54 protein-coding genes, 13 pseudogenes and 1 other annotated feature (1 of these 68 running past the window's edge) are annotated in these 56,857 nt (G+C 49.8%); of the genes and pseudogenes, 19 read left to right on the top strand and 48 right to left on the bottom strand.

The window, feature by feature from the left end:
• The 4 genes and pseudogenes from KWG61_RS09205 to KWG61_RS09190 all read right to left on the bottom strand — a co-directional run.
• Positions 1-442, bottom strand: partial view of a hypothetical protein gene (locus KWG61_RS09205; RefSeq protein ID WP_242743524.1) — the 5' portion only. The gene continues 194 nt to the left of window position 1, outside the view; only the first 442 of its 636 coding nucleotides appear in the window; its start codon is at positions 440-442; its stop codon lies off the left edge, out of view.
• Between the two features lie 210 nt (positions 443-652).
• Positions 653-1,554, bottom strand: a pseudogene (locus KWG61_RS09200) (deoxyribonuclease IV).
• Between the two features lie 458 nt (positions 1,555-2,012).
• Complete coding sequence (locus KWG61_RS09195; protein ID WP_242745622.1) at positions 2,013-2,636, bottom strand: C-terminal helicase domain-containing protein; 624 nt, start codon at positions 2,634-2,636, stop codon at positions 2,013-2,015.
• Positions 2,637-2,693: 57 nt separating this feature from the next.
• Positions 2,694-3,139 (bottom strand): annotated as a pseudogene (locus KWG61_RS09190) (DEAD/DEAH box helicase family protein); the annotation flags it as partial.
• Positions 3,140-3,272: 133 nt separating this feature from the next.
• On the opposite strand from KWG61_RS09190, the pseudogene ispH reads away from it, so the two are divergent.
• The 4 genes and pseudogenes from ispH to KWG61_RS17405 all read left to right on the top strand — a co-directional run bounded on the left by ispH (position 3,273) and on the right by KWG61_RS17405 (position 7,475).
• Positions 3,273-4,186, top strand: a pseudogene (gene ispH, locus KWG61_RS17410) (4-hydroxy-3-methylbut-2-enyl diphosphate reductase).
• 162 nt (positions 4,187-4,348) lie between these two features.
• Positions 4,349-4,987, top strand: a complete 639-nt coding sequence (locus KWG61_RS09175) for a PTS transporter subunit EIIC (protein WP_230267955.1) — start codon at positions 4,349-4,351, stop codon at positions 4,985-4,987.
• Positions 4,923-5,741, top strand: a complete 819-nt coding sequence (locus KWG61_RS09170; protein ID WP_242743521.1) for a glucose PTS transporter subunit IIA — start codon at positions 4,923-4,925, stop codon at positions 5,739-5,741. The genes KWG61_RS09175 and KWG61_RS09170 overlap by 65 nt, the downstream gene beginning before the upstream one ends.
• Before the next feature lie 179 nt (positions 5,742-5,920).
• Positions 5,921-7,475 (top strand): annotated as a pseudogene (locus KWG61_RS17405) (alpha,alpha-phosphotrehalase).
• A gap of 446 nt (positions 7,476-7,921) precedes the next feature.
• Here KWG61_RS17405 and KWG61_RS09160 read toward each other — a convergent pair.
• The 10 genes and pseudogenes from KWG61_RS09160 to KWG61_RS09120 form a co-directional block, all read right to left on the bottom strand.
• Positions 7,922-8,578, bottom strand: coding sequence for a vWA domain-containing protein (locus KWG61_RS09160; RefSeq protein WP_230267957.1), 657 nt, complete (start codon positions 8,576-8,578; stop codon positions 7,922-7,924).
• Between the two features lie 33 nt (positions 8,579-8,611).
• Entirely contained in the window at positions 8,612-9,742 is a 1,131-nt protein-coding gene (locus tag KWG61_RS09155) for a macro domain-containing protein (RefSeq protein ID WP_242743520.1), read from the bottom strand.
• Between the two features lie 366 nt (positions 9,743-10,108).
• Positions 10,109-10,297 (bottom strand): hypothetical protein, encoded by a 189-nt coding sequence (locus KWG61_RS09150; protein ID WP_242743519.1) that lies wholly within the window; start codon positions 10,295-10,297, stop codon positions 10,109-10,111.
• 327 nt (positions 10,298-10,624) lie between these two features.
• The gene (locus tag KWG61_RS09145; protein ID WP_230267960.1) at positions 10,625-11,365 is read right to left on the bottom strand and encodes a class I SAM-dependent methyltransferase; all 741 of its coding nucleotides are present in this window, start codon (positions 11,363-11,365) and stop codon (positions 10,625-10,627) included.
• Positions 11,365-12,598: pseudogene (gene rpoD, locus KWG61_RS09140) on the bottom strand (RNA polymerase sigma factor RpoD). Before rpoD ends, KWG61_RS09145 begins: the two are co-directional and overlap by 1 nt.
• A gap of 202 nt (positions 12,599-12,800) precedes the next feature.
• Complete coding sequence (locus KWG61_RS09135; protein WP_242743518.1) at positions 12,801-13,103, bottom strand: hypothetical protein; 303 nt, start codon at positions 13,101-13,103, stop codon at positions 12,801-12,803.
• 65 nt (positions 13,104-13,168) lie between these two features.
• A complete protein-coding gene (locus KWG61_RS09130) occupies positions 13,169-13,417 on the bottom strand; it encodes a hypothetical protein (protein ID WP_242743517.1) in 249 nt (82 codons plus the stop codon).
• The gene (locus tag KWG61_RS17400) at positions 13,354-13,617 is read right to left on the bottom strand and encodes a hypothetical protein (protein ID WP_367614174.1); all 264 of its coding nucleotides are present in this window, start codon (positions 13,615-13,617) and stop codon (positions 13,354-13,356) included. The genes KWG61_RS09130 and KWG61_RS17400 overlap by 64 nt, the downstream gene beginning before the upstream one ends.
• Positions 13,618-13,700: 83 nt before the next feature.
• Positions 13,701-14,021, bottom strand: a pseudogene (locus KWG61_RS17395) (toprim domain-containing protein); the annotation flags it as partial.
• Complete coding sequence (locus KWG61_RS09120) at positions 13,976-14,431, bottom strand: CHC2 zinc finger domain-containing protein (protein ID WP_256460658.1); 456 nt, start codon at positions 14,429-14,431, stop codon at positions 13,976-13,978. The gene KWG61_RS09120 and the pseudogene KWG61_RS17395, both read right to left, overlap by 46 nt.
• 2 nt (positions 14,432-14,433) lie before the next feature.
• Between KWG61_RS09120 and KWG61_RS09115 the strand changes: the two genes are divergently transcribed.
• Positions 14,434-14,664, top strand: a complete 231-nt coding sequence (locus tag KWG61_RS09115) for a hypothetical protein (RefSeq protein WP_242743516.1) — start codon at positions 14,434-14,436, stop codon at positions 14,662-14,664.
• A gap of 253 nt (positions 14,665-14,917) precedes the next feature.
• On the opposite strand, the pseudogene KWG61_RS09110 reads toward KWG61_RS09115, so the two are convergent.
• The 4 genes and pseudogenes from KWG61_RS09110 to KWG61_RS09095 form a co-directional block, all read right to left on the bottom strand.
• Positions 14,918-16,302: pseudogene (locus KWG61_RS09110) on the bottom strand (glycine--tRNA ligase).
• A 267-nt stretch (positions 16,303-16,569) separates the two neighbouring features.
• Positions 16,570-17,297: pseudogene (locus KWG61_RS09105) on the bottom strand (MalY/PatB family protein).
• Between the two features lie 145 nt (positions 17,298-17,442).
• Positions 17,443-17,787 carry a hypothetical protein gene (locus KWG61_RS09100; protein WP_242743514.1) on the bottom strand — a complete coding sequence of 115 codons (345 nt, stop codon included), beginning with the start codon at positions 17,785-17,787 and terminating at the stop codon, positions 17,443-17,445.
• 151 nt (positions 17,788-17,938) lie between these two features.
• On the bottom strand, positions 17,939-18,691 hold the full coding sequence (locus KWG61_RS09095; RefSeq protein ID WP_230267965.1) for a protein phosphatase 2C domain-containing protein: 753 nt from the start codon (positions 18,689-18,691) through the stop codon (positions 17,939-17,941).
• A gap of 1,613 nt (positions 18,692-20,304) precedes the next feature.
• Between KWG61_RS09095 and KWG61_RS09090 the strand changes: the two genes are divergently transcribed.
• A complete protein-coding gene (locus KWG61_RS09090; protein ID WP_242743505.1) occupies positions 20,305-20,598 on the top strand; it encodes a hypothetical protein in 294 nt (97 codons plus the stop codon).
• Between the two features lie 596 nt (positions 20,599-21,194).
• Positions 21,195-21,746, top strand: a complete 552-nt coding sequence (locus tag KWG61_RS09085; protein ID WP_256460856.1) for a transposase — start codon at positions 21,195-21,197, stop codon at positions 21,744-21,746.
• 447 nt (positions 21,747-22,193) lie between these two features.
• Here KWG61_RS09085 and KWG61_RS09075 read toward each other — a convergent pair.
• Positions 22,194-23,884 (bottom strand): annotated as a pseudogene (locus KWG61_RS09075) (ammonium transporter).
• A 288-nt stretch (positions 23,885-24,172) separates the two neighbouring features.
• Between KWG61_RS09075 and tnpB (KWG61_RS09070) the strand changes: the two are divergent.
• The 3 genes from tnpB (KWG61_RS09070) (at position 24,173) to KWG61_RS09060 (ending at position 26,491) form a co-directional block, all read left to right on the top strand.
• Positions 24,173-24,559: an IS66 family insertion sequence element accessory protein TnpB gene (tnpB, locus tag KWG61_RS09070; protein ID WP_230268547.1), complete on the top strand. Its 387-nt coding sequence runs from the start codon at positions 24,173-24,175 to the stop codon at positions 24,557-24,559.
• Positions 24,560-24,651: 92 nt separating this feature from the next.
• Positions 24,652-25,095: a hypothetical protein gene (locus tag KWG61_RS09065; protein ID WP_242743428.1), complete on the top strand. Its 444-nt coding sequence runs from the start codon at positions 24,652-24,654 to the stop codon at positions 25,093-25,095.
• A 37-nt stretch (positions 25,096-25,132) separates the two neighbouring features.
• On the top strand, positions 25,133-26,491 hold the full coding sequence (locus KWG61_RS09060; RefSeq protein WP_242743384.1) for a transposase: 1,359 nt from the start codon (positions 25,133-25,135) through the stop codon (positions 26,489-26,491).
• A 158-nt stretch (positions 26,492-26,649) separates the two neighbouring features.
• On the opposite strand, the gene KWG61_RS09055 is transcribed toward KWG61_RS09060, so the two are convergent.
• The 9 genes and pseudogenes from KWG61_RS09055 to KWG61_RS17385 form a co-directional block, all read right to left on the bottom strand.
• Positions 26,650-26,955 carry a (Fe-S)-binding protein gene (locus tag KWG61_RS09055; RefSeq protein WP_230268436.1) on the bottom strand — a complete coding sequence of 102 codons (306 nt, stop codon included), beginning with the start codon at positions 26,953-26,955 and terminating at the stop codon, positions 26,650-26,652.
• Between the two features lie 9 nt (positions 26,956-26,964).
• A complete protein-coding gene (locus tag KWG61_RS09050) occupies positions 26,965-27,147 on the bottom strand; it encodes a hypothetical protein (RefSeq protein ID WP_230268427.1) in 183 nt (60 codons plus the stop codon).
• Positions 27,147-27,721, bottom strand: a pseudogene (locus KWG61_RS09045) (electron transport complex protein RnfA). The gene KWG61_RS09050 and the pseudogene KWG61_RS09045 overlap by 1 nt, the downstream one beginning before the upstream one ends.
• Positions 27,721-28,425: an electron transport complex subunit RsxE gene (gene rsxE, locus KWG61_RS09040; protein ID WP_242743513.1), complete on the bottom strand. Its 705-nt coding sequence runs from the start codon at positions 28,423-28,425 to the stop codon at positions 27,721-27,723. Before rsxE ends, KWG61_RS09045 begins: the two are co-directional and overlap by 1 nt.
• Positions 28,426-28,436: 11 nt before the next feature.
• Positions 28,437-28,877, bottom strand: a complete 441-nt coding sequence (locus KWG61_RS09035; protein WP_242743512.1) for an FMN-binding protein — start codon at positions 28,875-28,877, stop codon at positions 28,437-28,439.
• Between the two features lie 82 nt (positions 28,878-28,959).
• Complete coding sequence (locus KWG61_RS09030) at positions 28,960-29,199, bottom strand: RnfABCDGE type electron transport complex subunit D (protein ID WP_242743511.1); 240 nt, start codon at positions 29,197-29,199, stop codon at positions 28,960-28,962.
• Positions 29,184-30,131 carry an RnfABCDGE type electron transport complex subunit D gene (locus KWG61_RS09025; protein ID WP_242743510.1) on the bottom strand — a complete coding sequence of 316 codons (948 nt, stop codon included), beginning with the start codon at positions 30,129-30,131 and terminating at the stop codon, positions 29,184-29,186. The genes KWG61_RS09030 and KWG61_RS09025 overlap by 16 nt, the downstream gene beginning before the upstream one ends.
• Before the next feature lie 12 nt (positions 30,132-30,143).
• Complete coding sequence (locus KWG61_RS17390; protein WP_367614173.1) at positions 30,144-30,974, bottom strand: 4Fe-4S dicluster domain-containing protein; 831 nt, start codon at positions 30,972-30,974, stop codon at positions 30,144-30,146.
• On the bottom strand, positions 30,863-31,372 hold the full coding sequence (locus tag KWG61_RS17385) for a hypothetical protein (RefSeq protein WP_367614172.1): 510 nt from the start codon (positions 31,370-31,372) through the stop codon (positions 30,863-30,865). The genes KWG61_RS17390 and KWG61_RS17385 overlap by 112 nt, the downstream gene beginning before the upstream one ends.
• Before the next feature lie 590 nt (positions 31,373-31,962).
• On the opposite strand from KWG61_RS17385, the gene KWG61_RS09015 reads away from it, so the two are divergent.
• Genes KWG61_RS09015 through KWG61_RS09005 form a run of 3 tightly spaced genes read left to right on the top strand, consistent with a single transcriptional unit; the run spans position 31,963 to position 33,196 of the window.
• Complete coding sequence (locus tag KWG61_RS09015) at positions 31,963-32,241, top strand: hypothetical protein (RefSeq protein WP_242743509.1); 279 nt, start codon at positions 31,963-31,965, stop codon at positions 32,239-32,241.
• 53 nt (positions 32,242-32,294) lie between these two features.
• Complete coding sequence (locus tag KWG61_RS09010) at positions 32,295-32,528, top strand: hypothetical protein (protein ID WP_242743508.1); 234 nt, start codon at positions 32,295-32,297, stop codon at positions 32,526-32,528.
• The gene (locus tag KWG61_RS09005; RefSeq protein ID WP_242743507.1) at positions 32,525-33,196 is read left to right on the top strand and encodes an FAD:protein FMN transferase; all 672 of its coding nucleotides are present in this window, start codon (positions 32,525-32,527) and stop codon (positions 33,194-33,196) included. Before KWG61_RS09010 ends, KWG61_RS09005 begins: the two co-directional genes overlap by 4 nt.
• Before the next feature lie 78 nt (positions 33,197-33,274).
• On the opposite strand, the gene KWG61_RS09000 is transcribed toward KWG61_RS09005, so the two are convergent.
• Positions 33,275-33,502, bottom strand: a complete 228-nt coding sequence (locus KWG61_RS09000; RefSeq protein WP_242743506.1) for a hypothetical protein — start codon at positions 33,500-33,502, stop codon at positions 33,275-33,277.
• Positions 33,503-33,740: 238 nt separating this feature from the next.
• A complete protein-coding gene (locus tag KWG61_RS16250) occupies positions 33,741-33,863 on the bottom strand; it encodes a hypothetical protein (RefSeq protein ID WP_256460657.1) in 123 nt (40 codons plus the stop codon).
• 475 nt (positions 33,864-34,338) lie between these two features.
• Between KWG61_RS16250 and rd the strand changes: the two genes are divergently transcribed.
• The 3 genes from rd (at position 34,339) to KWG61_RS08985 (ending at position 36,370) form a co-directional block, all read left to right on the top strand.
• On the top strand, positions 34,339-34,500 hold the full coding sequence (gene rd, locus KWG61_RS08995; protein WP_230268435.1) for a rubredoxin: 162 nt from the start codon (positions 34,339-34,341) through the stop codon (positions 34,498-34,500).
• Between the two features lie 427 nt (positions 34,501-34,927).
• Positions 34,928-35,221 (top strand): hypothetical protein, encoded by a 294-nt coding sequence (locus tag KWG61_RS08990; RefSeq protein WP_242743505.1) that lies wholly within the window; start codon positions 34,928-34,930, stop codon positions 35,219-35,221.
• A 597-nt stretch (positions 35,222-35,818) separates the two neighbouring features.
• On the top strand, positions 35,819-36,370 hold the full coding sequence (locus KWG61_RS08985) for a transposase (RefSeq protein ID WP_256460856.1): 552 nt from the start codon (positions 35,819-35,821) through the stop codon (positions 36,368-36,370).
• A 70-nt stretch (positions 36,371-36,440) separates the two neighbouring features.
• Here KWG61_RS08985 and KWG61_RS08980 read toward each other — a convergent pair whose 3' ends face one another.
• The 7 genes and pseudogenes from KWG61_RS08980 to raiA form a co-directional block, all read right to left on the bottom strand.
• Complete coding sequence (locus KWG61_RS08980; protein ID WP_242743504.1) at positions 36,441-36,626, bottom strand: hypothetical protein; 186 nt, start codon at positions 36,624-36,626, stop codon at positions 36,441-36,443.
• A 38-nt stretch (positions 36,627-36,664) separates the two neighbouring features.
• Positions 36,665-39,404, bottom strand: a pseudogene (gene ileS / locus KWG61_RS08975) (isoleucine--tRNA ligase).
• 41 nt (positions 39,405-39,445) lie between these two features.
• Positions 39,446-39,656 (bottom strand) — a binding site (T-box leader).
• Between the two features lie 15 nt (positions 39,657-39,671).
• The gene (locus tag KWG61_RS08970; RefSeq protein ID WP_242743503.1) at positions 39,672-40,325 is read right to left on the bottom strand and encodes a YlmH/Sll1252 family protein; all 654 of its coding nucleotides are present in this window, start codon (positions 40,323-40,325) and stop codon (positions 39,672-39,674) included.
• Between the two features lie 117 nt (positions 40,326-40,442).
• Positions 40,443-40,655: a cell division protein SepF gene (sepF, locus tag KWG61_RS08965; protein ID WP_242743502.1), complete on the bottom strand. Its 213-nt coding sequence runs from the start codon at positions 40,653-40,655 to the stop codon at positions 40,443-40,445.
• Positions 40,656-40,681: 26 nt separating this feature from the next.
• The gene (locus KWG61_RS08960) at positions 40,682-40,885 is read right to left on the bottom strand and encodes a hypothetical protein (protein ID WP_242743501.1); all 204 of its coding nucleotides are present in this window, start codon (positions 40,883-40,885) and stop codon (positions 40,682-40,684) included.
• 463 nt (positions 40,886-41,348) lie between these two features.
• On the bottom strand, positions 41,349-42,482 hold the full coding sequence (locus KWG61_RS08955) for a DUF285 domain-containing protein (protein ID WP_230268402.1): 1,134 nt from the start codon (positions 42,480-42,482) through the stop codon (positions 41,349-41,351).
• Between the two features lie 326 nt (positions 42,483-42,808).
• Complete coding sequence (gene raiA, locus KWG61_RS08950; RefSeq protein ID WP_230268401.1) at positions 42,809-43,345, bottom strand: ribosome-associated translation inhibitor RaiA; 537 nt, start codon at positions 43,343-43,345, stop codon at positions 42,809-42,811.
• 485 nt (positions 43,346-43,830) lie between these two features.
• Here raiA and aroF point away from each other — a divergent pair, with 485 nt between their 5' ends.
• Both aroF and KWG61_RS08940 read left to right on the top strand, forming a co-directional pair.
• Positions 43,831-44,850 carry a 3-deoxy-7-phosphoheptulonate synthase gene (gene aroF / locus KWG61_RS08945; RefSeq protein ID WP_242745619.1) on the top strand — a complete coding sequence of 340 codons (1,020 nt, stop codon included), beginning with the start codon at positions 43,831-43,833 and terminating at the stop codon, positions 44,848-44,850.
• Positions 44,850-45,839 (top strand): TIGR01212 family radical SAM protein, encoded by a 990-nt coding sequence (locus KWG61_RS08940; protein WP_242743500.1) that lies wholly within the window; start codon positions 44,850-44,852, stop codon positions 45,837-45,839. The genes aroF and KWG61_RS08940 overlap by 1 nt, the downstream gene beginning before the upstream one ends.
• 169 nt (positions 45,840-46,008) lie before the next feature.
• On the opposite strand, the gene KWG61_RS08935 is transcribed toward KWG61_RS08940, so the two are convergent.
• From KWG61_RS08935 to KWG61_RS08895, 9 genes and pseudogenes are all read right to left on the bottom strand, one after another.
• Positions 46,009-47,367, bottom strand: coding sequence for a transposase (locus KWG61_RS08935; protein WP_242743384.1), 1,359 nt, complete (start codon positions 47,365-47,367; stop codon positions 46,009-46,011).
• A gap of 37 nt (positions 47,368-47,404) precedes the next feature.
• Positions 47,405-47,848: a hypothetical protein gene (locus tag KWG61_RS08930; protein ID WP_242743499.1), complete on the bottom strand. Its 444-nt coding sequence runs from the start codon at positions 47,846-47,848 to the stop codon at positions 47,405-47,407.
• Between the two features lie 92 nt (positions 47,849-47,940).
• A complete protein-coding gene (gene tnpB / locus KWG61_RS08925) occupies positions 47,941-48,327 on the bottom strand; it encodes an IS66 family insertion sequence element accessory protein TnpB (RefSeq protein ID WP_230268547.1) in 387 nt (128 codons plus the stop codon).
• Positions 48,328-48,548: 221 nt separating this feature from the next.
• Positions 48,549-49,226, bottom strand: coding sequence for a discoidin domain-containing protein (locus KWG61_RS08920; protein ID WP_242743498.1), 678 nt, complete (start codon positions 49,224-49,226; stop codon positions 48,549-48,551).
• Positions 49,223-49,381, bottom strand: coding sequence for a hypothetical protein (locus tag KWG61_RS08915; RefSeq protein ID WP_242743497.1), 159 nt, complete (start codon positions 49,379-49,381; stop codon positions 49,223-49,225). Before KWG61_RS08915 ends, KWG61_RS08920 begins: the two co-directional genes overlap by 4 nt.
• A 98-nt stretch (positions 49,382-49,479) precedes the next feature.
• A pseudogene (locus KWG61_RS17380) lies at positions 49,480-49,956 on the bottom strand (alpha-N-acetylglucosaminidase C-terminal domain-containing protein); the annotation flags it as partial.
• A 14-nt stretch (positions 49,957-49,970) separates the two neighbouring features.
• Complete coding sequence (locus KWG61_RS08905; protein WP_242743495.1) at positions 49,971-52,943, bottom strand: alpha-N-acetylglucosaminidase TIM-barrel domain-containing protein; 2,973 nt, start codon at positions 52,941-52,943, stop codon at positions 49,971-49,973.
• 364 nt (positions 52,944-53,307) lie between these two features.
• Positions 53,308-53,553, bottom strand: coding sequence for a hypothetical protein (locus tag KWG61_RS08900; RefSeq protein WP_230267943.1), 246 nt, complete (start codon positions 53,551-53,553; stop codon positions 53,308-53,310).
• 69 nt (positions 53,554-53,622) lie between these two features.
• Positions 53,623-53,877: a hypothetical protein gene (locus tag KWG61_RS08895; protein ID WP_242743494.1), complete on the bottom strand. Its 255-nt coding sequence runs from the start codon at positions 53,875-53,877 to the stop codon at positions 53,623-53,625.
• A gap of 120 nt (positions 53,878-53,997) precedes the next feature.
• On the opposite strand from KWG61_RS08895, the gene KWG61_RS08890 reads away from it, so the two are divergent.
• Positions 53,998-54,330 carry a hypothetical protein gene (locus tag KWG61_RS08890; protein ID WP_230267941.1) on the top strand — a complete coding sequence of 111 codons (333 nt, stop codon included), beginning with the start codon at positions 53,998-54,000 and terminating at the stop codon, positions 54,328-54,330.
• A 338-nt stretch (positions 54,331-54,668) separates the two neighbouring features.
• Here KWG61_RS08890 and aroD read toward each other — a convergent pair.
• Both aroD and KWG61_RS08880 read right to left on the bottom strand, forming a co-directional pair.
• Positions 54,669-55,428 (bottom strand): annotated as a pseudogene (gene aroD, locus KWG61_RS08885) (type I 3-dehydroquinate dehydratase).
• Positions 55,429-55,867: 439 nt separating this feature from the next.
• The gene (locus KWG61_RS08880) at positions 55,868-56,284 is read right to left on the bottom strand and encodes a hypothetical protein (protein ID WP_242743493.1); all 417 of its coding nucleotides are present in this window, start codon (positions 56,282-56,284) and stop codon (positions 55,868-55,870) included.
• Positions 56,285-56,857 lie beyond the last annotated feature (573 nt).

Raw genomic sequence — 56,857 nt, 5'->3', positions numbered from 1 at the left:
TCGATGCGACCGAAGACGCACAGGCCTTCGAGGATGTTTCTTCAGCCGGCGCCGGTTCAGGCGTGGCTGCCGGTTCGACATACGTCTGGGCAGCGGTCGGCTCTTCCTGTGTAGAAACTTCGAGAACAGGAAAATCCGGATTGCTCTGGCGGATGAGGGCAATCGAATTGAGGATCTGTTCTTTATCTTCATCACTGAGCGAGTTGAATTCACTCTGAATGCCGTTTAGATAATCATTGGCAATCCGTGCAGCATCTGCACCGGATAATTCCTGCAGACGAGAACGGCTCAGATTCTCGAGGCCCTGAACGGATGCCTTAAGCTCGGCGGCAGTTGGCTGTGCAATCGAGGCATGTACGAGAAGAGAGCGTCCGGGTACGGCGGCAGAAACCATGGCGGCGGACAGAAATACGGTTGCGGCTTTGACAAGGTTCTTTTTCAATTCAATTTCCTTTCCCCGTGTAAACGTATGCGCTTCCTTCAAAATGGAAATTCTTCCTGAACGGAAACGCTTTCGTTAAAACAACTTAGAAAATTATACCATCGGCATAGGGTCGGGGCAATGCGTCAGGCGACATTGTATTTTTCAAATGAAATCGTTAATAAATATTTTTAATTCTATTGTAAACTTTCTGCCGCTCCGGAATTTGTATCAATCGTTATTTTTGCAAGCGCTGTCACCGGCCGTTTCGTCAGCGGATACACTCGCGGGATGCCAGGCGCGCAGCAGAGCAATCTCATCCGCATAGGGCGGTTTATCGTCGATATAAGGGGTTTCCAAAATCTTGATGATGGAAGAGAGTCTTGGATTGTGTACGATGGCGCCCAGACTGTCCAGTCCGATCGTGCCTTTTCCGATGTTTTCATGGCGGTCCTTGCGGGCGCCTTTCGGGTTTTGGAGTCGTTGACGTGCAGTACGGCAAGCCGTTCGAGACCGACCTGTTCATCAAACTGATCGAGCAGGGTGTCAAAATCGCTGACATCGTAGCCGGCATCGTTGAGATGACACGTATCCAGGCAGACTTTCAGACGGGAAGAATCTTTTACGCCATCGAGAATGGCGCGAATTTCTTCAAAGGTACAGCCAATCTCGCTGCCTTTTCCGGCCATGCTTTCCAGAGCGATTTCTACACTGGTCGAATCGGATTCGAAGACTTCATCGAGTCCTTCGCAAACCCAGCGGATACCCTCTTCTGCACCCTGCTTGAGATGACTTCCTGGATGCAGGACGAGATAACGGGCACCGATGGCGGCAGTGCGGCGCAGTTCTTCTTTCAGAAACTCCCGGCCAAAATACGCCGTTTCAGGTTTTAGCATATTGGCCAGATTAATAATGTAGGGCGCGTGGACGATAACCTGTTCTGTTTTCCATCCGGCGTCTTCCAGTACCGCTCTTCCCTGTTCAATTTTCAGCTCTTTTACCGGCTTGCGCTTTGAATTTTGCGGTGCGCCGGTATAAATCATGCAGGCGTCCGCGCCGTAGCTGAGCGCTTCTTTAATGGAGCCTTCAAAATATCCGGGCGCTTTCATGCCGACATGGCAGCCCAGATACATTACGTTTTCCTGATAGGATTTGGCATTCATATCCATTTCTCCTTTATCGTTCTCTATTAGAATGTACGTATTTCTATGGATGACAGAGGCGTGTGTTCGAGCGTCTGGCCGCTCCGCCCTGTATTTGCATCTGATCAAGAGTATACGAAATTCGATTTCTTTTGAGCGATCTGCCTTCCTGTATCCAGTAAAAACGCAGCAGGCTTTCTTATCAAAAGGCTTGCTGCGTGGATGAAATACAGAGGTTTAGCCAAGCGGTATGAAAAATCCGAACCGAATTTCCAGTTAGCCCTGTCTTGCGTTTTTGGCGCGCTGCCTGGCTTTGGCACGCTCGCGTTTCTGCTCGCGGATTTCGTTCTGAATCAGCTGGCGTTTGGCTCGGCGGCGAATCTTTTCGGCCTGCTCCGCTCTTTTCTTGCGGTAGTTCGGCTTTACTTTCGTCGACTTGCGGCCGCCGGTCAGACGGGAAACTTCCTTTGCGAGCGGATCAGCTTTCTTTGGACGGGCTGCACGATCCTTAACGGGAACGAGTTCGCCGTTTTTACGTCCATTTCTTCAAAGACAATTCCCTGCTTCTTTAAGGTCGCAATGGCTTTGGCGTCTTTGGGTGAATAAATCGCGATGGCCATGCCGTCTCTTCCGGCACGGCCGGTACGGCCGGCGCGATGCTTGTAAAACGGCAGTTCTTTCGGGAAGCCGACCGAAATGACATGGGTGATGCCCTCGAGGTCAATACCGCGCGAGGCGATATCCGAAGCGACGATGTACGACTTTTTCTGGGACTGAATGGTGCGGATGGCCTTCGTTCTTTCACGGGCTTCGAGGTCCCCGTGCAGTTCGACGAGGTCGTAGCCGTCATTGCGCAGTTCCTTAGCGAGCGCGGCGGCTTCCTGGTTGGTATTGGTAAAGATCAGGCAGACGTACGGATGAATTGCACTGAGTACATCTTCGACTCGCTGCGCATCCGTTTTGTGCTTGCGATCAATGAGAATGTGACGGATCTGTGCCGCAAAGTCTTCATCGCTTCCGATGCGAATCAGTTCCGGATTGGTCAGGTACTTTTTCAGGAACGGCTGAAGCATTTCCGGGATCGTCGCCGAGAAAACCATAACGGTGACATCGTCCTTCATATGGGAAAGAATCGCGTCCACATCTTCAAGAAAGCCAAATTCCATCGTCATATCCGCTTCGTCGATGACCATGATTTTCGCTGTATCGAGACGAAGGGTCTTGTCGTCGAGAAACTGGTCTTTCATGCGCCCCGGCGTACCGATGACAATCTGCGGGGTGAGACCGCCTTCTTTCTTTTCCTGTCCGCCGGTAATCAGGGCCGTACGAACGCCAAAATGAGCGGAAATTTTTTGGAACGCTCATACAGCTGCCAGGCCAGTTCGCGGGTTGGAACGGAAATTACCGCCTGAACCTGATCGAGATCGGGATCGATCCGCTCAAAGATCGGCATGAAAAAGGCATGCGACTTACCGGATCCGGTCGTGGAAATACCGATCAGATCCCGGTTTTTATCCTTGCGTTCAACTACCGCTTTTTGAATCGGGGTGAGTGTTTTAAACCCCTCAATTTTCATAATTTCTTCTATACGATTCACAGAAACACCTCTTCCTGTATATTGTGGCATATTTAAGAAGGTATCATGATTTGATGCCCATCCTCTCAATTGTACAGTCCGGTCGAAAAACCGGCCATTCAGGAGCTGACCTATGGAAATTTTTGAAGTTCCCGTTCAGGGATTTTGCGGCGGTGTCAATCAGGCGATCCGTCTGGCCGAAAAAATCGTGAGCGAACATCCAGGTGAAAAGATTACCGTTCTCGGATCGCTCGTCCACAATTCGTTTGTCAACAGTCATCTCGAAGCCCAGGGACTCCATATTCTGGAAGCCAAAGGCAAAACCCGGCTGGAGCTGCTCGATCAGATTGATGACGGTCTGGTCATCTTTACCGCCCATGGCGTCAGCAATGCGGTTCGGGAAAAGGCCAGAGAAAAAGGAATGGTCTGCATCGACGCGTCCTGTCCGTATGTCCTTTCCACACAGAAACTGATTGCCCAGAAACGCAAGGAAGGTTATACGCTTTTTATATCGGTATCAAAGCGCATCCCGAAGCGGAAGCCGCCATGGACTGCCGTCTGGAAAGCGATGCCCCATCGAACCCGTCCGAACGGCCTGCCTTTTATCTGATTGAAACGGAAGAGGACATTCCGGAAGGGGTAACCGGTAAGATTTTCGTCACAAATCAGACCACCATGTCCGTCTCGGGCTTAAAAGATCTGTTTGATCGAATCGCGCAGAAGTATCCGCAGGCCGAATTTGGGTCCGAAATCTGCAATGCGACAAGACTGCGGCAGCAGGCCGTCATGAATTTAAAGGATCAGGGCTATGATCTGCTCGTCGTGATCGGCGATCCCAAAAGCAACAACACCCGCAAACTGGCTCAGACGGGTCTGGAAGCTGGAATTCCCCATGTTCTTCAGATTGAAAGTGCGAGCGGACTGGACGGATTCGACTTTGCCAGAATCCAGAAAGTCGCGGTAACATCAGGTGCCAGCACCCCGGAATTTCTGAAAAACGAAACGATCGAGCGCCTGCATCAGATCGACCAGGGGCTGAACAAGTAATCCCGGCACAAATCGAAACAGCTGCCCGCTGCCGGCCAATCCAGACAGATCAAAATAAAATACAGGCCGGTTATAAATGGTACGATGCCTCTTATAAATGATTGCAGCAGATTTTGAACGGCGCGCATACCGCACGTCGTGCCAGCAGGCATGCAATCGAGTATGGAAAGGAGCGGCGTCGACAGCTTCCTGTGGCTGATTGGCGAAGCTATCTTCCACTATTTGCCGGTAGCCATCACCTGGTCGATTACCCGCAAGATGAGGACCAGTCAGGTGCTCGGCATTATCCTCGGTATTACTCTCGTTTCTCCGCAGCTCTTAAACGCCTACGCGGTAGCTTCTACGCCGGTGGCAGATATTCCAGTCTGGAATTTTGGCTTTGCGACGGTTCGTATGATCGGCTATCAGGCACAGGTCATCCCCGCGATTATGGCCGGCTTCATCCTCGTCTATCTCGAGCGCTTCTTCCAGAAGATCACGCCCGCAATTGTTTCCATCATCGTCGTTCCCTTCTGCTCCATCGTTCTGGCGGTTCTGATTGCGCATACGAGCGTTGGTCCAATCGGCTGGGTTCTGGGCGACTGGATTTCCAAAGCCGTTTACGCCGGACTCATGAATCCGTTTGGATGGCTGTTCGCTGGTGTGTTTGGCCTGCTCTATGCCCCGCTCGTTATTACCGGTCTGCATCATATGTCCGCAGCTGATCAGCTCGTATGGCGGAACGATCCTCTGGCCGATGATCGCCTTAAGCAACATTGCACAGGGCTCTGCCGTTCTTGGCTTCTCTTTCCTCACCCGTAAAAACGAACGTATCCAGCAGGTTTCTCTTCCAGCAGCCATCTCCTGCTACCTTGGCGTTACTGAACCGGCATTATTTGGTATCAACCTGAAATACGGCTTCCCGATTATCTGCGGCATGATCGGCAGCTCGATCGCAGCCATGTTCTCCGTTGGCTTTGGCATCAGCGCCGTTTCCATCGGTGTGGGCGGTCTGCCTGGCATTCTTTCCATCTTTCCGCAATACTGGGGCTTATTCCTGATTGCGATGGTCATTGCGATCGTTATCCCGTTTGTTCTTACCGTAATCTGGGGCAAAACCCATCTCTCTGATGAAGTCCGCTATGGACAGGCGCAGAAAGAAAACAGGCTCACCCTCGAGCAGGCAGACAAAGACGTAATCCTGAACGCTCCGATGCGCGGAACTCTGCTTCCTTTATCCGAAATCAAAGACCAGGTATTCGCTTCCGGCGCCATGGGCCAGGGCTTTGCGATCGATCCAGAAGACGGACTTGTGCTTGCTCCGTGCAATGCGGAAGTCATGATGGTCTTCCCGACAAAACATGCGATTGGTCTTAAAACGCAGAAAGGCGAAGAAGTCCTGATCCATCTGGTCATGGATACCGTGGAACTGAACGGCGAAGGCTTTACAATGCGTGTAAAACAGGGCGATCTGGTTACCGCCGGCGATCCCATGGTGGAAATGGATCTGAACGCGATCCGCGCTGCCGGCAAGTCGGTTATCTCCCTGTCGTGGTCACCAGCGGTCAGAACGTGAAGCTGCTGGCTGACGGAAAGGTGGAAGCCTCCGAACCGGCTGCCGTTATTCTCCCTTCTTCCAGCATTTAAAAACGCAGTCTTTTAAAAGACGCAGCGAAACAAAATCATTTTAACCTTTACATCGCTGACTTTTCATAAGTCTGCGATGACCCTCTGAACTGCACTTTGGAACTGATTATGGAAAGGAAATGTATGGACTGCTCAAAACAAGTCGTGTATCAGATTTATCCCAAGTCCTTTCAGGATACCACCGGAAACGGACGCGGGGATTTGAACGGCATTACCTCACATCTGGATTATTTGCAGGATCTTGGCATCACCATGATCTGGTTCAACCCGATCTTTCCCTCCCCGCAAAAGGATAACGGGTACGATGTCAGCAATTACACCGCCATCAACCCCGACTACGGCACGATGGACGATTTCGAAACGCTGGTCAGTGAAGCCGGAAAGCGCGGAATCGGCATCATGCTCGATATGGTATTCAACCACACGTCAACCGAGCACGAATGGTTTCAGAAAGCTCTGGCCGGCAACAGGAAGTATAAGGACTACTACATCTGGAAAAAGGAAAAGACGGTCATCTGCCCACCAACTGGCCGTCCAAATTCGGCGGCCCAGCCTGGCAGTATGTCGAAAAATTTGACGAATACTATCTGCACCTGTTCGATCCTACCCAGGCGGATCTGAATCTGGCCAATCCGGATGTGCGAAACGAACTGGTCAATGTTCTGAAATTCTGGATAGAAAAGGGGTCAAAGGCTTCCGTTTTGATGTCGTAAACCTGATTGACAAAATGGCGTTTGAAGACGCACCGGAAGGCAGCGAAGGCAAGGAATTTTATACCGATGGTCCGAAAGTCAACGACTATCTTCATCAGCTGCATGTCGAAGCGCTAGGCAATGCGGATGTCCTGACGGTCGGCGAAATGTCCGCAACGTCCGTGGAAAAGTGTTCCGGCTATTCGAAACCCGAAAACGAAGAGCTTTCCATGTGCTTTAACTTTCATCATCTGAAAGTCGACTACAAGGATAAGCAGAAATGGACGCTCATGCCCTTCGACTTTCAGGAACTGAAAGATCTCTTCTTTGAATGGGATGTGAAAATGGAAGAAGAAGGCGGCTGGAACGCGCTGTTCTGGAACTGCCACGATCAGCCAAGAGCCCTTTCCCGCTTTGGCGATCCCGTCCATTACCCGAAGGAATCCGCAAAAATGCTGGCATCGGTGATCTTTACCCGCCGCGGTACTCCGTATTTCCTGTACGGTGATGAAATCGGCATGACCAATCTCAACAGCCGTTCTGTCGCGGACTATGACGACGTTGAATCGCACAACGCGGCGGACATGCTCAAACACGAGCAGCATAAGAGCGATGACGAAATTCTCGCCATTCTCCAGGCAAAAGCCGCGACAACGGCCGTACGCCCATGCAGTGGACGAATGGGACAAACGCCGGGTTTACAAGCGGCCAGCCCTGGCTTCGCCTCAACGACAATCTCGAAACCGTCAATGCAGAGTCGGTTTTACAGGAAGAAGACTCCATCTATGACTACTACAAGAAACTCATCGCGCTCAAGAAAACAAATCCCATCCTGCAGCACGGAACGACCAGAACGCTCCTTCAAACGGACAAAAATCTCTACGCCTATGTGCGAGAACTCGATAGCGAAGAAATTTTATGCGTCCACAATTTTTTCGGACACCCCGCTCCCTTTCGCTCGATCTTCATGAATACGAGCGAATCCTGTCCAACTACAGTGATTTTGATCCGGATGCTCTCGCCCTGCGTCCGTACGAATCGCTGATTCTGAAAAAGAAGAACTAATGCTTTCTCTTTGTATCCCGAATACAAGGCTCTGATCTTCTGCAGCACATGCAGAGGTCTCAGAGCCTTTTCCTTTGCTTTAGACCGCCTCCTCTCTGTCTTCTTGCCGCCGGCGATTCGTCGCAGGCTGCTGAATACCCGCACCGCCGATCGTCCCCGCAGGATTCCCCTTTCTATTCCTGATTCGAAGTCCTATTAAAGAAAAACGTTCAGATTTCGCCTCGCCTTTGCGAGTGAAGCGAACACCTGAACGTTTTTCTTTATTAGACTTGATTTCCTATGCCTGAGGGCAGCTGCGGCTGTCTTTTCGGTTTCCATGCTGTCTCTTCATCTTCGGAATACGCGAAGATCTTTAAAAGCGTCTTCGATTTCGTTTCTTTTCATCGCTGCGGATTTCATTGAGGCAGTCTTCCTCCAGAATACCGCTCTCCCGTACACAGGCCGCTGCAGCGCTGACCGCCTCAAAATTCAGCTCTGTCCCTTCCGCATCGGGTACGTAGCTTGCGGTGAATCGGGCATCAATTCCGATCTCGGAGCCTGCTTTTTCGGCATCGATATTGGCGCCGAGGAAAATAAATTTCCAGCCGTATTTTTCTTTTTCGTACTCAATCATCTTTCGAATCTGGCTGGCGGAATAGTACATGCTGTCGTTTTCCAATCCGTCCGTAATGATGACAAACATCACCTGGCTAGCTCGGTATTTCGGATTCATGTGCCGCTGTGACGCGATGATCGAATCCATCGTCCTTCCTACCGCATCATAGAGTGCGGTAGACCCGTGCGGTATGTAGTCTTTACGGGTCATAGGACGCACTGCCTGAAGATCGAGGCGGTTGTGGATTGTATGCGCCCTGTCGTTGAAGAGAACCGTTGTGACTTTGCAGTCGCCTTTTACATGACGCTGCTTTTCGAGCATGGAGTTGAAACCTCCAATCGTATCTTCGGTCAGATTGTACATGGAGCCGCTCTGATCGAGAATAAAAACAAGTTCAGTTAATCCTGCTGTCATAGAAGAAAACCTCCTTTTCTGGATGAATCCATCCTACAAAAGAAGGCTTTTCTTCAGGTCGCCCGAAAAGCGACATTTAAAACGGTACGGCGACATCCAATTGGCCGGCTGTCTGAGCATCAGAGCGAGCACGAGCAGCGGCTGATCGTAGAGAAAGAGAACCTCATTTATTTTAAAAATGTCGTATTTCTGCTTCTGGATAAAGAATTCAACAATCACATCGAACAGCAGCGAACGCGACAGAGCGTAGCCCGCACTTTCGAGCAGCTCATCGGTTTCCTGGAGAGTAAGCTTCAGCGCTATGGCCAAAGACAGGATCGTTTTCTTGCTGGGGATGTAGTTTTTGCGGCTTCGGATTTTGGAAAAGAGCTTGCGATCGAGATTGGCCCGCTTATATACATCCACATCGCTCATGCCTTTGGCATCAATCAGATGGAAAAGCTTCTGATTAAACGGTTCATCGACGATAAAATGGTCTTCCTCGTCTTCAGGCATTCCTTCTGCTGCGGCAGCAGTTGCAAAATGAGGCGCTTCAACGAGTGAAGGTGCGGCGTGGACAAGCTCTTCCTCATCATCCAGTTCAAAATCATCCAGTTCAAAGGATTCCGACCGTGATCGGTCAGTATGTTCTTCCGCATAATTGTCTTCAATATAGCTTTCCACTTCACCGGCCAGTTTTCGACTTTGCGCGAAGGATTCCCGGTTAAACACCACCAGATAGACATCCATCTCATGATCTTTCAGAAAATCCAGAATGGTCGTCATGGCGACCTGAAGCGCCTGGTCTTTAGGAAAGCCGTAAATTCCGCTGGAAATCAGAGGAAAGGCAAGACTGCGGATCTCATTTTCATCGGCCAGCTGCAAAGCACTCTGATAGGTTCTGGCAAGCAGGGATCTCGCCTCTTCTGGAGTGTAACTCGCAAAAACTGGACCTGCCGCATGAATGACGTATCTTGCCGGCAGCGCAAATCCAGGCGTAAGAACCGCCTGTCCGGTCGAAATGGGTGCCAGAGGCTTGCAGGCTTTTGCCATTTTTGCCGCGCCTGCTTTCTGAAAGATGGTCCCGCACACGCCGCCGCCCTGGGCCAGTGATCGATTAGCCGCGTTCACAATGGCGTCGACGTGCATTTCCGTAATATCATTTCGAATGAGCTTAAATGGCATACGTGTCCCTCCTGCCTGCTGTCTGGTTTTTCAATCGTCTTCTTTTATCGTACACAGATTTGAAGCCGAAACGAACGAAGAAAACGGAATTTCCGCTTCCGCAAGCGCATTTCTATTTATACTGTTTTTATTGATTATTCGTATAGTTTGATTTCTATTATCATCTATATATTGCAAACGCTTTTCGAACCCGGGATACTGGACAGAAGAAAAATTCAATCCAGTTGAATTCATCAGAAAGGACAAAATTTGTACAGACAGAGAAATAGATACGAAAAACAGCAGGCGGCACATAGCGATGCGCAAACCTGCTGTTTTTCATTCTTGCCATTATTCAAAATCCCGCTCTTAAAAATGCACCCTTGCTCATAAAATCGGATACCATCGAAGCAGATCGCCGCACCCTTCGGCTTCGATCGGCTCTACCGCCTGCCGAAGCCGCTCTTCCGGCGCAGGTATCGTCCCGGCGCGGGATATCCTTTCCCATTGCACCCGCTTCTTCGGGTCAGGGTCATTCATTCCGGCCTCAATGCGGGCCGAGAGAATTGCCCGCATTTCTTCCACCGTGATATTCCATTCACGGGCCAGCCTTTCAGTTACGCGCCTGGACCAGTTTTCAATTGACAAAAACAGCTCATTTTTATCCGTTCAATGGCTGCATTTACTGTTTCAATTCACTCACAGAAACCAGATCACTATCGATTTGCGCTGCTCCATTCGCAGTTCAGCGGGGATCTCCTTTGGATTTCCGCTTTTTCACGTCGTCTGCGCCGCAAAACGGCTCAGTCCAGACAAAGGAAAAGCTGCCGTAAGGAATTCAGTTCCTGACGATAGCCTGTTCATTTCCTGTGGTGAAAAAGCAGCTGGACCGGTTTTGGACGCTTATTCCTTCTCTGGATCCAGTGTAGATGAGACAGATCCGTCTGAGAGATTCTGGAGGGATCTTGCCATCTCGATTTTCTGCAGAAACGGTGCTTTCTTATCTTCCGGCATGGTTTTACAGATGGTTTTCCATTTGTTAAGCCGCCACAACAGCCACGCATCATAATCCGCGTTCCGTTTTGGATGAACGCCAAAATACAGGGCCTGAGGCGACAGCGTACCATCGACCGCCGGCGATTGCTTCTCTGCTTTTGGAGGGCGTACATAAAGCAGCGGATAAAAATGGCCGTCCTGAATCATCCGCTCGCGGACAATGGTAAAGCCATGATCACAGAGCCACTGGCGCAGATGTTCGGTATCCTTATGCGGAGAAAGCAGCAGGGACGATACTCGATCCGGAAGCGGACTGGCCGCAAGAATCTGTTCGATCTGCGTACCGCCCATGCCGGCGATCAGAATCTGATTCACATCGTCTTCTAATCCTTCGATCCCGTTTCGAAGGCGGCAGAAGATCCGATCGCTAAGACCCGCCTGAGCGACATTGGCTCTGGCTGATTCGAGCGGGCCTTCCCGCAAATCACAGGCATAGGCTTTCTGCACTTTGCCGTTTAGAAGAGCCTGAATGCATACGAAACCGTGATCACAGCCGATATCCGCAAGTACTGGACCTTCGACTTCCTGCGCCAGAATCTTCAGGCGTTTGGATAGCGTCGAAAGTCCGGGGAGTTTCTGAATTTCCATTACTGTTTAAAATCCTTCAGCCGTTTGGAGCGGGCGGGGCTTTTGAGCTTGCGCAGCGCCTTGACTTCAATCTGGCGAATGCGTTCGCGCGTCAGCGAAAACGCCTGTCCGACTTCTTCCAGGGTACAGGGCTGACCGTCATGGAGGCCGTAGCGCATCATGATGACTTCCTCTTCCCTTTTGTTCAGCGTTTCTAACGCGAGCGCGATTTCGTCCTTGAGCAGCTGGTTGTGGGTGTATTCCACTGGAGAAATGGACGTTTTGTCTTCAATGAAATCGCCAAGATGCGAATCGTCTTCTTCGCCGATCGGCGTTTCGAGCGAAACCGGTTCAAGAGCGATCCGCTGAATTTCACGGACTTTTTCCGGTTTCATATTCGGAAGCTTTTCCGCAATTTCTTCCGGAAGCGGATCGCGTCCCAGATCTCTGAATGAGCTGACGCTGAATACGCGTCAGCTTGTTGATCGTCTCGGTCATATGGACCGGAATGCGAATCGTCTTGGACTGGTCAGCGATGGCTCTCGTAATGGACTGGCGGATCCACCAGGTCGCGTACGTTGAAAACTTAAATCCGCGCTTGTAGTCGAATTTTTCGACCGCCTTGATCAAGCCGCAGTTTCCTTCCTGAATCAGATCGAGCAGCGGCAGGCCGCGCCCGTTGAACTTTTTGGCAATGGAAACGACTAGACGCAGGTTGGAATTGATCAGCAGATCGCGGCATTCCTTGCGTCCTTCTTCCTGGTAGCCTTTGGCGGCTTCCTTTTCCTGCTGGGCGGTGAGCAGAGGAATCTGACCGATTTCGCGCAAATACATGCGTACGGGATCGCTGCTGCGATTTTTGGAATTTTCCTCAAATGCCTTTTCGAGTTTTTCAATCTCGTCATAAGAGGCCCTGCGCGACTTTGCGGTTTGGCTGAAGTTCTCCTCTTCTTCCTGAGTGCTTTCGCTTTCCAGTTCTTCTTCTAATTCTTCTTCCTGGTCTACCTTAAGCTCCTGATCCAGTCTTCCTTCCAGAGCTTCGCCGAAGTCTTCGGGAAAGGGGTCCTTTCTGGAACGGACAGGCTCGTCATCGAGGTCGTCGGCTTCGAGTCCCTCCGTATCCGAATCGAGTTCGAGGACCTGGCTGTTTCGGATCCATTCAAACAGATCCTCATTTTCTTCATCACTCAGATCAAGGGAAGTAATCATCTCCTGAAAGTCACAAAGATCAACCGCTTCTTTCTGATCTCTCATAGAAAGCAGATACTCTTTCGCTTCATCGAGCGAACGGAATTTCCTGGCTTTTCTGGTCATCGTATCAGGTTCCTTTCTATGTTTCTTTTTCCAATTATGAAAATTCGCCCGCCATCCATGTGCGAAATGGACAGCGAGGCGATGGACAGCGTGCGGTTTAACAAAGACGCATGCCGTGAATAGAACGGTCCATTCGTGCAGCTCAGAACTGGACCGTCTTTTTGAGCCGGTTCTTTTCGAGAACCAGCGACTGTTTCGTTTTGGTCAGTTCTATTTTTTCGCTCAGATCTCTCGCCTGACGAATTTGCCTCGTCAGGGAATCGATCTTGTGCGATAACATATCCGATTTAATTTTGCAGACGGCATCGTCGAAAAACTGAGGAAGCAGATCAGAATAGTCCGGCCATTCCGCCAGTTCAACGAGCAGATCCCGCGCATCCGGCTCTTCTATCTGTTCGATCAGAATGGCCGGATCCAGCGAGGCATCGGTCTTATACGCATGCAAAATGTAGAGAGACAGTCTCGAACAGGCGGGATTCGAGAAGAAGCCGACCTGCTCCTGAAACTGCTTCAGAAAGCTCTCATGAAACAGAATGGACCACAGGACGGATTTTTCCGCCTGCAGACGGCCTTTGACAACCGGCGGGATGACCGCTGGAGCGGCATTCCCTGCTGCTTTTCCGCCTTTTTAAAGCGGTTTGGCTGCCAGACAGGCTTGAGGGGTTCGGCGGTAAAGGAAAAGCCGGTCAGTGCTTTCAGCTTTTCAAACGCCGCATTCTGTTCGAACGATTCGAGGGTCGTTCGAATGATCGACTCCATGGCGCGAGCGTACTGCTTCTTATCCTCGTAGTTGTTGAGATTGTACTGTTTTTTAAATAGTCGAACGCGAAGGACGCGTACGAGACGGTCTGTTCAATCGCCTGTTCCAGTCCTTCCCGGCCGTAGGCATTGAACACTTCATCCGGATCTTTTCGCGGCGCATTGGCGACGATGGAAAAGCGGATTCCGGTATTCTGCACTTTCTGCGCAAATTTCCAGACCGCGTTCTGGCCTGCCTCATCCTGGTCATAAAGAGCGTGACCGGAACGTTCAGCGCGGCGATCAGGCCGAGCTGCGTATCCGTCAGCGCTGTTCCTAGACAGGCAATACCTTCTTTGAAGCCGCCTTTGGCCAGTCCCAGTACGTCCATGGCGCCTTCGCAGAGAATGACGCGGCCGGCTTTGCGGGCTTCATCCTTCGCGCGGTGATAATTAAAAATCAGCGAACTTTTATCGTAAAGCTCCGTGGACGTCGTATTGACATACTTCGGTCCCTGCGCCGGCGGCAAAATACGGGCGGTATACCCAACCGGCTTACCGTTGGCGTCATGGATCGGAATCATAATCCGGTTGTAAAAGCTCGGGATGAGATCGTTCGTTCCAATCTGAACCAGACCGGTTTTTCCAGCATGGTTCGATCGGAAATGCGATGCGTCAGATAGTCCTTGACCATGCCGGCTTCCGGCGCATAGCCGATTTCGTATTCTTTCAGTATTTCTTTCGAAAAGCCGCGGCCGCTCAAATAGGACAGGGCCTTCAGTCCGTCCTGACTGAACAGCTCGTACGAACAGTACACCGTAAACAGGCGCAGCGTTTCGTACGCGTCGCGGTTCTGAACACTCTTTTCATCCGGTTCAGCCTTCTGAATGTTGAGCGGATAGCCGATCCATTCGGCAGCTTTCGCCGCTGCTTCCGGAAAAGAGATATGTTCAATGTTCTGAATGAAGCGAAGCGCATTGCCGCCGGCGCCGCAGCTGAAGCATTTATAAATCTGCTTGTCCGGGGAGACGCGCATGGATGGCGAATGGTCGTCATGAAACGGACAGACACCAAGATATTCTTTTCCCTTTTTTCGAGAGGGACATACCGCTCAATGACCGAAATGATATCGGTCTGATCCAAAATATTACGAAGATCCTGTTCAGGAATCTGCATGAAACTCAGGCTCCTTTCCCTGGGGGATCACGCCGTTTTATGAAAACAAGCAAAGAGCCGGAGGCAGAATTCGGCTCTTTGATCAGTAAATGAAGGAAATAGCAGTCGTACGTCGCGTATCGTTTTCGCCCCGTTTTCGCCCTGTTCAAACGTCGACGTTTCGTTCACTGTGCAAATGAACAAAATGCGTAACTTTTTAATCCGGGCGGATGACAAAATGAGGTGAAGGGTACTCGCTTTTCGACGCGGCGAAATGGATCCCATACCATTCGTAATACGCAAAAGGAATTTCTCTTCTCGAATCAGCTGCTGCTCCCAGAGCGGGAGCAGCCTGAAATGGAAGAGCCTAGGCAAACTGAACGCGGGAAGCGATGTAGTCTTTCACTTCAGTCAGCGGAATGCGGACCTGTTCCATGGAATCGCGTTCACGAACGGTTACACAGCCGTCATTTTCCGTTTCAAAGTCAACGGTGATGCAGAACGGCGTACCAATCGCATCCTGACGACGATAGCGTTTACCGATGTTATTGGCTTCATCGTAGGTTACGGAGAAGTCGCGAGCGAGATCGCCGCAGAGCGCTCTGGCCTGTTCGGAAAGCTTTTTGGACAGCGGAAGAACGGCTGCCTTATATGGAGCGAGGTAAGGATGCAGGCGAAGAACGATACGGCTGTCCTTTTCGGAAATCTGTTCGTTTTCGAGAGCCTGCGACATAACCGCAAGAATCAGACGCTCAACGCCGACGGAAGGTTCAATAACATACGGAATGTATTTTTCATTGGCCTCCTGGTCGAAGTATTCCAGAGACTGCTTGGATGTGTTCTGGTGCGCTGTGAGGTCAAAGTCGGTACGGTCAGCAATACCCCAGAGTTCGCCCCAGCCGATCGGAGCGCCAAAGAGGTACTCGATATCGGTGGTTGCGTTGGAATAGTGGGAAAGTTCTTCCTGATCATGAGCACGCAGGCGCAGACGATCGGAAGTCAGGCCGAGGTCATGCAGGAACTGTTCGCACATGCCTTCGAGTTTCTTGAACCATTCCAGATCGGTTCCCGGCTTGCAGAAAAATTCGAGTTCCATCTGTTCGAATTCACGGGTACGGAAAATGAAGTTGCCCGGTGTGATCTCATTACGGAACGATTTACCGATCTGGCCGACGCCAAACGGCAGTTTCTTACGCATGGTGCGCTGTACGTTTTGAAGTTTACGAAAATGCCCTGTGCGGTTTCCGGGCGCAGATAAATTTCATTTTTCGCGTCTTCGGTAACGCCCTGGAACGTTTTAAACATCAGGTTGAACTGGCGAATCGGGGTGAAGTTGTGCTTGCCGCAGTTCGGGCAGACAATTACGTGCTCGTCGATGAATTCTTCCATCTGCTTGTTGGTCCATCCAGCGGGATTGACCTTGCCCTCGGTGGCGTCTTCAATCAGGGTATCTGCGCGGTAGCGGGTTTTGCAGTCCTTGCAGTCCATGAGCGGGTCGGAGAATCCGCCGACGTGGCCGCTGGCTACCCATACCTGCGGGTTCATCAGAATGGCCGACTGAATGCCGACGTTTTCCGGCTGTTCCTGGATGAAGCGTTTCCACCAGGCGTTTTTGATATTATTTTTCAGTTCGATACCAAGCGGACCAAAATCCCAGGTATTGGCAAGGCCGCCGTAGATTTCGGATCCCTGGTATACGAATCCGTAGTTTTTCATGTGTGCGACGATATCGTTGAAGCTTGCGTAACTCATAATATTCCTCCATTCATCTCCTAAATAAAATAGTGAATCACTCAATTATATGCCTTTCTGTTTCAAAAAGAAAGAATCGATCCATTTGTTGGTCTTTGCAGATGGAAAATGAGCGGGATGTGACAAATTCTTTTTCGAATTGTGCAGTCTCGACAATTTGCAGTCGTCCTTGTTTCCAGAAGAAAAGCCGCCCCGTATTCAAAGAAGAAAGCCGGACGAACGCTTCGTTCTCTTCTTCGCAGGGGCGGCTGTTTTTGTCTTTCCAGTTTACGGCTTTCTATCGCAGCGACAGATCGCCGATCGGGATCTGGTTCTTCTTCTTTCGTTCCAGGCATCAGCAAGCTGGTCGAGCGCGCGCTTGAGCGTCGATCTTGGGCAGGCGGCATTGAGACGCATGAATCCGCTTCCTTCCTGACCGAACATCACGCCGTCATTGAGCCAGAGATGCGCTTTGTTCAAAAAGAAGTCGTGCAGTTCTTCATCGCTCATCTGCAGGCCTCGGCAGTCGAGCCAGAACAGGTATGTTCCCTGCGGAATGGCCATGCGAATTTCCGGAATGTGTTCTTCCAGATACTTCTGGATAAACCGCGCGTTTTCGCGGATACAGGCGTTCAGCTCATCTACCCACTCGGCACCCTGCTCGTAGGCAGTCTGACAGGCGACAAGGCCGAGAACATTGGCCTCGCCCATACCGCAGCGTGACATCGTCTTGCGTACGGCTTTGCGAATGGTTTCATCTGGGATGATCAGGTTGGAATCCTGCAGACCAGCCAGGTTGAATGTCTTGGATGGAGCGGTGCAGAGAACGAGCTGATCCGCAATGGTCGGATCCGCTTCCAGCATGGTCGTATGACGATGATCGGGATCAAAGTCCATGTGAATTTCATCGCTGACCAGCACAATATCGTACTTTTGCAAAGGGCAGCCAGACGCTGGAGATCTTCTTTAGCCCAGACGTTTCCCGTCGGATTATGCGGCGAGCAGAAGATGATCATACGCACTTTTTCTCTTTGAGCTGCGTCTCCAGATTTTCAAAATCGATGGAATAGATGCCGTTCTCTTCCTTTAAAGGACTGCATACCAGTGTACGGTTCAGTTCTTCAATACTGTTTTTGAACGGGTGATAAACCGGAGGGAAAATCAGAATTGGATCTTCCTCTTTGTGAGTGCCTGAATCAGGATTTTAATCGCCGGAACAATACCGGGCGCCGTTACGATCCAGTCTTTTTCAATCGCGGTATGATGGCGGGATTTCATCCAGTTCTGTACCGCCTGTAAATACTTATCCCATGGGGCGGTGTAGCCAAATACGCCCAGCGCGCAGCATTTTTCCAGCGCATCGCGTACGGCTTTCGGTGCGGCGAAATCCATATCTGCAATCCAGAGCGGAATCATTTTCGGATCGCTCAGCATCGGACCGGCATGATACTTCAACGAATGATCGCTCGAGCGATCGACAGCATGATCAAAAAGTCTTTCTGCCATAAATTTTCCTCTTTTCCCGTCTTCCTGCTTTTGGATCGATCTTCTTTCATGCACGAAGACGCTTTCCTGTCTTTTCAAAAAGAAATGTGCCTCAAAAAGAAATGCGCCGTTTCGCGCATTTCCTGAGTTTACTGGAATATTCTAATCGTTCTCATTTTGTATGGAAATAGTGTGAATCCTCAATCAGCGCAACGGAGAGATCATCTCCGGACTGGACTTCGTCCACTCTTGCTTTTAAATACGCCTCTCTTTGTTTTTCCTTCACACGGGATACGTTCCAGAAGTCGAACAGTTCATCCACATGACAGACGACGCCCTGGCCGTTCCAGCCGCAGATCGTATCGAACACGCCATCGGTCGCGATAAAAACGCGACGAACCGGAAGCGGCGAGCCCAGAGAATTGAAAAAGGCCCAGTGCCTGGAATCGCGCAGCGAATAAACCATCGAAGACGTCTTGATCTCGGTAACCATCATCGCAATCGAACGATCGGTTCGTTCATACAAAATACCGCCGTCTCCGGCCAGACCGCCCCATAGTTTTCCTTTGCGATAAATCGCGACCAGCATTGTTGTGGACGCGTCGCCTTCTTCAATGCCTTTCGCGTTTAAATAGCGAATCATTTCCTGTCGGACATGAACAAAAAGACTGCGCAGCAGGCTGTCCATTTCTGCATCCGGCGTATTTGTGTGTAAATGCGAACGAAGATAGGCGACGCTTTCTTTCACGCAGAATCGGGAAGCTTCTTCACTGTGCGAAGGTTCCATCCGGTAATTGAGTGATACCCCATCGCACAAAACGGCGATGGTCGCATTGTGAATCTGCAGGGCGATCGCTGCATCCTGATTGGGCATTTCTGCTTGTTTGTGCCAGGTTCCCTTACGGCTTTCGTATAAGGCAATCATCGATAACTTCCCTCTTTCTGTCTCCCCATTGCGGGCTGTTCTGGTTGTCCGCACGGCGCAATGCTCGAACCATCCTCCGGGTTAGAGTAACTTGGAGGCGTTTTCAGCGCTTTGGACAGTTCTATTGTACCTGAGTCGATCCTTTTCTCTTTCAGGGGTACATTTGCGGCTGTTCTGTCCTTTTCAAACGAAGGATACGAGCTTGATTCACAAAACGGACTTCCTTGCTTTCCGGAGATTTCGTTCGAACTTCAAGAGAGCCATCCCGATTCGGACAACCGAATTGATTGGCTATATTGAAAGCGGATTTTCGACCTGCCGGCTGACCAAAAATTTTTCCAGAAACCAGGAAAGGGTTTCAGAGGAAATGGACGTATGACTGATCAACGCCTCCCCGAAGGTAAACGGAAAGACCGCCGTCGCCCTTGAGGAAGTACGAAAAGAATTCGAAAAACTGGGTCTGGAAACGATAATGGTCCACATCGACAACAAGAATATTCACGGCTGTATCATTGGATACCCCGTTTACTTTGCAAACGTAAACGAATATACGTTCCAGCGGTACCTGTTCTACTCCACACGGTTTGATAAAGCGATGAAATTCGGAGGACACATACCGCGGCGGAAATTCGAGTACTTTTGATGAGCTCAATAAGTACTCACCATTGGCGGAATGCCGGTTGTGTCGTCCAACTACTGGAACATGGTGTATGGACGGCTCTCCGGGCAAGCGAAAGAAGATGTGGAATGTCTTAGCACCATGCGTCAGCTTGCCCGCAACATGACCTTCTTAATACGCGCTTCAGGACGCGAAAGAAAAATACGGTTTTCCGGAAGAAGAAGCGCATGTCATGACCAACTTCATCCGCTATAACCATAAACAGTAATTTCTTATTTGACGGTCTTATCCCCTTCAATTTCTGCTGATATTGTTTCAGCGAAAACTGGAGGGTTTTAAATGCCCAATTCTCTTTTCATTCGAAGCAGCCAATTGAGCAGGTACGGATCTGAGGGGATGTCCAGAAATCTGTGTAAATTCGATTTTTAGCAGTTGAAATATTTGGTCGTACCGAACAGCAAAAACCTTCGCTGAATGGTGAGTGAATGAAAATTTCTGAAGCGACCCTTTATAGCGGGCGCCCTCCGCTGCCAGACTGGCGACGTTCCTGCCACTTCTTCTCAAGCTCCACGATCCGCAAATACAAAGTCTTATATACCGCATCATCGCTGGGGAACGAGCCTTTTTTCATTCATAGGCCCTCGCGCGGCGGCCCACCCTTGGTTAGTTGAAATATGGATGAGGGATCGTTGAGTCCTCTTTTATTATTTTTAATGAATTTCTCTTCGCAATTTCGATTCCTGATAGAATCGCTTTGTACCAGAGCACTGGAAAAGCACGTTACGCAAATAATTCATAATGATAATTATTTACCTTTCATGAGACTGTTTTTTATAAGCCGCTGCCGATTCGAATAGTACCCTTGGATAGAAATTCATTACGAATAGTCTGCACATTTTGTTTAGGCCGTCAGCTTCATCAGATTGGCGAGCTCTTACAGAAAGAATCGACTTCTCTGCTCTGGTTCCTGTTTCTTTCAGAAAGGAGCTTAGACATGACCATTCAGATTCAAAAGTCCGTCTGCGCCGGACTCGATGTTCATAAAAACAATGTCTACGCCTGCGTCTGCTGTTCTGTGAAAGATCCTAAAACCAATGTGGATGTTCTCAAGCTCAAATCGAAAAAGTTCAGATCCAACCATACGGATCTTTCTGAGATGTGTGACTGGATTCTTGAGATGACGAAGAAAATTCTGAAATCTCAGCCGCATGATCCGATCGATGTCTACATGGAATCCACCGGAAAATACTCCACACCGGTTTACGACGTCTGTGAAGAGAAAAGCTGATTCCGCATATAGTCAATCCAAAACACGTGCGGATGATCACTGGTCAGAAAACAGACCAGAAGGACGCTGCGTGGATCGCAGAACTGGGAATTAACGGCCTTCTCAGGGAATCCTATATTCCCGAACGGCGCATTTGAGAAGCCAGACGACTGTCACGCACGCGGACAAAACTTGTTTACGTCAGAGGCGACGATATCCGTCGCATTCGAAATATCCTGACCGAAGCCAATATCCGACTTGATTTGATCTTCTCGGGTGTTGAAGGGGAATCGGCAAGGAATGTTATCCAATACCTGCTGGACACGGAGGTGCCGGTATTGGAAGAAGTACAGAAGCGGATTCGTAAATCGTGCAGTATCGTCAAGTTTGCCAATGCTCAGGAGCGTAAAGAAAAGAAGAAGAACTTTATAAAGCGTTCGCCGGCGCCAAGTTCTCCCCTCGCAGAAATTTGAGCTCAAATCCGCCTATCAAAGAATTGACCATACGGCTAAGCAGATTCAAGACTACGAATCTATGATGCAAGAAACTCTTGAACCTTTCAAGAGCCAGCTTGAACTTCTGGAGTCAATTCCTGGGATTTCCCATCTCTCGGCGAAATCGGTCCGAAAATGGATTGCTTCGTAAACGTGAAGCACTTTATAAGCTGGTGCGGCCTTTGTCCCGCAAGTAATCAGAGTAACGGAAAGCACAAATCAGTGAAGATAGGAAAGGGTGGGAGATACCTGAAGCCTGTACTGATTCAGTGCGCTCTCAACGCCGTTAAAAATCCATATTTTGGCAATAAGTATAAAGCCATTTCTGGCAGACGCGGCAAGAAGAGAGCTCTGGTGGCTATTGCGAGAAAAATGATGACAGCAGCCTATCACATGCTTCGAACCGGAGAATTTTTCCGGCCCGGTGATGAATCTGATGTATCGAATACAGCGGTCCCGGCTGAGAACGAGACGGTTGAAGAAAACAGCTGCACCGAAGCCGAGAATTTCGTGGAATTGGAGAACGTCCACGAAATTCAGAAAACGGCCGTAGAACGGGTTGAACTGACAAAAGAATCAGATCCAGTTCTTATTGAAAAGGTGCAGATCCTGCTTAAACAGATTGGAATTCCCCTTCAACTGGCAGAAAAAACAACCAAGTCATTGTTGGTATAACGCAAAATACAAATGATGACGGCTAAGAAAAATTTCCCTTCGCAAGGAGGGCTTTTCGTCGTGCCTTAAATCATCTAAAGACTTTCACATTTCATTCATAGGATCCCGCGCGCGGGGTCCATGAATGAAAAAAGAGCGGCAGCATAAACCGCTGCCGCTCTGCCTGGAATAAGAAACAGATTTGAGAAATGAAATGTTGAAAGGATTGCAATATTTTTCTGCTGGGCTTTGAACAAAATCCAGGGCCGAATTATGCTCAAAGCCGCGCAGAGTATTGAAGAGACAAGCCGGAAGAGCTGCGGCATCTTCTGCCGTCTGAATCGTTTGAAGGGTGCAAATTAAAGGAGTTCACTGACGAAGGGTTCAAAAAGAGATGTGAAAGTGACTGTACTCTTTCGGCTGTCTGCGGCTGTTGGTAAAGTTTCGTTCCGAACGAGAATCAGATGATTATTTTTCGTAATCGAGCGCTTTGGCACCGGCCTCACCGGTCGAGATTCGAACAACTTCCTCAACAGGATAGACGAAGATCTTGCCGTCACCGATATTTCCAGTATAGAGCGCTTTCTGCGCGGCTTCGACAACGTCCTTTACAGGCACTTTGGATACCACGACTTCGGCCTGCATTTTCGGCAGCAGCCGGCTCTGCACTTCGGCGCCTTTGTAATAGATAGGCTGGCCTTTCTGTACGCCCATACCCATGACATTGGATACGGTCATGCCGCCGATACCGATTTTTCGAGTTCCTTTTTCAGACGTTCGAATTTATCGATGGCAGATACAATCACTACTTTATGCATACCGCTCTCCGCGCTCCCAAGAATAGCTGCAGGAACCGCATCGGAGATAGCTGCTTCCGGAAAAGCCGACAGGGGTTCGGGTTCGCTTTCGTCATCAGCAAGAACTTCGGTTTCCATAGCGAAGCCTGCGTAGGCGGAAGCCAGGCCGTGTTCCTCAATATCGAGACCGCGGATCTCTTCTTTTGGAGATACGCGAAGACCAATTGTCTTTTTAATTGCAAAGAAGGTCAGGCCGATTGTGCAGGCTGTCCAGATGCCGATTGTCAGCAGACCAAGGAGCTGAATGCCGAGCTGATGGAAGCCGCCGCCATAGAACAGTCCAACCGCTTCCGGCATTGAATCAGTGCCGCAGGCAAAGAGGCCTACGCAGATGGTTCCCAGAATTCCGCATCCGAAGTGAACGGGAACGGCACCAACGGGATCATCAACTTTCAGTTTGTAATCGAGAAGCCAGGTCAGAAATGGAACAACCAGACCGGCGAGAATACCAATGATGCAGGCGCCCAGAGCATTTACTGCATCACATCCAGCAGTGATTGCTACCAGACCGCCAAGGGCTGCGTTTAAAGTCAAGGCTACGTCCGGCTTTTTGTAGCGGATCCAAGTGTAGATCATTGTGGTGCAGGCTGCCAGAGACGGAGCCAGGGTTGTGGTGGCAAAGATTGTTGCCAGCTGAGTCTGGTTTACGGCGGCGGCACCGTTGAATCCGTACCAGCCAAACCAGAGGATGAATACGCCCAGGGCGCCGATCATAATGTTATGACCTGGAATACCTCTTGGTTTTCCGTTCTTATCGTATTTGCCAATACGTGCTCCCAGCATCGCTGCGCCGATCAGTGCACATGTGCCTCCGACATAATGAATAACTGCCGAACCGGCAAAATCATGAAACCCAAGGGATGCCAGCCATCCGCCAGGTCCCCAGACCCAGTGGGCTTCGATCGGATAGATCAGAAGAGAAATGATGATCGAGTAGATGCAGTAGGAAAGAAATTTCGTACGTTCAGCCATGGCACCGGAAACGATTGTAGCCGCTGTGGCACAGAAGACGAGGTTGAACGTGAACAGGGACCAGTCCGTGCCGCCAAAGTCGGTCAGCGGATGGAGTCCCCAGCCGACAAATCCATTGCCGGCTCCACACATCAGCGAGTAGCCGACAAGCAGAAAGGCAACCGTACCAAGACAGAAGTCCATGGTGTTTTTCATGATGATATTTCCTGCGTTCTTCGCCCGGGTGAATCCACCCTCGACCATGGCGAATCCCGCCTGCATGAAGAAGACCAGGGCGGCACCGATCAGATACCAGATCTGAAAGATCTGCGATAAAGCTTCCTGAAGCATATATGTTCCTCCTTTTCATTTTTTAGAAAAGAAAAGGCGCCGAAACTTGTTATCCGCCGTTGGATAACTGTTTCGGCGCCTTTGCCGTTTTCTGATGGGAAGAGAGTACTCCTTTTCCCCTTCCTGGCCAATGAAATTCACATATTTTTGACAAACTATGCCCAAACCCCGCGATACTATTTGATTTAATCAATTTTATACAGGTAAAAAGCGTAAGCGTCAAATAAAAGACGGGTATTTTCTCGACCGCCTCCTTGGGATAATTCCTTTATTCAAGGAGGCTTTTTCATGGAATCAATCATCCCTGCAATCGATCTCGGTATCGATTTCTCCAAAGTTAAAAACATCTATCTGGCTCAGATGCCTGCTGACCTTCGCAAAGGAATTGACGGTTACGTCTCCCTGGTTCAAGGACCTCTCGCTCTGGATCCGCTGGATGGATCCCTCTTTCTCTTCGTTAATCGACAGAAGAACAAGATCAAAGGTATCCTTCGTGACGGAAATGGATTCTGGCTTGTTTATAAGCGACTCTCCAGATCTTCCCTTCAGTGGCCTGTCAGCACTGACCAGTCCGACTTCATGCGAATTGACTGTTCGCAGCTGGCTTCTCTGCTTTCCGGTCTGTCGATTGTTCCCCAGCCGGCATTTCTGCCACGAACTTATAAGTATGTTTAAACCAATTTAAAAGGATGATTTTCTTGAAGGAATATCAAGATAAATCATCCCATTTACTTTATCTATCGCTCTAAATATGTTAAAATTAATACATGAATGTGCCGAACCCTTACCAGACAATCCGCAACGAGCTCCTCGAAGATCTTCATCATCAGATCAGCACCATGACGGAAGAAGAGAAAGACAAATTTATTGAGGATATGTACCTGGATCTCTATTTCGCTAAAGAAATCAATAAAGCCGTGAAAAGCGGCCGCTTTGGTCCTTCTACGGAAAAGATGGTTCCCTTGAAACTGGATTACTCTGAAAACGAGGACGGCGGCCCAGATATCAATATTCTGAATAAACAGCTGGCTCAGCTTGATCTGAAAGCCGATGTTTGTTTTAACCGGGCTGCGAAATATCAGGAAGAGGGAGACCGCTATCGTAAAGAAGCTGAAGATTTAAAGCTCAGTTCTGTTGAAGGAAGCAAGAAAAACCTTCCACCAAGTGCAGAAAGCAGGAAGCGGTCAAAGAAACCACTACCTTCAGTGTAGAAGGGAAAAGCGCATTTGCCCAGTTTGCGGCTGTGAGATGAAAACTGTTGGAATGAAACGTCACTATAGGATTCATCGGATTCCCGCTCGCTATAGGCTGGAAGAAGTGCTGCGTGAGACAGTCGCGTGCCCAAACAAGTGTACGGATGAAAACGGGAAAGCCATCATCCGCACCGCCGAACCTGACGAGCCTGCACTGATCGACAAGAGTGTCGCAACTTCCTCTATGGTCGCGGGAATTGCCTACGATAAGTTCGTAATGGGAACCCCGGCCTATCGTCAGGAAAAGCACCTGAGTCTCACGGGACTGCCGATCAGCCGTCAGACCATGGGCAACATCCTGGAAAAAACTTACGATCTTTATCTGAAGCCCCTCGTAAAACAAATGATTGAGGATCTCCCAAACTGTAACGTCGTCCATATGGATGAGACGGTTTTAAAGTGCACGGAGGTTAAAGATCGAAAACAGTCTTCTATGGTTGTCGCCGTCAGCGGAATCTATGAAGAGAACCAGATGGCTGTCTATAAGTTTTTCCCTTACAAGAAACAGGAGTTCGTAATCGCCCTCCTTGGCGGTTCTTTTCGTCATGCCCTTATGACAGACGGGCTTTATGCATATGCCAACTACTATGGCCCCTGCAGAAAGCTCAACTGTATGGCCCATGCGAGAAGAAAGATCTTCGAAGCCATCAAAGTCCGGTCAGACTTCGCGCAGTATCAGGCAGACGTCCTGAAGTGGGAAAAGACCACACTGGAGAACGACGAAGAGGCCGCAGAAGCGGCAGCCCAGCTGGACGAAACAGAGAGACCCGAACCAAGTCCGGGTCTCCAGATTCTGCTCACAGCCCTGTCTCTGTTCGGGAAGCTCTACCACATCGAATCCCACGTTGCTTCTTACTCGCACGAGGCGAGAACCGAAGTTCGGCAGGAACTTTCAAAGCCCTGCTTTGAAAGACTCACAAGAGTCATGATGGAGATTCAGAGTGGATTCGAGGAAAGAAGCACCGCCTACAGAGCAGCCAAGTACTTCATGGATCGAGCGAACTCGTTGGGAAGGTACCTGGAAGACGGTGATTATCCGATCGACAATAATGTGGCAGAAAGAGCCGTAAAGCCATTCGTGATCAATCGCAAAAACTTCCAGACTACGAAGAGTATCAAAGGTGCGGAAGTCGTCGCAGCGTTTATGACTTTGTTTCGATCGGCTGAAATGAACGACTTAAATCCAGAGCGCTACATGGAGTACGTTCTGGATGAACTCAAATGGTTCAAAGACGATGAAATCGCGGTAGATGTATTGAAGTCACTTCTGCCGTATTCAAAGGATTTACCTGAATATCTTCGAATTGGATACCGTGGACCGGATCCGAAGTATGAAGAAAACGATGAAGAATAAAAAATACGCCAAGCGGGATCTCGAAAGGGATCCCGTTTAGCGTATCTAATATTCAGTCTCGCGTATACCCGTCGATTGTTTGACACTTACAAAAAGCGGTTTCACTACTGTGAATATAAAAAGGACGCCGCAGCGTCCTTCTGTATTCTGTATCGAAATTAACCTTTGATCGTAACGGTTTTTCCGTCTGGACCCGGTGTGTTTTTCAGGTAGTCGATAATTTCGGCTTTGGCATCCGCTTTGCACGGTTTGCACTTCCAGGAGTCGGTATCTCCGCTGACCATGGCGTCCGCGAAACCGCTGCAGCCTGGATAGCCGCAGCCGCCGCAGTTGTAGCCTGGCAGCTTGGAGGTAACAAACTCAACACGCGTATCGGGTTCCACATGGAATACTTTGGCAGCGACGCCAAGTCCTGCGCCCAGAATGGCGCCCAGAACGAGCATCATCAGAATAGCCTGTACCATCATGTGACCTCAACTTTCTTCTTTAGGATGGTTCGGGCACGAGAGATCCCGGCAGCCCGAACAGTCCGGAGTGAGATTTTCGCATCCTTCCGGCTTCGGTGTCTTTCTGTTTTTAAGAAACAGGAAGACATACAGACCGACCAGCGCTCCGAAAAACAGGATCGCCAGAAGAATACGTCCGATGTTATCCATTAAATGATTCCTGTCAGTCCGGAGAAGGCCATGGCCATGAGGCCGGCAACGATCAGAGCGACAGGGTTGCCTTTAAAGCAGGCAGGAACATCAGCGGTATCGAGACGTTCGCGGATGCAGGAGAAGATGTACAGCACCAGAGCGAAGCCTAACGGAGTACCGATTGTGTATACGAGCATGTGTGCAATGTCGTATCCGTTGGAGATGTTAACCAGGCAGACGTTGAGTACAACGCAGTTGGTCGTGATCAGCGGCAGATAAACACCTAGGGATTTGTACAGAGCAGGTGACTTCTTTTGAGGAACATTTCCGTGAGCTGTACAAGCGAAGCGATAACAAGAATAAAAGTAACCAGGTCCATGTATTCCAGTTTGAGAGGAACAAGAACCAGGTAGTAAAGCGCGTAGGTTACAACACCGGCTGCGAAAATGACGAAGACAACCGCCATGCCCATGCCCAGCGCGCTCGATTTCTTTCTGGATACACCCATGAACGGGCAGAGACCCAGGAACTGGTTCAGAATCGCGTTGTTGAGCAGAACGGAAGTGATCAGAAGAGCAATCAGTTCACCGATCATACATTAAGCCGCCTTTCCGGCTGCCGCTGCTTTAGCGGCTGCCTCTTTCTGTGCTTTCTGGGCAGCTTCTTCTTTTTGGCTGCATGGCTCTTATAGGCTGTCAGTGCAGCAGCCAGGCAGGCAAAGGTAACAAAGGCACCCACCGGAGAACCAAACAGAGAAATGGTAAAGCTTTCCGGAATCAGAGTAATGGAGAAGAGCGTCTGCGCCTCGTTGAACGGGTTGGTCATGGACAGAACGCCAGTGGACAGAATCTGACGGATCAGAGACATGGCCAGTACGGCGAGCAGATAGCCAAGACCCATTCCCAGACCGTCGAGTGCGGAATCCCATACACCGTTTTTGGAAGCGAAGGCTTCGGCACGGCCAAGGATGATGCAGTTTACAACGATCAGCGGAATGAAGACGCCAAGAGAAGTATCCAGAGCCGAGGCATACGCCTTAATCAGCAGCTGGATAATTTTTACAAGCGTAGCGATGATGACGATATAAACCGGGATACGGATATCGTCGGGAACAAGCTTGCGGATTGCGGAAATGATCATGTTGGAAACAATCAGAACGCAGATTACCGCAACACCCATACCAATCGCATTGTTAAGACTTGTGGTAATGGCCAGAGTAGAGCAAAGGCCAAGGTACAGTCCGAAAACAGGGTTTTCCTTGATCAGACCGTTTTTGAAGTTTTGCATTCGATTCATCTGACGGTCTCCTATTCTACTTCAGAAGCCAGCTCTGCACATTTGTTAATGGCATCGACTACAGGCTGAGAAGTCCTTGTGGCACCGGAAATGGTATCGAGTTCTCCGGCAGCATCCTTTCCGATAATGGACTGCGCAAACGGCTCATCCATAATCTGCGAACCGATGCCTTTGGTGTCGCCGTTGGAAATGGCCTTGAAGGCGCTGATCGTTCCGTCGTCATTGTTAATGCCGACAAGGAACGTGGTTCCGCCGTCATAGCCGGCTACAGTGCACTTGAAGATGACAATATTTCCTTCATAGGTGTAAACGCCTTCGACTTCCGGGTTGTCCGGTGTGATGTCGGCGGTATCTACGACCTTGAAGTCGTCCACGGAAGCTTCCGGATACATTTCCAGAAGCGAAGCCTTTTCGGCTTTTTCATCATTGGACTTGATGACCGGAGCGGTCATGGAGTTGGCAAAGGAGAGCGCGCCGCCTGCGATGGCAGCAACGACGGCCAGGAAGATGGCCAGGTAAGCTGGACTGTCTTTTTCATGACTTACGCCCCTTCCCTTCGTTTTCTGTATTCATTACGAGTACAGCGGTTTCCTTCAGTTCAGACGGAATGGCTCTCTGCGGTTTTTCCGTAGCACCATAGAAGCCGACGCACACGGCAAATACAGCAGCGCAGGCAATCATGGTCCAGGCCTTTTTCATCTGTTTGAGCTGCGGAGCGTCCAGAGCGGATTCAATCATCGGCGTGAAGGTATTCATGATCAGAATGGAGTACATGCATCCTTCCGGCAGGTTGCCTTTACACGAATCAGAACGGTAATGGCCGCTGCGCACATCGCAAAGAAAATGCGTCCGGATGGAACGGTCGGCATCGTTACCGGATCGGTCAGCATGAATACGCCGCCGAAAATAACGCCGCCCGTCAGCAGGTGAAGCAGAGGGTACCAGATGAATCCGGGAACACCGTGCCAGGATTCGATTCCGGTCGCAATGGCGATAATCATGGAGATCACCGCGATGGTTCCAAGATAGAACACAGGAATACGCCAGTCGATGACGTTTTTGACAATAAGCCAGATGCCGATCAGAAGGATCAGCAGAGACATCGTTTCACCGATTGCACCAGGGTAGAAGCCCATGAACAGGCTCGACCATCCGCCTACGGAATCGAGGTAGGCATCCAGCGCCGCTTCGGTTCCCGGCAGCCAGTTGAAGGCGTTGGCCATCAGCGTAGTCGGGGTTGCACTGGTTGTAACCAGAGACGCGGTCGCTGCACCGGAGAAGGAAGCAAAGATGACTGCACGGCCTACAGCAGCCGGGTTGAAAATGTTAAATCCAAATCCGCCGAACACCAGACGGCCAAATACGATCGCAAAGATCGTCGCGATAATTACCGCATAAGGCGGGATGGTGATCGGGCACATCATAACGAGAATCAGGGACGTTACCCATCCAAAGGAGTGGGTGATGAAATCCTTGATGTTCTCTTTCTTTACTTTCGCAAAGATAGCTTCGCACACGAAGGTGGTGATCAGCGAGCAGCCTAGAAGCAGAAGCGCCTGCAGACCGAACGCTGCACCCCAGCGAACGAAGTAATAAATATCGGAAGCCGCAAACACAATCAGAAGACCAATGGTCAGATTGCGCATGATTTTCTGCGTGGAATTCGACGACTGAAGGTTCGGGCTTACATGAAAGGCAAATTTCATTCTCGTATCCCTCTACTTTCTCTTCGCCTTCATAGCCATCGTACGCTTGGCTTTGCGGACATTTTCGGTAACCTGAATGTGGCTTGGGCAGACATAGGTGCACAGGCCGCATTCGATACAGAGCATCGCACCGCGTTTTTCCATTTCCACGGTGTCGTTGGCCTTGACCGCATTGGAAATGCGAACCGGCTGCAGGCCCATCGGGCAGTGTGCGGTACAGCGTCCGCAACGCATGCAGGTCATTTCCGGCTCGTTTTCGTTTTTCAGAACGGTGATCGCGTTCATGGCGCGGTCAATGCAGATCTGATCGGAAACCATGGCCTTGCCCATCATTGGACCGCCGGCAATCAGCTTGAGCGAATCCACTTTTTCGATGAAGCCGCCGAGCTGTTCGATGATTTCCGCCACGCACATGCCGACCGGTACAAAAACGTTTACCGGATACTTCAGCCCTTCACCGGAGAAGGTTACGTATTTCTTGGAGAGCGCTTCGCCGTTTTCAAAAGCGTGCGCAACCAGAATCGCGGTTTCCGCGTTGTTTACGATAACGCCGCATTCGCCAGGGAGACGATCGTATTCTCTCTTGAGAATCGTACGGATCAGGGTACGTTCGCCGCCCATTGGGTAGACATCGGGTACAGGGGTTACTTCGATGCCGGCTGCGTTTTCACGGCTGATTTCTTCACGGATGTAGTTAATCAGGTCCGGGTGCGTTTTCTTGACACCGATTTTTACGGTTTTGACTTCTGCCATTTTCTGCAGAATGCGCACGCCATGTACGAAGTCCTGTACTTCATCCATGATGCATTTGTAGTCCGCGGTAATATACGGTTCACATTCCACGGCGTTGATAATGAGGGTGTCGATTTTTCCACGTTCAGATACTTCACGTAGGTCGGGAAGCCGGCACCGCCCTGACCGATGATACCGGCGTTCTTAACAAATTCGACCATCTCTTCGTGACTCGCGCGAGTCCAGTCAAGCGGTTCAAAAGCCTGCTGTTTTTCCTGGACAGCATCCAGCTCAATCACCATGTGCGGCTGAGGTTTCAGACTGTTATGAGGCCGTTTGACAGTTCCTTTGTAGATACCGGAAACCGAAGAGTAAACAGGAACCGGAAATGCCGATTTGGTATTGGCAAGACGGGTACCGATCTTTACGTGGTCTCCTTCATTGACGAGGATTTCAACCTGCGAATTGTTGCCTGCGAAAAGAGGAATATAAACTTCCTTTTTCGGCATGAGAGTTTTCGCATCGCTGTGATCCGTCAATCCTTTTCTACCAGGGATGTGCTGACACATTGGCCCTAATAAAAGTGACATACTTTTCTTCCTTTCAATGCAGTTCAACCCAATTTTAGTAACCATTGCATAGAAAATCAAATGCGGCTAACACATTTATTTGACAATTCGTATCTGGTGTCTGCGGATTGTGGATTCCCTGTCGAACGCATCCAGGACTTTGCCTTCCCCATACAGAGCGATACAGAGCGCCAAAGCGCATGCCCAGACCTTTCCCTGCAGACGTCAGAATGGAAAATTTGCAGAGTCGAGCCGAATTTTCGACATACGGGAAGTCTTGCTTAAACGGAAGCCCTGTTTCAAAATCCGGTATACTGTTACCGGTCTGCCTGCGCATTCTGCAAAACAGACCAGTTCTCCTCGCGCAGATTCCGGTGCTATCCCTGCAACCTGGAAAAACGCCCTGACGGAACACCAAACGGAACCTCCAGACGGATTCGTCCATTTCGGCGAGTTCGCAGTTCTTACGGCCTGCCCGGAGTTCCCTGCTTACGATCCATACTTACCCATATAAAATAGGAAAGAAAATTATGCCAAACGAAAACGATCAAAACGCTTCAGCATCGTCAGACGCTCCTGCAGCTGCCGGAGAGGAAGCCCAGACGAATACAAATACCGAAAATTTAAAAGAGAACGAAAACGAAAATTTCTCGTCCCAAAACAAATCCGAGTTCAAAAACGATTCCGAAAACAAAAACGATCTAGAGGAAAACGATAAAGATAGCAATAAAGAAAAGGAAAAAACAGACCAGAGCACAAAAACCATATCGGTGCCTGGATTGTTGCCGCCATCTGCGTACTGGCGCTGACGATTTCCTTTACGCTATATCTTTCTTCGCCCAAAGACGCATCCAAAGGCGAAGTGCAGTCGCGCTCGACAACGATGATTGATGTCGGATTCGATACCCCGGTCACCTTCAAGACCACCAGCAATGAAGCCGATTTTGACCGCTGGCTTCAGATCGTCCGCGATACCTTTCTGGAATGTTCGGCCATCTTTGATGCCGTCAACCCGCCAGCCGACGATACCGTCGTCAGCCTGTACACGATCAATAACGCCCCGCGCAATACGCCTTTTGAAGTGGACGAAAAATGATCGAAGTCTACAACGACGCCCTTCAGATTCATGCCGTCAATAACAAGTTCGATCCGGCGCAGGGCAATCTCACCGCCTTATGGCGAGCGGTCATGGACGAGAGTGATCCTGTCCTTCCTTCTGCACAGGAAGTCGAAGATGCCATCAACAAAGATTCCGTGAACGGCGTTAAAGTCGATGGAAACACCATCACGCTGACCGGCGAAGACGCCGCCCTCGATTTTGGTGCTATTGCCAAAGGCTATACCGCACAGCTGGCTGCCGATCGTCTGGTCGAAGCCGGTCTGGAAGAAGGCCTGATCAATGCCGGCGGCAACGTCGTTCTGATCGGCCACAAGCCGGACGGCAAAAACTGGAAAGTCGGCATTCAGGATCCGGATGGCAGCGATTCCCTTCTCACCTGCTCGCTTGCAGATCCCTCCTGCTTTGTAACATCCGGCGACTATCAGCGTTACGTCCTGATTGACGGACAGCGCTACGCCCATATTGTCGATCCGACCACCGGCTATCCAGCCCGTTACATGCGCTCCGTTACCGTCGTGGATCAGGATTCTGCCTACTGCGACGGCATGTCGACCGCTCTGTTTTGCATGAGCGTTGAAGACGGCCTAGCTCTCTGTAAAAGATCGGTCTGCAGGCCATCTGGATCGTCGATAAAGGAACCGTGAACGTAACCCCGGATCTTTCCACCGATACTTTCGATATTTATCTCACCGATGGAATGAAAGATCTGGTGACGCTCAAAGCTAAATAACCCCTTCTCTGGCCCATTCTTTTCCCCAGTAATAAAACGGCGTTTCTTCCCTGCGGCATAAAAGCCGATCGGAAAGAAACGCCGTTTTTGCAAAGGTACGTTGCATGCGACCCAGCACGCAGAAAAAGAAAGACTTACAGGCAGAGCGATTAAAGAGCACGGGCGAACCGATCACGGAAGCCTCTTTGAAAGGTGAGTAAGTCAAAGAGAAGGCTTCCACTTGGTTTCAGGCAAGTGTCCCGTAAGGATTGTGATATGCAAATATACGCTCGCCGATCTGGCGGGTCTTCGGATCCAAAGAAAAAGCAGGTGCTCCATGACATCCTGGTACGAATAGTATTTATACAGTCCGCGGTTTCCGCAGCTGGGATCGGTGTTGACTCCATAATAATTCAGAATGCATTTGGGAAGAAATCCTCGAAAATACTGATCACCCAGAAGTTCGATTTCAATCTGGACTACCCTTTGCTTTCAAAGAGATATTCATACAGAATTTTCCCCGCCATCAAATCCAGCGAAGGCACCAGCACTTCAATGTTTTCGTATTTCTCGATTTTTGGAATTGGCTCAGAATTGGACATTTTTCTTTCCTCCGTTTAATGCCAGGATACCAGGCGGATTGGCGGATTCCAATCCAGACCAGGAAGAGAATTCAGGCTTTTTCCTGCCATATTTAGCGCAGGGCTGCTTTTAAATCGCAGCTGAAACAGCAATACAGACAAAGGAAAACCTGAGGCGAATTAACGGCCTCAGGTCTGATGGATTTGAAATCAGTTTCTATGCACTTTCTGCCCAGGACAAAACGCTAAGTTCAAAAGGTACAGCATGCGTTTGTCTTACTGTGAGTCCGGTTCTGCTCCCTCGATCAGCACTCTGATTCCCTGTCTCTAAATTCTTTTTGCCATCGCACTTTTCGGATTTTATCCCTCTGCATTCTCTGGAGACGGCCGATTTTTAAATTGCCTTCTCTCCCGGTAAAAACAGCGGCTTTTCGGACTTTGACCAAACGGTTCCATGGTATACTTTATGTGGTTTTAAACATAAAGGAGATACACAATGGACAAGTACGTTTGCACACTTTGCGGATATGAGTACGATCCGGCTGTCGGCGATCCCGATAACGGCATCCCAGCTGGAACCGCATTCGAAGATCTTCCTGAAGACTGGGTTTGCCCTCTTTGCGGAGCTTCGAAATCCGATTTCGAAAAAGTTGAATAATCACAAACCCATCCAAAAAACAGTCTTTGTCTGGACAGCCGTCCAAACGAAGGCTCTTTTTCATTCATAGGCCCCGCGCGCGGCGGCCCACCCTTGGTTAGTTGAAATATGGATGAGGGCTCGTTGAGCCCTCTTTATTATTTTTAATGAATTTCTCTTCGCAATTTCGATTCCTGATAGAATCGCTTTGTACCAGAGCACTGGAAAAGCACGTTACGCAAATAATTCATAATGATAATTATTTACCTTTCATGAGACTGTTTTTTATAAGCCGCTGCCGATTCGAATAGTACCCTTGGATAGAAATTCATTACGAATAGTCTGCACATTTTGTTTAGGCCGTCAGCTTCATCAGATTGGCGAGCTCTTACAGAAAGAATCGACTTCTCTGCTCTGGTTCCTGTTTCTTTCAGAAAGGAGCTTAGACATGACCATTCAGATTCAAAAGTCCGTCTGCGCCGGACTCGATGTTCATAAAAACAATGTCTACGCCTGCGTCTGCTGTTCTGTGAAAGATCCTAAAACCAATGTGGATGTTCTCAAGCTCAAATCGAAAAAGTTCAGATCCAACCATACGGATCTTTCTGAGATGTGTGACTGGATTCTTGAGATGACGAAGAAAATTCTGAAATCTCAGCCGCATGATCCGATCGATGTCTACATGGAATCCACCGGAAAATACTCCACACCGGTTTACGACGTCTGTGAAGAGAAAAGCTGATTCCGCATATAGTCAATCCAAAACACGTGCGGATGATCACTGGTCAGAAAACAGACCAGAAGGACGCTGCGTGGATCGCAGAACTGGGAATTAACGGCCTTCTCAGGGAATCCTATATTCCCGAACGGCGCATTTGAGAAGCCAGACGACTGTCACGCACGCGGACAAAACTTGTTTACGTCAGAGGCGACGATATCCGTCGCATTCGAAATATCCTGACCGAAGCCAATATCCGACTTGATTTGATCTTCTCGGGTGTTGAAGGGGAATCGGCAAGGAATGTTATCCAATACCTGCTGGACACGGAGGTGCCGGTATTGGAAGAAGTACAGAAGCGGATTCGTAAATCGTGCAGTATCGTCAAGTTTGCCAATGCTCAGGAGCGTAAAGAAAAAGAAGAAGAACTTTATAAAGCGTTCGCCGGCGCCAAGTTCTCCCCTCGCAGAAATTTGAGCTCAAATCCGCCTATCAAAGAATTGACCATACGGCTAAGCAGATTCAAGACTACGAATCTATGATGCAAGAAACTCTTGAACCTTTCAAGAGCCAGCTTGAACTTCTGGAGTCAATTCCTGGGATTTCCCATCTCTCGGCGAAATCGGTCCGAAAATGGATTGCTTCGTAAACGTGAAGCACTTTATAAGCTGGTGCGGCCTTTGTCCCGCAAGTAATCAGAGTAACGGAAAGCACAAATCAGTGAAGATAGGAAAGGGTGGGAGATACCTGAAGCCTGTACTGATTCAGTGCGCTCTCAACGCCGTTAAAAATCCATATTTTGGCAATAAGTATAAAGCCATTTCTGGCAGACGCGGCAAGAAGAGAGCTCTGGTGGCTATTGCGAGAAAAATGATGACAGCAGCCTATCACATGCTTCGAACCGGAGAATTTTTCCGGCCCGGTGATGAATCTGATGTATCGAATACAGCGGTCCCGGCTGAGAACGAGACGGTTGAAGAAAACAGCTGCACCGAAGCCGAGAATTTCGTGGAATTGGAGAACGTCCACGAAATTCAGAAAACGGCCGTAGAACGGGTTGAACTGACAAAAGAATCAGATCCAGTTCTTATTGAAAAGGTGCAGATCCTGCTTAAACAGATTGGAATTCCCCTTCAACTGGCAGAAAAAACAACCAAGTCATTGTTGGTATAACGCAAAATACAAATGATGACGGCTAAGAAAAATTTCCCTTCGCAAGGAGGGCTTTTCGTCGTGCCTTAAATCATCTAAAGACTTTCACATTTTTTCGAATTTTTCCAGTTTCAAATTCTTTGCGGACGGCCAGCTGCTTTTCAAAATTATTTCTGCCTCGTGCTGCGAAAACAAAAGAGACTGCTTCAATCGGCCGAAAAATCGGCTGACGAGGCAGTCTCAAAAATCTTTCTTTAGAAAGCAGGGATTTGTCCATGACCGTTTCGGATCCGGACAGAAACCGGAAATTTTCGTTTATTCTACGCCGAGAACTTCTGCGCAGCGGTCGCATACGCCGCCTTCATGATGGCTGTGCGTATAGTTGCGGCATCTTTCGCAAAGATGTCCGTCCGTATGTTTCACTTCGATCTCGCATACCGAATACGGCTTGAGCGATTCGTCCGTGAACTCAGCGGACTCGACCATCAGCCACTGAGCCGGATTGGAGATGTACTCCTCTACGATACTGCGCAGTTCATCATTGGCATGGATGCGCAGAACGGCTTCGTTGGATTTTTTCAGAACGCCGTCGGTCTTGGCTTCTTCAAGAGCCTTCAGTACGTCCTTGCGCAGCGCAAGCGCGGTTTCCATGTTCTTTTTCAGTTCTGTGGTGTCTTCGATCAGACCGGATTTAACAAACTCGGAAAGGTGGATGGATTCTTCATCGAACTTCATGAGGTCGTTGATCTCTTCGGCGGTGTGCGCCAGGATTGGAGCCCAAAGACGAGTCAGAATCGAAGCCGTGAGATACAGAACGGTCTGGATTTCGCGGCGGTCTCTCGAATCTTCTGCATCGCAATAGAGGATATCTTTCGCGTAGTCGAGGTAGTAGCTCGAGAGCTCGTTAGTCATCAGGATCACCATCAGGTTGACCGCATCTGAGAAACGGTATTCGTTGTACGCCTTGCGGACTTCATCAACCGTATCGTCGAGCAGAGCGAGGATGAACTTGTTCTGCGGCGAAAGCGTTTCAACATCGAGCAGATCGTCCTTGCCAAACGTATTGCTGTCCAGGTTGCCGACGAGGAAGCGGAAGGTGTTGCGGACTTTGCGGTACGTATCGGATACCTGTTTGAGGATATTGTCGCCTACTGAGCAGTCGGCCTGATAGTCCACCATGCACGCCCAAAGACGCAGCACGTCCGCACCGAACTTGTTGGTGATTTCCGCCGGAGCCATGGCGTTCCACAGGGATTTGGACATTTTGCGTCCCTGTTCGTCCATGATGAATCCGTGGGAAAGAACCTGTTTGTACGGAGCCTGTCCGTATACGGCGGTTCCAATGATCAGAGAAGAGTTGAACCAGCCGCGATACTGGTCGGACCCTTCAAAGTACAGGTCTGCCGGATAGCCGAGGCCGCGTTTTTCATCGCGCCCGTATGGGAGCTTCCGGAGTCAAACCATACGTCCATCGTATCGGTTTCCTTCGTGAAGAGACCGTTTGGCGAATGTTCGTTCGTATAGCCTTCCGGAACGAGATCCTTGGCGTCGCGTTCGAACCATACGTTGGATCCGTATTCGCCGATCAGCTTTGCTGCATAATCAAACAGAACCGGATCCATCAGCGGGGTGCCGTCTTCGCCATACAAAATTGGAATAGGTACGCCCCAGGCACGCTGACGCGAAATGCACCAGTCGGCACGGTCGGCGATCATGTTGTTCATGCGGTCTTCGCCCCATGCCGGTACCCAGGAAATGGAGTGGATCTGATCGAGGAGCTGATCACGGATTTTATCGATGGAAGCAAACCACTGTGTTGTCGCACGGAAGATGATCGGCTTTTTCGTACGCCAGTCGTGCGGATAGGAATGGACGATATCTTCACGGCTCAGCAGCGCACCTTTTTCGGTCAGCCAGTCGATGACGATCGGATTGGCTTCGTCTACGGTTTTGCCGGCCAGACGCGGTCCGCAGACATCCATCATGCGGCCCTGCGCGTCAACGTTTACGAAGACAGGCAGACCGTACTTGCGGCCGATCATGAAGTCGTCCATACCAAAGCCAGGCGCGGTATGAACCAGACCGGTACCGGAATCGTCAGTGACGTGTTCGCCGACCATAACGAGAGATTCCACTTCCGGATAAAGCGGATGAGTTGCGGTCATATATTCGAGATCCTTGCCAGGGATGATCTGGAGGACTTCGTAGTTTTCAATGCCAAAACGCTGCATCAGTTCTTCCACCATTGTGGAAAGCACGATCAGATTGCCCTGATCGGTTTTGACGCGGGCGTACTCAAAGCGGGGATGAACGGAAATACCGAGGTTGGACGGGATGGTCCATGGGGTGGTCGTCCAGATGACGAAATAGTCGTTTTCATCGAGGATGCTCTTGCCGTCCTTGACCTGGAATTTCACGTAGATCGTCGGCGAAGTTACATCCTTGTATTCGACTTCGGCTTCCGCGAGAGCGGTTTCGCTCGAAGGAGACCAGTAAACCGGTTTGAGGCCCTGATAGATCAGACCGTCTACCGCCATCTTTCCGAAAATACGGATCTGTTCTTCTTCAAAGTCCGGAGTCAGCGTGATGTAGGGATGATCGTAATCGCCGATCGATCCTAAAGCCAGGAAACCTTTTTCTGACGTTCTACCTGCTCGAGCGCAAATTCACGGCAGATCTTGCGGAATTCCGGGATACCGATTTTCTTGCGGTCATAGCCAAGCTTGGTTACCGCGGTTTCGATAGGGAGACCGTGCGTATCCCATCCGGGGATGTAAGGAACCTGGTAGCCCTGCATGAATTTCGATTTGTTAATGACATCCTTGAGGACTTTATTCATCGCATGACCGATATGGATGTCCCCGTTGGCATACGGAGGACCGTCATGCAGTACAAAAGGCTCACAGCCTTCGCGTTTGGCGAGCATCTTTTCGTAAAGATGTTCATCCTGCCAGCGTTTCTGAAAAACCGGTTCTTTCCTGGGGAGGTTTCCTCTCATTTCGAACGTCGTTTTCATCATCTGGAGGGTCGATTTATAATCGTTCTTTTTCTCCATTCTCTTACGTCCTTTCTGCAGACACAAAAAAGCCGCCCTTGTTTAAGGACGACAATGCGCGGTACCACCTTACTTCTTCAGGGCGTTTTCCTGAAGCACTCGCAGATAACGGTCTGCTTCCGGAAAAGAGTACTCCATTCCCTTTTCAGCTTCAAAGTGATACCCTGCAGATTTTTCATGCAGCCTTTTCACCAAACCGGCTGCTCTCTGCTTTCCAAATTCTGCAGGACGCGTCTTTGTCATTGCTTTTTCTGTTTACAAATTCATTTATTGATATTTCAGAATATTTACGATCAGTCTGCCTTTTCTGCTGACACCGTCGAGTTCGCCTATCATGAACTTTCCATGGCGGCGTACAGAGATGGTGTCATTATTGCACAGCACTTTCGCGGATTCAAGAATCGCATCATTGACTTTTACAAATCCCTGTGCAATCAGGCTTTTTGCGTCCGCTCTAGAGCAATGGGCAAGCGCTGCCACAATGCAGTCGGCGCGCATGCTTGCCGTGTTGATCTTGAGATGCTCAAAGACCGGTTTGGGCATTTCCAGCGGATCGCATTCTTCAAATTCGACGTGGGTTCTTGCGATCAGACGAATTTCCTGATGAATGAATTCAGCCAGATCGCTCTTGCAGACCAGATAGAGCGCATCCGGGCTTGCGACGATATCGCCGATGGACTCCCGCTTTAAGCCGGAGTGCATCAGGGCGCCGAGCACATCGGAATGCTTCAGCACTCTGGAAGAAGAGGCAGGCAGTTTTGCCTTCATTACGCAGCATTCCCCTGTTGGAATATACAGTCCGTCTTCTTCTGGATCGGGACGGTCAAAAGCCTCGTCGAGAATAAAGCGGCAGCGTACGGCGTCCGGATATCCGCCGTCAAATCGCCCGCCGGCTTTCGCGGCGATTCGGCCGATCTGCATTTTTTCAAAGGGGTTAAAAAACCGGTCATGAACGGTTTTCCAAATCGTTCAAAACGGTCGATGCCGTTCTGTACCGATCGAAAAACTGTTCATGACCGTTTGTGTTTTCCGCCATGATTACTGAGCAGATTCTTCTTCAGCTTCGTCGTTCAGGTTGATCGAGCCTGCTACGCCGATTTCTTTCGGATAGCAGAGAATTACATCCGGTCCGATATGCTTGAGCTCTCCGCCAAGGGCAAAGGCTACACCAGTCAGGAAGTCTTCCATGCGGCGAGCATATTCATCAGTCAGCTTGTGCAGGTTCACTACAACTGCGCGGCCTTCTTTCATGCGGTTGCCAGCCAGTTCCGATTCGTTCAGGCTTCTCGGCTCAAAAGAACCATTTTTGTGTTGGCATCCAGATGCGGTGCGCCGTTGTCTTTCTTCACTTCGTACGCGTTGCCAGCAGGACGAGCTGTAGGTGCAGACTGTTCTGCTGTTTCTACGACTTCATCTTCTTCTACGTATTCTTCGTCGTCACCAGGTTCAACGAATGATTTAAAACGATCCATCAGTCCCATAAATAAACCTCCTCCAAACAATTTTTATCTTACCATACGACAGAAAGGTCAGAAACCAGGAAAACCCGTGGCCGCCTGTCCTTTCCGCAATGGAATCTGCGTGTAAGAAAGCCGATTTTTTGAAAGTCAGGCCAGGAAATCGATCGGGGTTTGTCTATCGAATGGGTACAGGGCGATTTTTGCCGCTTGTGGTATTTTACTGACCAGACGGCGTGAATACAAGTGCGGCGATAGAATTCTGCAAAATTTATGGCGGCTTTTCCGGCGTCCTCAAAAGATCCGCACGCAATCTCCAATCGAACTTTACCTATGAGCAATTCGCAAGCGCTTTCCATATTCTGAAGCAGGGATTATGCGCAATGGTTTGCGTCGCTTTTCAGGTCAGAGCGCATGAAATTTCATGCTCATGCGCTCTAATGCAATCGGGTTTGAACGATTCAAAGAGGTGCGTGGAGCTGCCGCTCTAGAAGTCCTTGAAGGCGTCGCTCATCTGCTTTGTGCGTGTCAGCCAGCCAGTCTGGCCTTCCTCTAAAGCGGGCAGCTTGAGAAGGGCAAACGGGCCTTCGTTATTGAGATACCACTCGCCTTTCGGGAAGCGGGATCGAAACGCCTTCAGCGTGTTCTGCACCCCAGAGCCGAATCCGACAACAGAAAGCGCCTTGCAGCCGTCAAACATCTTCTGAATGAAACGGGCGTTCTGTGTCTGGAAATGCGTGATGTTCAGGCGCTGCAGCTGATAGGCATCGTTGAACATCTTGAAAAGGCTCAGGGCATTGGCGGTATCAAAGCTTTCCAGATTGAGCGACTGAATTGAGCTGCACTCGGAAAACATGAAGTCCATATTCGTCACATGCCGGGTATCGAAGCCGGAGAGATCCAGACTTTGCAGGGCGCGGTCGCCCGAGAACATAAATCCCATGTCCTCGCATTTCGACGTGTCAAAGTGAGATACATCCAGACCGCCCAGCCGGTGGCAGAACGCGAACATGCTTTCCATGTTTCGAACATTGGACGTATCGAAACCGGAAACGTCGAGGCTTTCGAGCAGGTAGCAGCTGGTAAACATGCCGGACATGTCTTCGACACTTCGCGTATCGAAGCTTTGTACGTTCAGTTCATGCAGGCTGTAACATCCGTTGAACATGTTGGCCATATCCCGCACGTTTCCGGTCTGAAAGCCGTCGATGTTCAGTTCGGTCATGCCGCTGCAGTCAAAGAAGAGCGAACGCATGCTGGTGACTTCGCTCGTGTCCCAGCCGGAGAGATCGATCGATTCAATTGAAGTGTAAATGCCGCGCTTGCTGACGGTGGCGCGTTCGGCACCGCCAAATGCATAGCTCAGATCACCGATTACCTTGAGAGGCGCGCTGCCGTCTACCCGGTCGATTTCCTTGCGCCAGGGATACCATGGCCAGCGATCGGACGTATCTTCGTCCTCATGTCTGGAAGGCGGAAGCTCGTCGGTGTTCACCGTACCTTCGCCAATGACGAGAAGGCCGTCTTCATCAATTGTCCACTCGGCGCTGCCGAGTTTTCCCGAATGACAGATTCGGGGTTCTGTGTTTTCTAAATCCGATTTGCGAAAAGAAACAGGCATATACAATCTCCTTTCCAGGATCCTATCCAGAGAAAACCGCTTCTTTCGATTGGATCCTCTGTTTGTTTTCAGCGGGTTGAAAACGCTTTCCTAAATTGTGCCATAAAAAGATGCTTTATAGTCCTGTGTTGAGAATTATCAATTGTTCTATGCAGCCTTTATACAGAAAAAGGAAGCTTTTCAGCTTCCCTTCTGTATTTTTCAGATCCTGTAGAATCGGGCGATCCCTGCTCTGCCTGATTTACTGGATTTTCCCGGTTCTCTTACGGCGGGCAGGCGGCATTCGTTCTGGCCTGAGGCTTTAGCGAATGCGTCCCGTTCTGGACTTATTCGGTTTCGATCAGACCGTAGCCGCCGTCTTTGCGGCAGTAGACTACAGCGGGTTTGCCGGTTTCATCATCGAGATAGATGAAGAAAGTGTGATCGAGCAGATCCATGCGGGTGATCGCTTCATCGAGCGAGAGCTGCTCGAGTTCGATGGATTTGGTCTTGACGACGATGTCTTCCGGATCTTCTTCACCTAGAATATCGAAGTCGAGGAAGGCTTCGTAGAGCGGCGATGCCTTGTCCTTGCGGCTTTCGAGACGCGTTTTCTGACGGCGAATCTGGTCTTTCAGTTTGTCTACGACTTTGTCGATCGCATTGTACATATCGACATCGACGGTTTCGGCACGCAGGATCGCTGCCTTCGTCGGGATGGTGACCTCGATTTTATTGTGGTTCGGATGGGAGGTCAGCAGAACTTTTGCGGTGTCGTCTTCCCCGATCAGGAAGTACTTCTCGAGACCTTTCAGTTTCTTGGTGATGCGGTCTTCGAGTGCCTGGGTAATGGAAATATTCTTTCCAACAATGTTGATTTTCATAAACTCACTCCTTGTCAGATGGATCGGGGCTGATCCTTGATTTCATGATAGGCATAAATCGTTTTGTCGTCAAAGCTATGACCAAAGTGGACATTTTACGGCCTTGTCAGGACGATTTCCTGTATTTTCCTTCCCAGAAAATCGATCGGTTTTCCTTTTTGTGGTTTTAAGTTTCATAACAATGAATATCGAGAATCTCGAATACGCAGGCGGTTTATGGCGGCAAAACCTCCTGTTTTCTTTCGAGTTATGAAAATTTTCCGCTCGAATTTTTGAACGAGTTTTCAAGGCGGTATGATAGTGCAGACTTACCCGATCGATCCGTTTTCGAAAAATCGGGCACCCGCTTTCCTTCCCGTTTTCCTGCTTTTCGTCCTGTATCGCTTCCAATTGCGATGCTCTCCCGGACAAAACCGGTAAAAGAGCGGATACTCTTTTGCGTAAGTCAGAGATCTTCTGATCTGTCGAGAGTTTAAAGGAGCTGTATTCACTATGATTATTACTTTAAAAAGACGGCCCCGGAACAGGCTGTCAATGAGCTGATTGCGGATCTGGAAAGCCGCAATCTTTCCATCACCAAAATTGTCGGTGAAAACTACGACGTCTTCGGCCTGGTCGGCGATACCGCGTCCATTGATGAGCGGTCCCTGCTGGCCAATCCCATCGTCTTTAACGTGCAGCGCGTTGCCCAGCCGTACAAGCTGGCCAACCGCATGTTCCATCCGGAAGATACCGTCATCGATGTCAGCGGCATCAAAATCGGCGGACAGAAAATCGTCATGATCGCCGGCCCGTGCGCGGTTGAAGGCGACGGTGCCATTTGCGAGGCTGCCGGCAAAGTGCTGGAAGCCGGAGCGGATATGCTGCGCGGAGGCGCCTACAAGCCCAGAACGTCTCCCTATTCCTTCCAGGGTCTCGGCTCGGAAGGCATTCAGGATCTCGTTCATGCCAGAGAACTTACCGGACTGCCGATCGTAACCGAACTGATGAGCATCGACAAGCTCGATGAATTTGTTGAAAACGTGGACGTCATTCAGATTGGTGCACGCAACATGCAAAACTTTGATCTTCTGAAAGCCGTCGGCCGCACGAAAAAGCCGGTGCTGCTCAAGAGAGGTCTGGCCAATACGATTGAAGAGTGGATCATGGCCGCGGAATACATTATGTCCGAAGGCAATCCAAACGTAATTTTCTGCGAACGCGGCATCCGCACGTTTGAGAAATACACCCGCAATACCCTCGATCTGGCAGTCATTCCGATTTTGAAAGAACGGACTCATCTGCCGGTTATCATCGACCCGTCCCACGCCTCCGGCGACTGGAAGCTTGTCGAAGCGCAGGCGTTAGGCGCGATTGCAGCTGGCGCAGACGGTCTGATCATTGAAGTGCATCCCGATCCGGCGCACGCCTGGAGCGATGGCGCGCAGTCGCTGAAACCGGATAAATATGCGGAACTGGTCACTAAAGCGCGGGCGATTGCGAAAGTGGTTGGACGCACGCTCTAATGAACCAGATTCTGGACAACCCCTTTCCCTTTTCCGATACCAACAAGCGCTACCACACCTTCTCCTATGCGATGAAGAAACAGTATGGACGAAAAATTGCCAAAATCCCGCTCAATGCGGGATTTTCCTGTCCTAACCGGGATGGAACCAAAGGCGTGGGCGGCTGCGCCTTCTGCTCATCTGCCGGAAGCGGCGATACGATTCTGCAAAGCCGCCAGTCGCTCCAGACCCAGTACCAGGCAAATCTGAAACGGGCCCGCAAAAAATGGCCCGAGTGTCTTGGCATCGCCTACTTTCAGTCCTTTTCCAATACGTACGCCCCGCTTGAAACGCTGAAAAAGATTTATATTCCCTTCTTTGCCTCGGATGAAGTCTGCGCGATTTCCATCGCTACGCGAACCGACTGTTTTTGTGAAGAGACCGCTGCATGGCTGGAAGAAATGCAGGCGAAGTATCACAAGGAAGTCTGGGTCGAATTCGGCCTGCAGAGCATTCATCCTCAGACCGCAAAGGCCATGAATTTCTGCCATACGCCCGAAGATGCGAAAAACGCGATCGCGTTATGCCAAAGGCATCATCTGCGTTCTGTCCTGCATCTGATTAATGGACTGCCGGGCGAAACCCGAGAGATGATGCTCAAAACCGCCCGCTTTGCCAGTTCCCTTCAACCCGGCGCGCTGAAAATTCACATGCTTCATCTGCTGGACAATTCCCGTCTGGGCCAGAGCTGGCTGAACAAACCGTTTTCTCTTCTTGGCGCGCAGGAATATGTATCCATTGTCTGCGATCAGCTGGAAGTGATCGATGAACACATCATTATCGAACGCGTAACCGGCGACGGTCTGGCCAGCGATCTGCTCGCTCCCCTATGGACGCGAAAGAAGACGCAGACCGCCAACGATATCGATAAGGAACTCCTTCGTCGAAACAGCTGGCAGGGCGCAAAAAGACCGTTTCCTGATCCGAAGTTTTTCTCTCTGGCTCTGTGACGAATTTTTCTGCTTTTATTGTGCGTTTCATTCCTCAGTATTTACCAAAACGAAAACTCGGGCCTTCTCTGGGAAGATCGTAAGTGTCAAACAATCGACGGGAATACGCGAGACTGAATATTAGATACGCTAAACGGGATCCCTTTCGAGATCCCGCTTGGCGTATTTTTTATTCTTCATCGTTTTCTTCATACTTCGGATCCGGTCCACGGTATCCAATTCGAAGATATTCAGGTAAATCCTTTGAATACGGCAGAAGTGACTTCAATACATCTACCGCGATTTCATCGTCTTTGAACCATTTGAGTTCATCCAGAACGTACTCCATGTAGCGCTCTGGATTTAAGTCGTTCATTTCAGCCGATCGAAACAAAGTCATAAACGCTGCGACGACTTCCGCACCTTTGATACTCTTCGTAGTCTGGAAGTTTTTGCGATTGATCACGAATGGCTTTACGGCTCTTTCTGCCACATTATTGTCGATCGGATAATCACCGTCTTCCAGGTACCTTCCCAACGAGTTCGCTCGATCCATGAAGTACTTGGCTGCTCTGTAGGCGGTGCTTCTTTCCTCGAATCCACTCTGAATTTCCATCATGACTCTTGTGAGTCTTTCAAAGCAGGGCTTTGAAAGTTCCTGCCGAACTTCGGTTCTCGCCTCGTGCGAGTAAGAAGCAACGTGGGATTCGATGTGGTAGAGCTTCCCGAACAGAGACAGGGCTGTGAGCAGAATCTGGAGACCCGGACTTGGTTCGGGTCTCTCTGTTTCGTCCAGCTGGGCTGCCGCTTCTGCGGCCTCTTCGTCGTTCTCCAGTGTGGTCTTTTCCCACTTCAGGACGTCTGCCTGATACTGCGCGAAGTCTGACCGGACTTTGATGGCTTCGAAGATCTTTCTTCTCGCATGGGCCATACAGTTGAGCTTTCTGCAGGGGCCATAGTAGTTGGCATATGCATAAAGCCCGTCTGTCATAAGGGCATGACGAAAAGAACCGCCAAGGAGGGCGATTACGAACTCCTGTTTCTTGTAAGGGAAAAACTTATAGACAGCCATCTGGTTCTCTTCATAGATTCCGCTGACGGCGACAACCATAGAAGACTGTTTTCGATCTTTAACCTCCGTGCACTTTAAAACCGTCTCATCCATATGGACGACGTTACAGTTTGGGAGATCCTCAATCATTTGTTTTACGAGGGGCTTCAGATAAAGATCGTAAGTTTTTTCCAGGATGTTGCCCATGGTCTGACGGCTGATCGGCAGTCCCGTGAGACTCAGGTGCTTTTCCTGACGATAGGCCGGGGTTCCCATTACGAACTTATCGTAGGCAATTCCCGCGACCATAGAGGAAGTTGCGACACTCTTGTCGATCAGTGCAGGCTCGTCAGGTTCGGCGGTGCGGATGATGGCTTTCCCGTTTTCATCCGTACACTTGTTTGGGCACGCGACTGTCTCACGCAGCACTTCTTCCAGCCTATAGCGAGCGGGAATCCGATGAATCCTATAGTGACGTTTCATTCCAACAGTTTTCATCTCACAGCCGCAAACTGGGCAAATGCGCTTTTCCCTTCTACACTGAAGGTAGTGGTTTCTTTGACCGCTTCCTGCTTTCTGCACTTGGTGGAAGGTTTTTCTTGCTTCTTTCAACAGAACTGAGCTTTAAATCTTCAGCTTCTTTACGATAGCGGTCTCCCGCTTCCTGATATTTCGCAGCCCGGTTAAAACAAACATCGGCTTTCAGATCAAGCTGAGCCAGCTGTTTATTCAGAATATTGATATCTGGGCCGCCGTCCTCGTTTTCAGAGTAATCCAGTTTCAAGGGAACCATCTTTTCCGTAGAAGGACCAAAGCGGCCGCTTTTCACGGCTTTATTGATTTCTTTAGCGAAATAGAGATCCAGGTACATATCCTCAATAAATTTGTCTTTCTCTTCTTCCGTCATGGTGCTGATCTGATGATGAAGATCTTCGAGGAGCTCGTTGCGGATTGTCTGGTAAGGGTTCGGCACATTCATGTATTAATTTTAACATATTTAGAGCGATAGATAAAGTAAATAGGATGATTTATCTTGATATTCCTTCAAGAAAATCATCCTTTTAAATTGGTTTAAACATACTTATAAGTTCGTGGCAGAAATGCCGGCTGGGGAACAATCGACAGACCGGAAAGCAGAGAAGCCAGCTGCGAACAGTCAATTCGCATGAAGTCGGACTGGTCAGTGCTGACAGGCCACTGAAGGGAAGATCTGGAGAGTCGCTTATAAACAAGCCAGAATCCATTTCCGTCACGAAGGATACCTTTGATCTTGTTCTTCTGTCGATTAACGAAGAGAAAGAGGGATCCATCCAGCGGATCCAGAGCGAGAGGTCCTTGAACCAGGGAGACGTAACCGTCAATTCCTTTGCGAAGGTCAGCAGGCATCTGAGCCAGATAGATGTTTTTAACTTTGGAGAAATCGATACCGAGATCGATTGCAGGGATGATTGATTCCATGAAAAAGCCTCCTTGAATAAAGGAATTATCCCAAGGAGGCGGTCGAGAAAATACCCGTCTTTTATTTGACGCTTACGGAAGATCCGAGTTTTTTGCGGTTCAAACCGACGGCCAAAGGAAAGACCGGTCCTCGATTCGATATTCGAAATCGAGGCCGGTCTTCGTTTTGAACCGGTCACAGCCGGTTCGACTTTAAAGAGGCTTTTTAAGCTCTGTATCGATTAAAGATTTTCCAGATACGCCTTATCGACTTTCTTGCGCAGTTTCAGCATCGCCTGATTCAGACGGAGCGCCGCGTCATCGAGCTCTTTTTGCGTAAGGGCATCGGCTCGAACGGAAGCCGCATGCGTTCTTGCGTCTTCAAAGGCATGGAGGCCTGTCATCGCAAACGTCTCTTTGGCCGCTTCAAGCGCATCGGCTTTTTCGAGGGCCTGATCCATTAAGGTGTAATCGAGTTCATCTGGAATGTCCGCACTCCATACGCCTTTCACGCGGATTTCCGCAGCGGACGCGAAAATTTTGCCCGTTTCGACACTGACGGAATCTACGGCCACAAGACGGACCTTCGTCGCTTTTACCGGCGTGGACCATACGGCTTCTTTCCAGCCGGATTCACGGGCCCAGTTTCCTTCGGCTGCCGTTTTCCACTCCGCTCCAGGCTGGCTGTCGTCGATAACCTCAATGCGATATTTGGTGATTGTGCCGTTCTGCGCGTTGCTTCTTGGCAAATACAGCAGGGAGCGTACCATCGCCGGTTCGTTGAGGTTCAGTGTGATATAGCACTGTTCCCGTGTGGGCAGCGTTCCGGTGTACTGGGTGTGCCAGAGCGTCTGATTGTTTCCATCCAGAACGCGTTCTGGTCCTTCTCCGCTCTGCGCACTGGGAGCAGTGGCGGTCATTTTTCCGGTTCCAGAACGCCGTCCAGAGTAATTTCCGGAGCGATTTTCTGGATGTCGTATTTTTCAAGAACGTTTTCGGCCAGTGTGTTGATCGGATCCGAACCTGGCTGATCGGAGAAGCGTTCGTCGCTGTTTCGCGCCCAGGCCCATTCCACTTCAAACCAGTCCGCTGCGCTGAAGGTTTTAAAGGATTCGCCGCGCAGTTCTTTTTCTTTTCGTCAATGAACATCTGCCAGCGCTTGAGATACAGATCTTTCGTCAGGCCAGCCCACTGACGGTTGGAGTAGTCGTGCAGACCGCCGGCGTTCGACTGGGCAATGGAACCCCATGTCGATACAAGCGCTTTGGCGTTGAGATCAAACAGATCTCTGGTGAAGTCATCCGGATCGCTGATCATGCGGCTGGCGGCTTCGGTCCAGTTGCCAAGCATGTACATTTTCGTTGTGGAAAGCAGACGGTCCGAATCGCTGACGAGTTCGATCAGCTTATCCGACCAGGTCGTGAATTCATCCAGATCGCGGTTGGTGTAAGCCGTATTCATTTTGGAAAGAATTCCCTGTGCCGAGTTGGACAGAACCTGCTGAGCCACGCTGACTACGTCATAGCGATACGCTTCGGAATCCTTAAGCGTATCCCAGTCTTCCAGAAGCAGATCGAGCGCTTTCTGCAGTTCGACTTTGGAATATAGAATCGACGACCAGCCCCATGTCGAAGCGGTAGTCAGCGTCAGATTTGGACGGGCATTCAGGATATTTTCCGGAGCCCCTGTCCGATGCCGCTGTTGTTTCGTTCGTGCTCGACGCCGTCGTATACGGTATCGAGCAGAATCTGGAGCGCTTCTACAGCGCTTTCGCTTTCGCCGCCGTAGCGTCTTCTTGCGTAATCCTTAATCCACTGATTGAGATTGATTGGTTCTACCGGCTGCTCTGCATCTTCGGTCCAGATGGTATCGAAGAGGTATTCGTAAAGCAGCGGATTGTTCTGACTGGCTTCCGGTGCGATACCGATACCGGCCATGCAGTCTGCATTCTTGATGGCGTCAAATACGCCTTCCAGACCTTCGATGTGGCCATAGAGACCGAGACGTCCGCCAAAGTTGTTGAGCATGCAGAATACCCATGGGGTCTGCTGGAATTCATCGCCATAGCTGGCGCTGTTCCAGTGCGGCTGGCGTTCTGCATACAGATCGAGTACGAGGGCGTGGTCCCGATTGCCTTCCAGACCTTTCAGAAGGGCGCTGGACGGGTTGCCCTGCCAGGACTGAATCACCCAGACGGCGTCCGGATCGCTTTCCATCATCGCTTTGAGCGTCTCGGACGCGATGGTGGAAACATTCATGCCGCCCGTATTTCCGCCTTCGTGGAACGGGTCGGTCGCGTAGTAGTTCGTGATGTCTCCATAGACATCCTGTTGCGCTTTGTAGAACATTTCGGCATATTTCGGGAAGGTATTCGAATCATCCGTTTTGAGCATGTACGGGCGCTGGAAGTTGCACCATTTGCCCTGCGGAATAACGGACGCTTCCGGCTGTTTGGTTTTGAAATCGGTCGGCACCATGCCGCAGTAGCCCATCAGTACAGGCTGCATACCAAGAACCTGCATGATGCGATGGTTTTTACGGGCGAGTTCGGTACGCTGTGCGAACCATTTGTCCGGCAGCGGTCCGCCCATGCCGGTAAGGTTGGCCATGTAAAACCAGGCGTAGTACGCAGGACCGGCAATGAAGTCCTTGATTTCCTGATGGGAATAGCCGCATTCGGCAAGGAAGCGTCTCCAGACTTCTTCCTGACCGGTCGCATCCAGAACGACATTCACGCCGTTCAGAGCAAGCCAGTCTAATTCATTTCTCCATTCGCTTTCGCCCCAGAACGCCATCGAATAGGAAAGCGTACAGAAGTTATACGAATAACGAACCGGGAATTTTGTTTCCTTGTGCAGTTTCTGCGCAGGAAGAACGATGCTTTCCGGCATTTTGACCTGATCGCCGACCTGAGAAATGTGCACGTTGACGATCTGTTCCAGGTAGGCGTTCAGACCGGTGGCCAGAGACACGCCGTTGTTTCCGGTAATGTGAATCTTTCCTTTTCTGGCTTCGACATCGTAGTAGTCATAGCCATTGGCGGCATCTTTGAGTTCAAAGGTAAACCAGTCGACATAGGCTTCCCCAATGCGGCGGGAAATAATGCCCTGAACTTCCGCAATCGTATCGGCTTCGGTAACGGCCCTTGCGTATTCGGTATCTTTAAAATCCGGCACGCTGACCGCCGGTGTTGGCTGAACGGGTGTTCCCGACTCCGTTCCGTGCAGGACGAATTCACGAACCTGGCTGTTTGCGGAAGCGGAGTTGTATTCCATGTAAAGACGGATAATACGTGCTTCCTTGTTGTTGAGCTGCCAGGTTTCGCCTTCATTCGTGCAGGTCTCTTTCGATGTCTTGCGGGCGACGCGCTCAAAGTCAACGCCATCCATGGACGTATAGATCGAATACTGGCTGTAGCCCGCAGTCGGGGTGAATACAACCGCATCGCTGAGCGTATAGTTTTTGCCCAGGTCAATATCCACATACGCCGGATACATGTCGCCGTTCCACTGGGTAGCCAGCGAACCGTCGACCAGGTTCTTTACGTTCGCCTGGTTCGTATTGGTATGAATGGATTTGCCTTTGGCAATATTGTTTTCAAGCAGAGGATCCTTTACGGAATCTGTAGGGGCAAGAATTTTCAGCTCCGCTAAAGCGGGCCAGGGATCGCCGCCGGTATTCGCAATGGATTTAATCAGAATGCGTACGGCCTGCAGTTCTCTGGCCTCATCGAGGGTAAAGCGTTTGATGCAGTCCCCATCCAGACGTGTTGCCGTCTGATCAGCGCCCAGCACTTCCCATTCCCCGTCGGCACTCGTCCGTCCAAGAATGTCGTACCTAAAGACAAAGCCGTTGGAATCGGAAGCGCCTTTGTTTTCAAAGGCAGCTTCAATCGCTTTTACCGTCTTTTTCTGATCGTAATCGATCTGAACCCAGGCCTGGCCTCCGGTGGTCGAAAGCCCCTGAGAAAATATGTAAAGCGTTTTGTAATCTTCATCGATCAGACTGGCCGGATTGCCCTGTCCGGACGTGATAGAGCTGATCGTACCGTTGCCGGCAATATTGACCAGATCGGAAGAATCGGGGTTGTTCCCGCCTTTTTCGGTAAATAATTCCACTTCCGCAATGCCTGGCCAGAACGCGCCGGCAGCGCCGCCGTTTTTCGGATCGGAAAGTGTCAGATAGAAATGGGAGGCAGAAATGCCGTCTTCCCACGTATAGGTAAACGTGTCGTTAAAGGAAAAGTCGTCTTTTTCTGTATCCGGAATCAGATCGTCCGTCACGCTGTTGACCGCGTGCTGGAGTTTCACATCCATCGTCCAGTCCGGATGCCCGGATTCCAGTTTGACAACCATTTTGTAAATCGGCGGGGTGTCCAGAGGTGCGCGAAAAATCAGCGTCGCCGGCCACTGTGCTCCGTTGCTGACCCAGAGCGTAGAAGCATCGCCGTCGACCATGTTTTCTTTCGGCTTTCCGCTCTGTTCAGAGGGAACTGTGATCGTAAAGTCTGCTGCGATGTTTTCCAGCTCAGAAGGAACAGCTGCCTGAATGGGGGTCTGCAGCATCGAAAGTGAACAGCCCGCCGCAACGACGATCGAAAGCGTCTGTTTCAGCCGGTTTGTCAGAGATTGTTTCATCAATAATCCTTTCTTCTTTTTTATGGTTTTGGTCTTTGTAATTTGCCCGAAAACAGAGACCAGAATACGCCCGATGTATTCCCTTTCATTATGCCGGTCCGAAAAATATTTATGAACGCCGAACATATGCAATAAGTGTGATATTTTGTTCATTTCTTGCGATTTTTATTTCTTCAGGCTGGACCTTTTCAGTGTAACCCCTTTCATTTTTGTGCGTTCTTTTTCGATGTACGAAAATCCGGTCCTTCTCTTGCCTTTACGATAAAAGGCCGTATTCCTTCTGGCTGGATGAGGAATACGGCCTTTTATCTGCTTAATGCGTTTTAGAACGGTTCAAAACTTACGTGGCCAGATCGAAATCTGTTTACTGGACTTCCCTCGTATAGAGCGCATAGAGCGCGGGATCGATATCGGTCTGAATCGACGGATAGAACGGCGCTGCCTTTTCGCGAATTGCTTCCTGCACAGCGGCATCGAGTTCGAGAATTTCACTTCCGTTTTCTTCAATTTCTTCTCTTTGTCTGGCGATGCGCTCATCCGACTTCTCGCGCGCATAGTCGGCAGCGATGGAAGCCGCTTCTTTTAGAATTTCCTTCTGTTCCTCCGTCATCTAAGGAAGAACCAAAAATCGACGGCAATACCGAAGTAATTCCAAGGAAGATGGAAATCGGAACCGCGATCACCAGCAAAATCGTAAAGACTGCAAACAGAAGAAGGACACTCGTACGCTTTCTCCTTTTCCAGACGTTACAGACGAATCCATGCCGGATACGCCGACCGGCTCTGGATCGGTATTGGCCTGAATGAACGATTCCTGCGTACTGCGTTCCGGATGGGCCGGATCGTTGAGGGGAAGGTTCAGGCACACTTTGAATTCGATGATCCAGCGCTGCAAGATGCAGATGGCGACCAGAACAAAGGAAACAAAAGGCACCGCCTGCACGCAGTCCATCGGAATCTGACATGCGGGCGAAACCTGCCCGCTTTATACCGAAGACATGAAAAATGAGAACGTATACGGAATCATGTTTAAAAAGAACGCCAGTTCGATCGTGTGGCTGATCACTTTCAAAACCGCTTATTTACGCCGGGAAAGTCTTGCCGCAACCTGTTCGATCTTGATGGAAATGCAGTATATGGTGCAGCAGCTGACACTGAGAAAGCCGCTCCAGATAAACAGACAGCGCGTCAGCTCTTCCGATCAGGAAAGCGACATGAACAAAACGCTGCGGCAAAACACCTGAATGCCCATGATGACGGCCATGGCTGCCAGGGCGAGACAAAGCAGAAATTTTTCCAGACAGTCATCCAGCCAGTGCAGCCCTTTTTCATAGATCAGCTCTTCTTTTCTGAGGACGATGAATACGATGAATATGGAAGAAAATGAAGATGGAAACGGAGGCATATAGAACGAAGCAGACGCAATGGAGCAAAGCGCCAGAGAGGCAGAACTCACCTGCGGACACCCTATTCAAATTCTTATATTGGAATTCGAACGACGCCAGGTCTGGAAATTATGCGGGCACTTTGATCGACAGACCGGCAGTTGCCTGCTAAAACTCTGGAAACCGTTTTGAGATAACAAAATCATCCATTCGGCGTCATCCAGATTCAAAAATACAAAAGCAGACGGTGCTTTTTTGAATAGTTCACACCGCCTGCCAGCTTTGACCTGGGGCTTTTCATTCCCCTGCTTTCACTGGAAAAAGCCGATTGAAGTCTTGCTTAAAGCGCCTGATGCAGCGCATCGAGAATCTGAACGAGCGTTTCCACATTCATCTGACCGGGAGCGGAAGCCTTTCCGGCGGCTCCAAAAGTCATCGACGAACCGAACGCTTCGCCGCAAAGGCGGCTGATCACGCCGTCTTTGGCCATGGACATCGTGATGATCGGACGATCGGCAATGTCATTGGCCATTTTTCGGTCGCGCTCAGCAGCGTGAGCACGTCGCGGCGATTTTGCGGCATGACGGCAATTTTGCAGATGTCGGCGCCCATCTCCTGCATTTTGACCAGACGGGAAACGATGTCGTCCTGATCCGGCGTCTTGAAAAAGTCATGATTGGAAGCAACGACTTTTACACCATTTGCGTGCGCGCCGTCCAGGATGGCGCTGACCGTGTCGTCTCCGCTGAAGATTTCAACATCGACAAGATCCACGAGACCGCTTTTGGCAGCTTCCACGTTAAGGTCGATGTAGTCCTGCATGGAAATTGCTTTTTCGCCGCCTTCTTTTTCGTGCGGAATGTCATGAGAATCGGCATATCGCCAAGCACTTCACGAAGTCCTTTCAGAACGTCTTTTACTGACGCGAGATCTTCGCTGTTTTCAAACCAGTCGACGCGCCATTCCAGAACATCCGCAGGAAGACTGGCGATTTCTGCCGCTTCCTTCAGGATGTCTTCTTTAGTTACCGCTACAATCGGAACAATGACTTTCGGCTTTCCGCTTCCGATTTCGATATTGCGTACATTTACAGTATTCATATTCAAATCCTTTCTGGAAAATCTTTTCCGTTCAGTCTTTCAAGGTCTAAAGCCATTTCTGAAGAGTCTTCTCAAAATGACCGGTCTGCCTGAATGCAGGCAGTAAAGGGTGTCTCTTCCGGCTCACCCCGAACCGGAACAGACAGTCTGGAACTGGATTCTTAAACAAAGTAAGGATGGATCTGGCCAGAATATTCCGGCCGGTTCTGTTCTTTCAAAAATCTGCTTTTGTGAAAAGAGTTTTTTCAAAATGGTATGAGCACTGCGCTCAGTCTGTCTTTGTCCTGAGATCTATTACGCAGCGTTTTCGTTATGGCGCGTTTTCGTTATGCAGCGCTTTCGATCATTTTCGAATAGCGCATGTTAACAAAGAGTCCAAGCGCATGAGAAAAGAGATTTTGTCTTCGTACAATTCTTCTAAATTAGTCTTTGTAAGATATCAAGCGTCAAGAATAGCTAACTTTGTATTAACTCCGGCCTTTTTCAACTCTCTCATTGTCCGCGATAAAGTGGAAACATCGATCACAATTCCTGGACAGTATCTAAAGCATACTGGCAGTCCGGTCTCCTGCTGAGTCACATAGATCCGGCGGACTTCGTTCTCGATTTCCCCATTGTGATTACTGATCGCTGTCAGTGGGAAATGAATACTGTCTGGGAGCCCGGTCGAATCGATCAGGACGTTTGTCCCATCTCCTTCCAGATCCTCTTTGAACAGCTTCAGATAGAACTTGAATAATTCACGACAAGGGTATTCTTCGCTCAGAAGAGCGAGAATATCCGAGATCCTCTGGCTGGACAGTCTCGCGTCAGGAAAAGGATTCTGGCAAAACTGCTTTCCCGCCAGGATTGGCACAGACGATTCGAGCAGTTCGAAAGGATATAGAAGCAGAGAAGGCTGAAGACGGAATCCATGTTTGAACAGCCGATACTGTCGATTGCGTTCCTTAGCGCGGGATGCTTTCGGATGAACTGATCAATGAGGCAGATATCGCCAAAATCAAAAATCAGTTGCTCCTTCCGCTTGTGTTTGCGCCTTGCTAGTTCATAATCATCGGTTTTAGTATAGGTATCCGTCTTCAGATCATAGATAAAAACTCCTCTATCCCGGCTCTGGTGACTCCTTTCTCTTTATCAAGGACTCTTCCGAGGTTGATAGATTCTTTTTACAGTTTTTCCAACCCTTTTCGATACGGCCAGGCGTGCAAAAAGCACACCGTTTTTTTGTTATAGACGATATGCATAGAATCACCTGCAGTAACGTGCATTTATTTTTTACTACATTAAATCATATCGAGTGAAATCCGCAAATCAAAACTCCGATATTCACTTTATATAAAGTGTTTTTCGGAGTTTTATTCCCTTTGAAAATCTGGCGTAGAAAGAATATATTCCAGGAATTCAGGCTCATTCGAATCTTTTAAAGCCC

Source organism: Allobaculum sp. Allo2 (genome assembly GCF_022701175.1).
Classification (GTDB): Bacteria; Bacillota_I; Bacilli_A; order Erysipelotrichales; family Erysipelotrichaceae; genus Allobaculum; species Allobaculum fili.
Note: the sequence above shows the minus strand (reverse complement) of the source record. Positions and strands in the feature narration are given on the sequence as shown.

Excerpts from the sequence above, each read along its gene's own strand:
- sepF (WP_242743502.1), bottom strand. The coding sequence starts at position 40,655 with ATGAAAGAAGGCCGCGCAGTTGTAGTGAACCTGCACAAGCTGACTGAT.
- KWG61_RS08955 (WP_230268402.1), bottom strand. The coding sequence starts at position 42,482 with ATGCCTGTTTCTTTTCGCAAATCGGATTTAGAAAACACAGAACCCCGA.
- KWG61_RS09025 (WP_242743510.1), bottom strand. The coding sequence starts at position 30,131 with ATGAAATTTGCCTTTCATGTAAGCCCGAACCTTCAGTCGTCGAATTCC.
- KWG61_RS09060 (WP_242743384.1), top strand. The coding sequence starts at position 25,133 with ATGAAAACTGTTGGAATGAAACGTCACTATAGGATTCATCGGATTCCC.
- KWG61_RS09150 (WP_242743519.1), bottom strand. The coding sequence starts at position 10,297 with ATGCGGGCAATTCTCTCGGCCCGCATTGAGGCCGGAATGAATGACCCT.
- KWG61_RS16250 (WP_256460657.1), bottom strand. The coding sequence starts at position 33,863 with ATGTCCAATTCTGAGCCAATTCCAAAAATCGAGAAATACGAAAACATT.
- rd (WP_230268435.1), top strand. The coding sequence starts at position 34,339 with ATGGACAAGTACGTTTGCACACTTTGCGGATATGAGTACGATCCGGCT.
- KWG61_RS09170 (WP_242743521.1), top strand. The coding sequence starts at position 4,923 with ATGATCGCCTTAAGCAACATTGCACAGGGCTCTGCCGTTCTTGGCTTC.
- KWG61_RS09030 (WP_242743511.1), bottom strand. The coding sequence starts at position 29,199 with ATGTACTCCATTCTGATCATGAATACCTTCACGCCGATGATTGAATCC.
- KWG61_RS17385 (WP_367614172.1), bottom strand. The coding sequence starts at position 31,372 with ATGCCGAAAAAGGAAGTTTATATTCCTCTTTTCGCAGGCAACAATTCG.
- KWG61_RS09130 (WP_242743517.1), bottom strand. The coding sequence starts at position 13,417 with ATGGAGTCGATCATTCGAACGACCCTCGAATCGTTCGAACAGAATGCG.
- KWG61_RS09175 (WP_230267955.1), top strand. The coding sequence starts at position 4,349 with ATGGAAAGGAGCGGCGTCGACAGCTTCCTGTGGCTGATTGGCGAAGCT.
- KWG61_RS09090 (WP_242743505.1), top strand. The coding sequence starts at position 20,305 with ATGACCATTCAGATTCAAAAGTCCGTCTGCGCCGGACTCGATGTTCAT.
- KWG61_RS09145 (WP_230267960.1), bottom strand. The coding sequence starts at position 11,365 with ATGGAAATTCAGAAACTCCCCGGACTTTCGACGCTATCCAAACGCCTG.
- KWG61_RS08920 (WP_242743498.1), bottom strand. The coding sequence starts at position 49,226 with ATGACCGCCACTGCTCCCAGTGCGCAGAGCGGAGAAGGACCAGAACGC.
- KWG61_RS09015 (WP_242743509.1), top strand. The coding sequence starts at position 31,963 with ATGCCAAACGAAAACGATCAAAACGCTTCAGCATCGTCAGACGCTCCT.
- KWG61_RS08905 (WP_242743495.1), bottom strand. The coding sequence starts at position 52,943 with ATGAAACAATCTCTGACAAACCGGCTGAAACAGACGCTTTCGATCGTC.
- tnpB (WP_230268547.1), bottom strand. The coding sequence starts at position 48,327 with ATGGAATCAATCATCCCTGCAATCGATCTCGGTATCGATTTCTCCAAA.
- KWG61_RS08980 (WP_242743504.1), bottom strand. The coding sequence starts at position 36,626 with ATGGACAAATCCCTGCTTTCTAAAGAAAGATTTTTGAGACTGCCTCGT.
- KWG61_RS08970 (WP_242743503.1), bottom strand. The coding sequence starts at position 40,325 with ATGCAGATCGGCCGAATCGCCGCGAAAGCCGGCGGGCGATTTGACGGC.
- tnpB (WP_230268547.1), top strand. The coding sequence starts at position 24,173 with ATGGAATCAATCATCCCTGCAATCGATCTCGGTATCGATTTCTCCAAA.
- KWG61_RS08900 (WP_230267943.1), bottom strand. The coding sequence starts at position 53,553 with ATGACGGAGGAACAGAAGGAAATTCTAAAAGAAGCGGCTTCCATCGCT.
- KWG61_RS09065 (WP_242743428.1), top strand. The coding sequence starts at position 24,652 with ATGAATGTGCCGAACCCTTACCAGACAATCCGCAACGAGCTCCTCGAA.
- KWG61_RS08960 (WP_242743501.1), bottom strand. The coding sequence starts at position 40,885 with ATGGGACTGATGGATCGTTTTAAATCATTCGTTGAACCTGGTGACGAC.
- KWG61_RS09005 (WP_242743507.1), top strand. The coding sequence starts at position 32,525 with ATGATCGAAGTCTACAACGACGCCCTTCAGATTCATGCCGTCAATAAC.
- KWG61_RS09115 (WP_242743516.1), top strand. The coding sequence starts at position 14,434 with ATGGCGAATGGTCGTCATGAAACGGACAGACACCAAGATATTCTTTTC.
- KWG61_RS09120 (WP_256460658.1), bottom strand. The coding sequence starts at position 14,431 with ATGCGCGTCTCCCCGGACAAGCAGATTTATAAATGCTTCAGCTGCGGC.
- KWG61_RS09100 (WP_242743514.1), bottom strand. The coding sequence starts at position 17,787 with ATGGCAGAAAGACTTTTTGATCATGCTGTCGATCGCTCGAGCGATCAT.
- raiA (WP_230268401.1), bottom strand. The coding sequence starts at position 43,345 with ATGAAAATCAACATTGTTGGAAAGAATATTTCCATTACCCAGGCACTC.
- KWG61_RS08940 (WP_242743500.1), top strand. The coding sequence starts at position 44,850 with ATGAACCAGATTCTGGACAACCCCTTTCCCTTTTCCGATACCAACAAG.
- KWG61_RS09155 (WP_242743520.1), bottom strand. The coding sequence starts at position 9,742 with ATGCCATTTAAGCTCATTCGAAATGATATTACGGAAATGCACGTCGAC.
- KWG61_RS09160 (WP_230267957.1), bottom strand. The coding sequence starts at position 8,578 with ATGACAGCAGGATTAACTGAACTTGTTTTTATTCTCGATCAGAGCGGC.
- KWG61_RS09095 (WP_230267965.1), bottom strand. The coding sequence starts at position 18,691 with ATGATTGCCTTATACGAAAGCCGTAAGGGAACCTGGCACAAACAAGCA.
- KWG61_RS08930 (WP_242743499.1), bottom strand. The coding sequence starts at position 47,848 with ATGAATGTGCCGAACCCTTACCAGACAATCCGCAACGAGCTCCTCGAA.
- KWG61_RS09055 (WP_230268436.1), bottom strand. The coding sequence starts at position 26,955 with ATGGTACAGGCTATTCTGATGATGCTCGTTCTGGGCGCCATTCTGGGC.
- rsxE (WP_242743513.1), bottom strand. The coding sequence starts at position 28,425 with ATGAATCGAATGCAAAACTTCAAAAACGGTCTGATCAAGGAAAACCCT.
- KWG61_RS09050 (WP_230268427.1), bottom strand. The coding sequence starts at position 27,147 with ATGGATAACATCGGACGTATTCTTCTGGCGATCCTGTTTTTCGGAGCG.
- KWG61_RS08935 (WP_242743384.1), bottom strand. The coding sequence starts at position 47,367 with ATGAAAACTGTTGGAATGAAACGTCACTATAGGATTCATCGGATTCCC.
- KWG61_RS09035 (WP_242743512.1), bottom strand. The coding sequence starts at position 28,877 with ATGACCGCTCCGGTCATCAAGTCCAATGATGAAAAAGCCGAAAAGGCT.
- KWG61_RS09195 (WP_242745622.1), bottom strand. The coding sequence starts at position 2,636 with ATGCTTCAGCCGTTCCTGAAAAAGTACCTGACCAATCCGGAACTGATT.
- KWG61_RS08990 (WP_242743505.1), top strand. The coding sequence starts at position 34,928 with ATGACCATTCAGATTCAAAAGTCCGTCTGCGCCGGACTCGATGTTCAT.